This is a genomic window from Streptomyces sp. NPDC056128, assembly GCF_042263835.1.
Classification (GTDB): Bacteria; Actinomycetota; Actinomycetes; order Streptomycetales; family Streptomycetaceae; genus Streptomyces.
On sequence record NZ_JBHJVQ010000030.1, the window covers coordinates 1 to 54,591 of the forward strand.

Here is a 54,591-nt window from a genome sequence, read left to right on the forward strand (position 1 = left end):
GGGGTGCTGGCGCCGTCCCCGGGCCGGCGGGGGTCCCCTCGCGGGAGGTGGCGGGCGCCCGCCCCCCCCCCCCCCGCGACCGACCCCGCCGCCGCACCCGTAGGGAGGACGCATGACCGCGCCCGTCACCACCACCACCGCCCCCGGCACCGTGCTGAAGTCGCTCTACGTCTACGGCATCACGCCCGCCGGGGTCCGCGCACCCCGCTCCCCCGGCGTCGACGGCGCCCCCGTGCGGCTGCTGACCGACTCCGGCCTGTGCGCCGCGGTGTCGGACGCGCCGGCGCGGCTCCTGCCCCGGCGCCGCGACCTGCTGGCCCACCAGGCCGTCCTGGACGAACTGGCGGCGCAGGGACCGCTGCTGCCCATGCGGTTCGCGGTCCTCAGCCCCCGGACCGACACTCTGCTCGCCCAACTGCGCGCCGACTCGGCCCACTTGGCGCAACAGCTCGAAGAGGTGCGGGGATGCGTCGAACTCAACGTCAAGGGCACCGTGGTGCCGGGCCACTTCGCCGATCTGGTACGCCGGGACGAGAGCCTGCGGTCCATGGCGCTGCGGACCCGACGCCGTCCCGACTACGAGGCCAACGTCCGGCTGGGAGAGGCGCTCGCCCTCGGCGTACGCCGGGAGGCACGGCGCGCCGCGCGGGAGGTCCTGGACCGTCTGACGCCGCTGGCGGTGCGCACGGCCGGGGGCACGACCGACGGCGAGCAGGTGCTCAGCGCGTCGTTCCTGCTGCGCGCGGGTGACGAGCGCCGGTTCCGGGAGGCGGTGGACGCGGGGGCCCGTGCCTGCGGGGACCGGCTGACGCTCAGCGTGACCGGCCCCCTGCCCTGCTACAGCTTCGTCGAACCGCGTCCCGCGACGGCGGGGCGGTGACGGGGTGGGCATCGTGAGCGGGCTCCTGCTGCTGCCCCTCGCGCCGGTGCGCGGCACGGCGTGGATCGCCGACCACCTGCTCCAGGAGGCCCGGCGCCAGGCCCACGACCCGCGCGCCGTCCAGGCGCGGCTGGCCGCGCTGAACCGGGCCCTGGACGAGGGCGCCATCGACGAGGCGGCCTTCGAACGGGAGGAGGAGCGGCTGCTCGCCCTCCTCGAACGCCGGGCCCGTCCGGCCCGCCCGGGCGGCCGTACGACCACCATGGACCGAGCGCAGAGAAGGCACGTATGAGCGACAGCAAGACGGCCCTGGCGGCAGCCATGGCAGGCGGATACCTCCTGGGGCGCACGAAGAAGGCCAAGCTCGCCTTCGCGGTCGGCTCCTACCTCGCGGGGCGGCGCATCGGCCTGTCGCCGGGCGACCTGCTGTCCCAGGGACTGGGCGGGCTCCAGCAGGTGCCGCAGCTCCGCGAACTCACCGAGCAGCTGCGCGGCGAGCTGCTGACCGCCGGGCGCGCGGCCGCCACCGCCGCGGCGAACCGACGGCTCACCGGTCTCGCGGACACCCTCCGCGACCGTACTGACGCGCTCACCGGCGAGGGCCGTAGGGACGACGGGGACGAGGAGGGCCCGGACAAGGACACGGAGGACGAGGACGCCTACCTCGACGAGGAGGACGAGGAGGAGGACCGCGAGCCCGAACCCGCACCGCGTCGGCGTACGGCCAAGAAGGCTCCGCCGCGCAAGGCCGCGCCCCCCGCGAAGAAGACGGCCAAGAAGGCCGCGAAGAAGGCCGCGCCCGCGAAGAAGGCCGCGAGTTCACGCAGGCGCGGAGGTGGACGCGGATGACCCCCGACCGGCAGGACAAGGACACCCCGTCCCCCCTCGGGGGCCTCAAGGACGCCCTCGGCGGGTACCTCTCCGCCAGGGGGCACAGCCTCGTCGGCAAGGCGGGTGACCGGATCGGCGGCCTCACCGATCGCCTCACCGCCTCTGCCAACGGCAACGGCAACGGCAACGACGGCGGTAACGGCGGCTCCAAGCGCGGGGGCGGTGGCAAGAGCGGCAGCGGCAGTATCAAGGCGACGCACATCATGGAGGTCGTCGACATCGGCGTTCCCCTGCGCACCGTCTACGACCAGTGGACCCAGCTCCAGGAGTTCAGCGACTTCACCAAGGGCGTCCGCAGCGTCAGCGCCGAGGACGAGGTGACCAGCAACTGGAACCTCAAGGTCGGCCCGTCCAGCCGTAGCTGGAAGGCGACCGTCCAGGAACAGGTCCCCGACGAGCGGATCGTGTGGACCTCCGAGGGCGCCAAGGGCAGCACCCGCGGCGTGGTCACGTTCCACAAGCTGGCGCCCCGGCTGACCCGGGTGGTCGTGGTCTGCGAGTACTACCCGGCGGGCTTCTTCGAGAAGACCGGCAACCTCTGGCGCGCGCAGGGACGCCGGCTGCGGCTGGACCTGAAGCACTTTGCGCGGCACGTGACGCTGGTGGACGAGGAGGAGGTCGAGGGCTGGCGCGGCGAGATCCGTGACGGCGAGGTCGTCCGGACCCACGAGGAGGCCATGGAGGAGGAGACCACCGACGACGACGAGGACGAGTACGAGGACGACGAGGAAGGCGACGAGGAAGAGGACGAAGACGAGGACGGTGACTACGAGGACGAGGACAGTGAGTACGAAGACGAAGAGGATGAAGAGGACGAGGACCGTGGCCGCCGACGCCGCTGACCTGGCGAGGAGCGCCCGGTGACCGACCTCGACCACCGTTACGCGGACCCGGACCCCCTGGCCTGTCCACCCGCCACCGGCAGCCTCGCCGACCTCCTCGAACGGGTCCTCGACAAGGGCATCGTCATCGCCGGTGACATCAAGATCGACCTCCTCGACATCGAACTGCTCACCATCCGGCTGCGGCTGTTCATCGCCTCGGTGGACACCGCGAAGAAGGCGGGCATCGACTGGTGGGAGACCGACCCTGCCCTGTCGTCCCGGGCCGCGCGGGACGCTCTCGTCGAGGAGAACGCACGCCTGCGGGCACGGCTCGACGCCCTGGACGATGCCCTGGAGCACGACGAGGAGGACGACGTGGCGGCCGCCGTCGAGGAGACGTCGGGAGCCGCCCGGTGAGCGCGGACGTGGGGGTGGAGCCCGGCATCGTCTGCGCCTTCGCCGTCACGGGCACCCCGCCGGACCCCGCCGCGCTCGCCTCGGCGACCGGTCACGAGGAGGGCGGTCCGCTGCGCGTGCTCGACGCGGGCGGCGGTCTGTGCCTGGTCGTCCAGGACGTCCCCGCGGCCCTGTTCGACGAGGAGGCCCTGGCGGAACGCCTCAACCGGCCCACCGACCTGGAACGCTGCGCCCGCGCCCACCACCGGGCCGTCGAGGCCGCGGCGGGGCGGGGTGCGGTCGTACCCCTGCCGATGGCGACGCTGTACCGCGGCGACCGGTCGGCGGTGCGGGCCGTCTCCGACCGGCGGCCGGTGCTGGAGGTTCTGCTCGACCGTCTCCGGAACCGCACCGAGTGGGCGGTGAAGGTGCACGCCGCCGAGGGAACGGCGGACGACCTCCCCAAGGCCCCCGCCGACCCCGGCTCCGGCTCCGGCTCCGGCTCCGGCTCCGGCTCCGGCTCCGGTGGGCGTGCCTACCTGAGCCGGGCCAGCGCACGGCGGCGCGACCGGCAGCAGGCGCACGGGAGGGCGCGGGCCGAGGCGGAGGCCGTCGACGCGGAGCTGCGGCGGTACGCCGTCGCCGCGACCCGGCACCGGCCGCAGAGCGAGCGGCTGACGGGCCGCCGCGCCCCGCAACTCCTCAACGCCGCCTACCTGGTGGAGGACGCCGACCGCGCCGCCTTCACCCGCGCCCTGGCCGGGCTCACCGCCGAGTTGCGGCACCCGGCCGTACGGGTCGACGCCTCGGGACCGTGGATCCCGTACTCCTTCGCGCGCTGGGACGAGGAACCGGACGCCCACCCCGGCCAGGAGGTCCCCGCATGACCGTCGCGGACAGCCGTACGCCGGGCCCGGCCCCCGTACCGTGGGGCGGCCCGGAGCCGTACGCGCCGGTCGGGGTGCCCCTCGTCGACCTGCTGGACCGGGTGCTGGCGACCGGGGTCGTGGTCAGCGGCGACCTCGTCCTGGCGATCGCGGACGTGCCGCTGGTGCGGATCTCCCTGCACGCGCTGCTGGCGTCGGTGAGCGAGCGGATGCCCGCTCCCTGGCCGGACAGCGGTCCGCTGTGACCGGGCGCCGGGAGCACGCCCTCGACCTGGACCCCGAGCGGGTCACGAACGACCTGGCCGCCCTGGTGCTCACGGTCGTAGAACTGCTGCGCCAGCTCATGGAGCGTCAGGCCGTGCGCCGCTTCGACGAGGGCACCCTCAGCGCGGCGCAGGAGGACCGGCTCGGTACGGCGCTCATGCTGCTCGACGAGCGGATGGACGACCTGTGCGCCCAGCACGGCCTGAGCCGTGCCGACCTGAACCTCGACCTGGGCCCGCTGGGCCCCCTCCTCGCGGACCCCGAGCCCTAGGCCCGCAGGAACGCACGGGCACCCCGCACGAGCGATCGCTATGATGGCGAAGAATCGCTCAAACGAACATTCACGGGTGGGGAGACCTGATGCGGGAGCCGGTCGATCTCAGGCGCCAGCGGATCCTGGCGGCGGTGCAGGCGCGCGGTACCGCGCGGGTGCGGGACCTCGCCGACGAGTTGCAGGTCTCGGTGGTCACCGTGCGCCGGGACGTGGAGGAGCTGACGCGTGAGGGCCGGCTGGCGCGCGGGCACGGGGTCGTCCGGTCCACGCTGCCGGACCGGGAGGCGCCCGCGGACACCGGCGGGGCGGCCGGGGACCGGGTTGCGGTGGTGGTTCCGGTACGGCACTCCTACCTCACGGAGACCCTGCACGGCGCGCGCACGGTCCTGGAGGAGTCGGGGCTGCGCATAGCCCTGCACCTCGCGCCGCAGGCCTCCGGCGCCGAACGGCCCCTGGTGGAGCGGGCGCTGGCGGACGGCGCGCAGGGGCTGCTGATCGCCCCGCGCTGGCGCGGCCGGGCCGAGGAGGCCGCCGACCACGAGTGGCTCGCCGGGACCGGGGTGCCGACGGTGCTGATGGAGCGCCGCCCGTGGCGGGGCAGCGCGCTGCACGCCCTGGACTCGGTGTGCTCGGACCACTGGTACGGCGCGCACCTGGCGGTGGAGCACCTGGTGGGCCTCGGTCACCGGCGCATCGTGTTCGCCACGCGGCACGACAGTCCCACCGCCCGTTCGCTGCGCGCCGCGTTCACCGAGATCGCCGGGGCGCATCCCCTGGTGGAGCGGTGGGCGTGGACCCTCGTCTCGCCGGAGGCCGGGGTGGACGGGCCGTACGCGGCGGACGAGACGGCCGAGCTGCCCGCGCTGATGCGCAAGGTGGGGGCGACCGCCATGGTGCTGCACGGCGACGTGGACGCGCTGATGATCGTCCAGCGGCTGGCGGAGGAGGGGGTGCGGGTGCCGCAGGACTGCTCGGTCGTGGCGTACGACGACGTGGTGGCCGGGCTGGGCTCGCCGCCGCTGACGGCCGTCGCGCCGCCGAAGGCCGAGGTCGGACGCACGGCTGCGGAGCTGCTGCTCCAGCGGCTGTCCGAGCCGCCCGGGACCCGGCCGGGCCGGCGCGTCGAGCTGCTGCCGCGGCTGATGGTGCGCGGATCGACCGAGTATCTGTCCGAGCAGCCGACCGAGCTGCAGACCGGCCTGCCGATCGGCCCGCCGACCGAGTGAGCGTTTGAGCGTTTAATTTTCTTCTGATCGATCTCTTGACCGTTTGAGTCGGGGCGTTCAGGATTCCCGTGTCCCGAACAGTCGTGGCCGCACCCCCGCGGACACGCAGGAGCCGCGGGAGGCGCCATGCCCGGACGACAGAGCCGTCGGTCCGTGCTCGCCGCGATGGCCGCCGTACCCCTGACAGGAGCCGTGAGCGCCTGCAGCGGGGGGAACGGCGCATCGTCGGCCCGCACCGGAACCACCACGCGCGTCACCTTCTGGTCCGCCCTGCGCGGCAGCCAGGAGGTGGTCGACGCGTTCAACCGCACACACCGCACCATCCAGGTCGACTTCCAGCAGATCCCCTCCGGCGGGCAGGGCGGTTACGCCAAGCTCAGCAACGCCGCCCGGGCCGGGAACGCGCCCGACGTCGCCACCATCGAGTATCCGCAGGTCCCGGGGTACGCCATCGACGGAGTCGCACGCGACATCACCGACCTGGTGAGCGACGGCCTGCGCCGCAAGCTGCTGCCGCAGGCGCTCGGACTGACCACGTTCGAGGACCGCGTGTTCGCCGTGCCGCTGGACGTCGAGCCCATGGTCATGCACTACCGCGCCGACCTGTTCGACCGCTACGGGCTCCAGGTCGCGCGCACCTGGGACGAGTTCGCCGAGCAGGCCGCGACCGTGCGCCGCAAGGCACCGGACCGGCGGCTGGTGCTGTTCCCGTCCGACGGGATGACGCAGTTCGCCTGCTACGCCTGGCAGGCGGGCGCCCAGTGGTTCGACACCTCCGGGGGCGCCTGGAACGTGTCCCTCGCCGACGCACCGTCCCGGCGGGTCGCGGAGTACTGGCAGCGTCTCATCGACCGCGACCACGTCTTCATGAACGCGGTCGAGAGCAGACAGTCCGACGCGCAGATCGGCAACGGGCTGGTCCTCACCCGGCTCAGCGGCGCGTGGGACGCCGGCGCGCAGATGAACGCGCGGCCCGGGCAGAAGGGCCAGTGGCGGATCGCGCCGCTGCCGCAGTGGGACACCGGCAGCCCGTCCGCCGGCACGCACGGCGGGTCGACCTTCGCGGTCACCAAGGACAGCCGGCACCCCGAGGCCGCCATGGAGTTCATCGAGTGGCAGGTCTCCCACCCCGACGCGCTGCGCGCCCGCCTCTCCAGCGGCACCAGCAGCCAGTACCCGGCCGCACCCGGCCTGGTGCCGGTGGGACGGGACGCCTTCGACCGCTCGTACTACGGCGGACAGGACATCTACACCCTGTTCGAGCAGGAGGCCGAGAAGATCGGCGAGCAGTGGCTGTGGGGGCCGCGGATGAGCGCGACCCAGAAGGTCATGCAGGACTCCTTCGCCCGCGTCAGCGGCGGCCAGGGCAGCCTCGTGGAATCGCTGCGCACCGCGCAGGAGGGCACCATGCCCGACCTCAGGGCCCTCGGCCTGTCCACCACCCAGCGCAGCACCTGAGCCGACGAAAGGCAGGTGACACCCATGACCACGACGACCCACTCACGGGTGCCGGCCGGCGCGACCCGCGCCGCCGCCCCGGAGCCCTCCGCCTCCGGCATCCGCGCCCGCAGAGCCGCCAAGCGGCGCCAACTGGCCGCCTGCGGCGTCCTGATGACGCCGTTCTTCGCCCTGCTGGTCACCGTCTTCCTGATCCCCGTCGGCACCGCCGTCTACCTCAGCTTCTACAGCGACGACCAGCCCGGACTCGGCTTCGGTCCCGAGCGCACGGTCTTCGTCGGACTGCGCTCCTACGCCGCCGTGCTCACCGACCCCACCTTCCTCGGCGGGCTCGGTACGGTCGCCCTGTACTGCCTGATCTACATCCCGCTGATGGTCGTCGGTGCGCTCGTCCTCGCCCTGCTGCTGGACTCCGGCGTGGTCCGGCTGCGCGCCTTCGCCCAGCTCGGCCTGTTCCTGCCGCACGCGGTGCCCGGCATCATCGCCGCGCTGATCTGGCTGTACCTGTACACGCCCGGCATCAGTCCGGTCATCGAGCTGTTCGCGAAGGGCGACATCACGATCGACTTCCTCGGCGTGCACACGGTGCTCCCGTCCATCGTGAACATCGCGCTGTGGAGCAACCTCGGCTACAACATGGTGGTCTTCTACGCCGCCCTCCAGGCCGTGCCGCGCGAGGTGATCGAGGCGTCCGTGGTCGACGGCGCGGGGCCGGTGCGCACCGCGCTCCAGGTCAAGACGCCGCTGGTGCGGGCCTCCATCGTGATGGTGTCGATCTTCACGCTGATCTGGGCGCTCCAGCTGTTCACCGAGCCGATGCTGCTCAGCCAGTCCTCGCCGATGATCAGCTCGCGGTTCTCGCCCAGCATGTACATCTACGACGCGGCCTTCACCCGCAACAACTACAGTCTCGCGGCGGCCGCCTCGGTCGTCCTGCTGGTGTGCACCATCGCCCTGTCCTACGGCGTCACCCGCTTCACCAGCCGCGCCGACGCCGAGGAGGCCCGATGAGCGCCACCGACAGTTCGCTGCTCCGCCCGAGACTGCTGGGCCGCCTCACGGTCAACGTGGTCGTCGCCGTCTCCGTCCTCTACACGCTGCTGCCCGTGCTGTGGCTGGTGCTCGCCGCCGGCAAGACGCGGGACGCCCTGTTCAGCAGCGACCTGCTCTCCCTGAGCGACTTCTCGTTCCTCCAGAACCTCGGCGACCTGTTCGCCATGGACGGCGGGCTGTACGGCCGCTGGTACGTCAACAGCCTGCTGTACGCCGTCCTCGGGGCGGCCCTCGGCGCGCTGGTGAGCGTGGCCTGCGGCTACGCCTTCGACAAGTACCGCTTCCGGCACAAGGAGAAGCTGTTCGGGCTGGTGCTGGCGGCGGTCATGGTGCCGCAGACGGTCCTCGCGCTGCCGCTGTACCTGATGGCGTCCGAGGCCGGCCTGGTGAACACCTTCTGGGCGGTGTTCATCCCGGTGCTGTTCAACCCGTTCGGCGTCTACCTGGGCCGGATCTTCGCGCGGGGCTACGTGCCCGACGAGGTGCTGGAGGCGGCGCGCGTGGACGGGGCGGGCGAGCTGACCACGTACGTCCGGGTGGCGCTGCGGATGCTGGGCCCTGGCCTGATCACCGTCTTCCTCTTCCAGCTGACCGCGATCTGGAACAACTTCTTCCTGCCCATGGTGATGCTGTCCGACCAGGACCTGTATCCCGTCAGTCTCGGCCTGTACCAGTGGAACAGTTCGGCGTCCGTGTCGCCGGAGTACTACCCCGTGGTGATCATGGGTTCACTGCTCGCCGTACTGCCGCTCATCCTCGCCTTCGTGCTGCTCCAGCGATTCTGGCGCAGCGGCCTGACCGCCGGAGCCGTCAAGTGACCCCGTACGCCCCCGGACCCGTCTTCCGGCCCCGTGCCGCCGTGGCCATGTCCCCGGACGCCGCCTCCGCCGTCCTCGACCCCCAGTCGCTCGGCGCGTTCCGCCGGGTCTGCGAACTCGCGCCGTTCCCGGTGCTGGACGACCTGTCCACCCCGCGGGCCCGGTCCGTGCTGGCCGACGTGGACCTGCTGGTCACCGGCTGGGGCTGTCCGCCGCTGGACGCGGACGTGCTGCGGGCGGCTCCGGGGCTGCGGGCCGTGGTGCACACGGCGGGCAGTATCCGCGCTCATGTCACCGACGCGTGCTGGGAGCGGGGCGTCGAGGTCTCCTCGGCCGCCGCGGCCAACGCGCTGCCGGTCGCCGAGTACACCCTGGGCATGATCCTGCTCAGCGGCAAGCGGGTGCTGGAGCGGGCCCGCGACTACCGGGCCACCCGGACCCGGGGCAACTGGCTGCGCACCTCGCGCGGCGTCGGCAACTACCGGCGCACGGTCGGCATCCTGTCGGCCTCGCTGATCGGCCGCCGGGTCGTGGAACTGCTGCGGCCGCACGACATCGAGGTCTTGCTGCACGACCCGTACGTCAGCGACGCGGAGGCCGCCGAACTGGGCGTGGAACGCGTCGAGTTGCCGGAGCTGTTCGCACGCTGCGACACCGTCAGCGTGCACACCCCGCTGCTGCCCACGACCCGCGGGCTGGTCGGCCGCGCGCTGATCGAGTCGATGCCGGCCGACGCGGTGCTGATCAACACCTCCCGCGGGGCGGTCGTCGACCAAGAGGCGCTCACCGACGCCGCCATGGCCGGCCGGATCCGGGCCGTGCTGGACGTCACCGACCCCGAGGCGCTGCCGCCGGACCATCCGCTGTGGGACTGCGAGCACGCCCTGATCACCCCGCACCTCGCCGGCTCCGAGGGCAACGAGTGGCGCCGCCTGGCCGACCTCGCGCTCGCCGAGACGACCCGCTGGGCGTCCGGTGCCGGCTTCCTCCATCCCGTACGACGCGAAAGGCTGGCGTTCCTGGCATGAGCATCCCGTTCGAACTGCCCACCGAGGACCGTGCGTCGAGCCCGTACACCGGCTGGACCCGGGCCCACTGGGAGGCCGTCGCCGACGGACTGCTGTGGGCCGCGTGGCGCTGGAGCACCCCGGGCGGCGCCCTGCTCGACCTGCCGGGACGCCCGTCGCGTTCCGGTGTGCGCTCCGACGGCCTGGAAGGCTTCGCGCGGACGTTCCTCGCGGCCGCCTTCCGGGTCGCGGGCGCCGACGGCGAGGACCCGCACGACTGGCTGGGCCGCTACGCGCGCGGCCTCGCCTCGGGCACCCTCACCCCCGGCCGCGACGACACCGAGTCCTGGCCGCTGATCCTCGACCACGACGTGCAGGGCCAGCCGATGGTCGAGTCGGCGTCGGTCGCGCTCGGGCTGCGGCTGACCTCGCCGTGGCTGTGGAAGAACCTCGACGCCGGGGTCCAGGACCGGGTCGAGGAGTGGCTGCGCGGCGCGCTGCGGCACGTGCCGGCGCCGAACAACTGGTACCTGTTCCCGTACACGGTCGCCGGGTTCCTGGAGTCGGTCGGCCGCGGCGACGCGGAGACGGCCGCGGCACGGGAGCGGGCGCTGGAGCTGATGGAGGGCTGGTACCGGGGCGGGGGCTGGTACGCCGACGGCGACGGTCGCGCCTTCGACCACTACAACGGCTGGGCGCTGCACCTGTACCCCGTGCTCGACGCCCACCTCGGCGGCGACGCCGACGCCCTCGGCCGGTACGGGGAGCGGTTGCGGGCCCACCTGGAGGGGTTCGCCCTGATGTTCGGCGCCGACGGCGCGCCGCTGCACTACGGCCGCTCGCTCACCTACCGCTTCGCGGCGTCGTCCGCCGTGGGCCTGGGCGCGCTGACCGGGCACACCCCGCTGTCGCCGGGTGCCTCGCGGCGGCTGGTGAGTGGCAGCCTACGGTACTTCATGGACCGCGGGGCGCTGAGCGACGAGGGGCTGCTGAGCCTGGGGTGGTTCGGCCCGCACGAGGCGACCCTCCAGCCGTACTCGGGACCGGCCTCCCCGTACTGGGCGTCGAAGGCGTTCGTGTCGCTCCTCGCCCCGGCCGGCCACCCGCTGTGGACGGCGCCCGAGGAGCCGGCGCCGGTGGAGGAGACGGACCGCGTGCTCGCCCTCGCCGCGCCGGGGCTGCTGGTGCAGTCGACGCGCGAGGACGGGATCGTCCGGCTGCACAACCACGGCAGCGACCATGTCCGGCCGCACGAGGGCGAGTCGGCGGACCAGGACGACCCGCACTACGGCCGGCAGGCCTACTCGACCCGGACGGGCCCCACGGCCGGGGAGAACGCCGCGGACAACCACCTGTCGGTCGAGGTGGGCGGCCGGGGCAGCGTCCGGCGCCGCGTCCACCCGCTCGGCGCCGGGCAGGGCGACGGCTGGGGCTGGGCGGCGTCCTGGCACCGGCCCGTCTTCACCGGCGGCGCCCCGATGGTGCCGGGGCTGCGGGTGGAGAGCGTGACGGTGGCCCGGGGTCCGTACGAACTGCGGGTGCACCGGGTCGTCGGGGCGCCGCGGGGGGCCCGGGTCACGCACACCGGGTGGGCCACCGGCCCCGAGGAGCCCCTGGTCTCCGGGCTGCACGGACTGCACGGCTGGCTGCCCGGGACCGAGACGGTGCGCGCCCCGCAGGGCACGGCGTACGTGCCGTGGGCCGAGCTGCCCCGGCTGTCCGGCGAGGCGGGCGGGACCACCCTGCACGTCTGCCTGGCGGCACTCACCGGTGAGCCGGTGACCATGTCGATCACCGAGGCCGTCACGGAGGTCGTGCCGGGTGAGAGCCACGTCGACGTGGTCTGGACGCACGACGGCGGCCGCACCCGGGTCTCGTTCGGCCCGGTGGCGGTGACGCACTCCGCGGACACGGCCTAGGACGTCCGCGCGGGTTCCGACAGTACGCGCAGGGCGCCGGGCAGTACCCGGGCGGTGACGGGGACGGCGGCCTCGACCTCTCCGTCGGCGCCGTAGGGTATCGGCCGGTCCGCCTCGATGCGGATCTCCCTGCCGCGCAGGACGCGGACCTGGGGGCGGTGGACGTGGGCGCCCGTCTCGAGTTCGTTCATCAGCCTGAAGAACAGCCATCGCGGCGCGTCGTGGATCATCACCACCTCCAGCAGGCCGTCGTCCACCTCGGCGGCGGGCGCGATGAGCCGGTTGAAGCCGTAGTAGCCGGAGTTGGCGGCCACCACGGTGTAGCCGGTGAAGGCGTGCTCCTCGCCGTCGACCGTGACCCGGTATCGGGTCGGGCGCCAGCCGGCGACGGCGCGCAGCGCGCCCGCGTAGTAGGAGGCCGTGCCGCGCAGCAGGCGCGCGCTGTTGGCGTGGTGGTTGGCGAGCGCGTCGACCCCGGCGTAGACGCTGCCGAGCACGACCGCGCGGTCGTGGACGGCCGAGGTGACCTCGATGGTGTCGACGGAGCGGGGTTCGCCGTCGAGCAGTACCCGGGCGAGCCCGGCCGGGTCGGTGGGCAGCTTCAGCGCGCGGGCGAAGTCGTTGCCGCGCCCGGCCGGGACGAGCCCGAGCAGGGCCCCGGTGCCGCTGAGCGCGCCGCCGATCCCGCCCGCCATCCCGTCGCCGCCGACGGCGAGCACCACCCGGCCGCGGTCACCGGCGCGCCGGGCGAGTTCCCGGGCGTGCGCGAGGCTGTGGCTGTACTCGGTCTCCAGCCCGGCGCCCGCCTCCCGCAGCAACCGGGCCACCCCGAGCAGCGCGGCGGCCGAGGTGGCGCCGCCCGCGGTGGGGTTGACGACGGCGGTGAACTGTCGCATCGATGTGCCTCCGGGCTGACGGATGGTGCCGGACTGTTGTCTCACGGGTGCGCGGGGTGCCGGTCGGCGGGGTCAGTCCGCCGGCAGCATGACGCCCGGACTGAGCACGCCGGCGGGGTCCAGGCTGTGCTTGACCGCGCGCAGGGCCGCGATGCCGAGGGGGCCGGCCTCCTGGACGTACCAGTCCCGGTGGTCGGTGCCGACGCCGTGGTGGTGGGTGATGGTGCCGCCCGCGGCGAGGATCGCCTCGTTGGCCGCGTGCTTGGCCCGGGTCCAGTGCGCCACGGCGTCGTCGCCCTGGGCGGAGACGACGGTGAAGTACAGGGAGGCGCCGTTCTCGTAGACGTGCGAGATGTGGCACATGACCAGCGGCGGGGTGCCGGCGTCGGTGAGGGTGCCGGTGAGCGCGTCGCGGACGGCGGCGTAGAGGGCGGGGACGCGGGACCAGTAGGTCGCGGTCTCCAGGGTCTCGGCGAGCGCCCCGGCGTCGAGGAGGGAGTCCCGCAGGTACGGCGCCGAGTAGCGGCCGTGGGCCCAGCGCTCCCCCGGCTCCTCGCCCGCGAAGGTGCCCCCGCTCTCGCGCAGGACGGCGGCGGCCTCCTCGCGGCGGTGCGCGGTGTCGGCCTCGGTGCCCTCGAAGCCGACGACGGCCAGGCATCCGGCGTCCTGCCGGTCGAGGGAGGAGCCGAGGGCGTCGGGCTGGGCGAGGCCGATCAGGGTCTCGGTCTCGTCGGAGAGCCGCAGCACCGTGGGACGCGGGCCGTCCTGGGCGAGCCTGCGCAGGGCGGCGGCGCCCGCGTCGAAGGAGGCGAAGCGCCAGCCCTCGTAGCGGCGGACCTCGGGTACGGGCCGCACGCGGACGGTGACGGAGGTGATGACGCCGAAGGCGCCCTCCGAGCCCAGGACGAGCTGGCGCAGGTCGGGTCCGGCGGCCGAGCGCGGGGCGCGGCCGGTGACCAGGGTGCCTTCGGGGGTGGCGAGGGTGAGGCCGAGGACCATCTCGTCGAAGCGGCCGTAACCGGCGGAGGCCTGTCCGCTGGAGCGGGTGGCGGCGAAGCCGCCGATGGTGGCCCACTCGTAGGACTGCGGGAAGTGGCCGAGGGTGTACCCGTGCGCGGCGAGCAGCGCCTCGGCCTCGGGGGCGCGCAGGCCGGGTTGCAGGCGGGCGGTGCGGGAGACCTCGTCCAGTTCGAGCAGGCGGTTCATGCGGCGCAGGTCGAGGGCGACGAAGGCGCCGCGGTGCCCGGGGGCGAGGCCGCCCACCACGGAGGTGCCGCCGCCGAAGGGGACGACGGGCAGCCGGTGCTCGGCACAGGTCTCCAGCACGGCCAGCACCTCGTCGTGGCCGTCGGGCAGGATCACGGCGGCCGGGGTGTCGGTGACGTCGCCGGTCCGCATCAGCAGCAGGTCGGGGGTGGACTTGCCGCGGGTGTGCCTCACGCGGGTCTCCGCGTCGGTGCGCACGTCGTCCGCACGGCCGCCGACCGCCGCCGTGAGCGCCCGGCGGGCGGCCTCGTCCAGGGGCGACTCGGGGACGTCGATCTCCGCCAGCGGGAGCGGGGCGGCGTCGCGGGGCTTGACGCCGAGCAGTTCGCGCAGCAGCCCGGTCACCGTGTCCGGCAGCGGTGTCGCCCTGGCCGGGTCGCCCCAGCCGTTCCACAGCATGTCCATGGCCTGTCGTCCTCACGGTCGCTTCTGGGGATGCCTGCCGCACCACCCGGCGGGGCGTTACACTGTTACACATGACGCCCAACCGTCACAACCACTCGACCCGGCCGAACCCCTCGGACAACGACACGGTGCTCGACGCCGTCCGCGACTGCGTGATGGCCGTCGGGGTCCGCCGCACGACGATGACCGACGTCGCCCGCCGCGCCGGTGTCTCCCGGATGACCCTGTACCGGCGCTGGCCGGACGTGCGGTCCCTGGTCGGCGACCTGATGACCCGCGAGTGGATCGCGGTGGCGACCGGGGCCATCCCGGAGCCCCGGCCGGGCACCGGGACCCGCCCGCGCCTCGTCGAGGGACTGGTGGCCGGGGTGGAGGGGTTCCGCGCCCACCCGCTCTTCCGCAAGATCGTCGACGTCGACCCCGAGCTGCTCCTGCCCTACGTCCTCGACCGGCGCGGAGCGAGCCAGGAAGCCCTGCTGGAGCTGCTCGAGGACGCGCTGGGACAGGGGCACGCCGACGGCTCGGTGCGCCGGGCGCACCCCGAACGGCAGGCACGGTCCGTGCTGCTGGTCGTCCAGTCCTTCGCCCTGTCGCTGCGGACCATGACCGACGAGGACGACGACGAGCTGACCTCCGCGGCCTTCCTCGCGGAGCTGCGGACCATCCTGGAAAGGACCCTCACGCCATGAGCCCCACCAGCAGCCCCGCCGCCGGGGCGGCCTCCCTGTCCGCCGCACGGCGCGCCCGCGAGCTGGCCGACACCGTGGGCGGTCCCGTCGTGGACGTCCTGGTCGTCGGCCTCGGCGCGACCGGCGCGGGGGCCGCCCTGGACGCGGCGGCCCGCGGGCTGAGCGTCGTCGCCGTGGACGCCCACGACCTGGCCTTCGGCACCTCCCGCTGGAGCTCCAAACTCATCCACGGCGGCCTGCGCTACCTCGCCTCCGCGCAGCTCGACGTCGCCCACGAGAGCGCGGTGGAGCGCGGGGTGCTGATGGAGCGCACGGCACCCCATCTGGTGCGCGCCCAGCCCTTCGTGCTGCCGCTGACGCCGCTGGTCTCCCGCGGCCAGGCCGCGCTGGCGTGGGCCGGCTTCCGGGCCGGCGACACCCTGCGGCTCGCGGCGCGCACGGCCCGGGCCACGCTGCCCGCGCCGCGCCGGCTCTCCGCCGTGGAGACCCGGCACCTCGCGCCGGCGCTGCGCTCCGACCGGCTGCGCGGCGGCCTGCTGTCCTGGGACGGCCGGCTCACCGACGACGCCCGGCTGGTGACCGCGCTCGCCCGCACCGCCGCCGCCCGCGGCGCCCGGATCCTGACCCGGACCAGGGCGCTGGAGCTGACCTCGTCCGGCGCCCGGATACGCGACGAGCTGACCGGCGAGGAGGGCGTGGTGCGGGCCCGCGCGGTGATCAACGCCTCCGGGGTGTGGGCCGGCGGCCTCGTGGACGGCATCCGGGTCCGCCCCTCCCGCGGCACCCACCTCGTCCTGCGCTCCGACCACCTCGGCCCGCTCCCCGCGGGCCTGCACGTGCCGGTCCCCGGGGAGACCAACCGCTTCGTCCTGGTCCTGCCCCAGGGCGACGGCCGGGTCTACGTCGGTCTGACCGACGAACCCGTGGAGGGCGACGTCCCGGACGTGCCGGAGGTGCCCGAGACCGACGTGGGCTTCCTGCTCGACGTGCTCGGTTCGGTACTGGACGTGCCCGTGCACCGCGAGGACGTGGTGGGCGCCTTCGCCGGTCTGCGCCCCCTGCTGGACACCACCTCGCCGGACCGGGCGGGCGGCGGGCCCCGCACGGCGGACGTCTCGCGCCGGCACGCCGTGCTCACCTCGTCGGAGGGCGTGATCACCGTGGTCGGCGGCAAGCTCACCACGTACCGGCGCATGGCCGAGGACGCGGTGAACGCCGCCGTCGCCGCCCGCGGCCTGACCGCGGGCCCCTCCCCCACCGCCGCCCTGCCCCTGGTCGGCGCCGCCGCCCCGCAGGCCCTGGCCACGGTGCGGGCGCCGGACCGCCTGGTGCGGCGCTACGGCACCGAGGCGCCCGACGTGCAGGCCCTCGCCGCCCGGAACCCCCGGCTCGCCGAACGGGTGCTGCCGGCTCACCCCGTCACCGGCGCCGAGCTGCTGTGGGCGCTGCGCCACGAGGGCGCCCTCGACGAGGCGGACCTCCTCGACCGGCGCACCCGCATCGGCCTGGTGCCCGAGGACCGCGCGGCGGCCCTGGACGCCGTACGGGACCTGGTCGGCGAGACCATGGCGCGGCACGACTGAGGACGGCCGCACCCGCATCGCGCCCGGTCAGGAACCCTGGCCCCCGTCCTGGACGGCCTTGCAGACGTTCGCCTCGATCTTGTGCCGGGACCGGCCTCCCTCCTTGACGTACTCCGACATCGCGGTCCGCGCGTCCCGGTCCAGGTCGCGCCAGGCCCGCACGGCGGTCTCGTACGTGTGGGACTGCCGCGGGGTCCACCGATGCTGCGTGGGAGGCCCGTACGAGTCGCGCAGTTCCTCGACCCGGTGCTGTGCCTGGTCCGCCGCGCGACGCTTGTGCACGAGCTCCTCGAATGTATGAGCCACCACACCTCGACGGTAGTCAGAGGAGCGCCGTCGCGCGCGTCGAAACCGGTGCCGCCGGTCCCGTCGGCCCGGGTCCGCACAAGTGGGCCCCACGGACCGCGAAGAGCCTTAACATCAAGCCACCATGGACGGCCGGGCATATGCGAGAGGTGAGGGCAGCGTGGCGGACATCGAGGGACCGGCAGTACCCGAGCGGCTGCTGATCACCCGTACCACCACGGGCGACGGCGTCAGCATCGTCATCCTCGCCGGAGAGGTCGATCTCGACGGCAGCGGCCAGTTGCGCGACGTCCTGCTGTCCTCGGTGCAGTCGGCACCGGGCACGGTCGTCGACTTCGGCGAGGTGGGCTTCCTGGACTCCAGCGGCATCAACGTGCTCATCTCCGCCCACCGGGAGGCCGAGTCCCGCGGGGTGTGGCTCCGGCTCGCGGCCCCGCGGGACGCCGTCGAGCGGGTGCTGCGGCTCGTGGGCGTCGACGGGCTCATCGCCTGCTTCCCGAGCGTCGAACAGGCGCTGACCGACTGAGGGAGGTCAGGTCAGCGGCAGGCGCGCGTACACCGTCTTCCCCTTCTCGTGCGGCTTGGTGATCACCTCGCCGCACAGGCGGGTCACGATCTCCAGGCCGTGCCGGCCGACCCGCAGGGGGTCGCGGGGCAGGAACGTGGGAAAGGCGTCCCCGGTGTCGGAGACCGCGATCTCCACGCGGTCGTCCACCAGGGTCAGCGCCAGCCGGCAGGGTCCTGGCGCGTGCCGCAGCGCGTTCGTCACCAGTTCGCTGGCGACCAGGCGGGCGGTGTCCAGGAAGGTGTCGGCCAGGTCGACGCCCAGCTCGGCGAGCAGGGTGACGAAGCGGTGCACGACGTCCCGGGAGGCCGGGATCATCGCCGAACCGCCCCTGAACTCCACCACCGTGGACACGTCGGAGGTGTCCGCGGCATCGGGTCCGTGCGCCGGAGTCATACAGAGCCTCACCGTCCGGTCGGGGCCGTGTGGGGGAGCGACGCCCCGGCCCCTCACGATACGCACCGGCGAGGCTTTCACGATCCCTCTGCCCCAACTTCCGCCGGACACGCCCTTTTTCGGACAGGCGCGGCCCGGGTGCGCCGGACCGCCGGGGCCCTCTCGGGCGGCGGGCGGTCCGGCGCGCGGGACCGGTCAGGAGGCGGTGCAGCCGCCGACCGTGGGCGCGGCGCCGCTGCCGTTCTTCGCCACGGTGAATCCGAAGCTGGTCGACGCCCCGGCCGCCAGGGTGCCGTTCCAACTCGGGCGGACCGTCATGACGTTGCCCGTCCAGGTGGGCGTGCCGTTCCAGAGGGACGACACGGACTGCGGCGAGGGCAGGGTGACCGTCGCGGTCCAGGAACTGATCGGCGCGTCGCCCGCGGTGATGGTGACCTGGCCGTTGTAGCCGCTGCTCCAGTCCGCGGTCCTGGTGTAGGCGGCCGTACAACTCGCCGCGGGGTCGCCCGGGTCACCGGGGTCGCCCGGGTCGCCCGAGCCGCCGAGGGCGGTCAGGACGGCGTCGTAGGCGGGCTTCTCCCGGTATTCGCCGTCGAAGAGCAGCGGGGTGCCGCCGCTGCGCCACGAGTACTTGTCGGTGACGCCCCAGACGGTGATGCCGGTGCAGCGGTCGACCGCGAGGCAGGCGTCGACCACCTTGGTGTAGTTGGCGGCCTGGGCCGATCCGGAGCCCTCGATGTCGAGTTCCGTGATCTGCACGTCGACGCCGAGGTCGGCGAAGCGCTGGAGGTTCTGCCGGTAGTCGGCGGGGACCGGGGAGGCGCTGTTGAAGTGGGACTGGAAGCCGACGCAGTCGATGGGCACACCGCGGGACTTGAAGTCCTTCACCATGGCGTAGACGGCATTGCTCTTCGCGTTGACGCCGTCGGTGTTGTAGTCGTTGTAGCAGAGCTTGGCGGCCGGGTCGGCGGCGCGGGCGGTGCGGAACGCCTCCTCGATGAAGCCGTCGCCGAGCCTGTCCTGGAAGGGCGAGCTGCGCCGGGCGCCGCTGCCGCCGTCCTGGAACGCCTCGTTGACGACGTCCCAGCTGTGGATCTCGCCCTTGTAGTGGCCCATCAGGCCGTTGATGTGGCCGTTCATCGCGGTGCGCAGGTCGGCGGCGCCCAGCGCGCCCACCCAGGACGGCAGCTGGGAGTGCCAGACGAGGGTGTGGCCGCGCACGTCCATGCCACGGCTCCGGGCGTGGTCCACGACCCGGTCGGCGGCGGTGAAGGTGAAGGTGCCGCGGCTGGGTTCGGTGGCGTCCCACTTCATCTCGTTCTCGGGCGTCGCCGAGGTGAACTCGCGGTCCAGCGTGGCGGCGTAGTCGGCCTCGCCGAGGTGGTTCGCGGCGACGGCGGCGCCGAAGTAGCGGCCCTGGCCGGCCGCGGCGGACCCGAGTGTGTCGGCGGCGGCTTCGGCTTCGGCGGTGTGGCCCGCGGTCGTCAGCGCGGCCACGGCCACGAGTCCGGCGGCGGCCGTTCTCGCCAGGCATCTCAAAGGCATGGTCATGTCATCCCGGTCCTTGAATCGGTGTGCGGGGGCCGTTCGGAAGGGCGGAGATCATGGATCACGGATCGTCGAAACTTTCGGAATGATTTCCGAATGTCGCGGAGGAGGTTACGGATTCCCGTCCGCGGGGTCAACGCCCGGACGGTCACCCGTGCGGACCGACCACGTGCGCGACCCGGGTGCGGTGGCGCATTCTTGCTGTGTCGCCCCGCGCGGCGGCGCACGGACGAGGTGGGGCCGATGAGTGCAGGCGCCGAGGAAGCGGACCGGACGCCCGGACGGCTGACGGCGCTGCTGATCGACGCCTGCGTCCGGGCGACCGACGCGGCCGGCGGCCGGGTGGGCGGGATCTACCTGGACTCCGGCACGCCCGGTCTGTTGCGGCTCGCTGTGCTCGCCGGACTGCCCGGGCGGTTGTTCCGGCCCTGGTGGCGCCTGCACGCCGACAGCCCGTTCCCGGTCGCCGACGCCTACCGGCTGGGTGTCCGCGTCGTGCTGCCCAACGCCGCGGAGACCATGCGCCGCTACCCGCAGTTCGCGGCCGGCCTGCCGTTCCCGTTCGGGTCGCTGTATGTGCCCGTCGCCGGGGCGCGGCGGACGTACGGGGTCTTGACCGTCCTGCGCCCCGCCGCCTCGGACGCCGCCGAGGTGCTGGAGGGCGCCGACCGGATGGCGGGGCTGGCGCAGGACCTGGGCGCGGCCCTGGAGCGGCTGGACGAGGACAGCGACGCGCCGCCGGTCCTCTGGGAGGGCGAACCGCTGTGCGTCCGGCCGCCCCCCGCCGGACGGCACCCGCAGCACGCCGGAAGCTTCGCCTGGGATCCGGTCACCGGCGCCGTCACCCTCGACGAACCGCTGTGCGTCCTGCTCGGCATGCCGGCGGGCGCCGCCGGACCCACCGCCGCGCTCGGGTCGCTCACCGCCGTCCTGGCCCCCGACGACGGGCACCGGCTCGCCGCGGCCCTGCGGGAGACCGCCGCCGGCCGGCCGCCGCGGCTGCCCCTGTACGTGCGCGCGGCTGACGGGGCGCTGCGCCTGGTCGAGCTGTGGCGGCCGCAGGCGGCCCGGGCCGACGGCGTGACCGTACGGGGAGCGGTCCGCGATCCCTTCGCCGGCACCGTGGCCGACGCCGCCGCCGACCTGCTGCCGGAGGGCGTGTTCTGCGTGGACCGGCTGGGCACGGTCGTCTACGCCAACCCGCGCGCCGCCCAGCTGCTGGGCCGGCCCCGCGCGGGGCTGCTCGGCCGCTCGCTGTGGGAGGCGGTTCCCTGGCTGGACCAGGCCGCCTACGAGGACCATCTGCGCGGTGCGCTGCTCTCCCCCGACCCGGTCCGCTTCCATGTCCGGCGCCCGCCCGACGGCAGCCGCCGCAGCGCCCCGCAGCCCTTCGAGGGCGACTGGCTGGCCGTCTCCGTCTACCCCGGCCCGGACCTCCTGGCGGGCACGCTCCGGCCCGCCAACCGGGTGGCCGACGCGTCGGCCGGCCTCACCCCCGAGCACGGGGTGCCGGAGACGGAGCCCGAGGCCGGCGACCCCGCCCCGCCGATCGCCTCGACGGCGGCCGAGTACCGCCCGATCGTGCTGGCCGTCGCGCTGACCGAGGCGGTCACCGCACGCCAGGTGTCGGCCGTGGTCGTGCGGGAGCTGCTGTCCGCCTTCGGTGGCCGCCGGCTCGCCATCTACCTGCTCCAGGACCGCCACCTCTACCTGGCCTGGGAGACGGGTTTCCCGCCGGGCTTCCTCGCGCCCTTCGAGGGCGTCGCGCTGGACGCCCGGCTGCCCGGCGTCGAAACGCTGACCAGCGGCCGGCCCCTCTTCTTCGACTCCATGCAGGACCTGGCCGCCGCGTACCCGGGCATCCCGCTGGACGCCACGGAGGGTGCCCGCGCCTTCCTGCCGCTGATCGCCTCCGGACGCCCGGTCGGCTCCTGCATCCTCGGCTTCGACCGCGCGCGCGGGTTCAGCACCGAGGAACGCACGGTGCTCACCGCGCTCGCCGGGCTGATCGCCCACGCCATGGAGAAGGCCCGGCGCTACGAGTCCGAGACCGCGCTGGCCCGGGGCCTCCAGGGAGTGCTGCTGCCCCGCCGGCTGCCCGCCCATCCCCTGCTGGAGACCGCCGGACGCTATCTGCCGGGCACCCAGGGCATGGAGGTGGGCGGCGACTGGTACGACGTCGTCGCCTCCGGGGACTGCATGGCCCTGGTCATCGGCGATGTGCAGGGGCACGGCGTGCAGGCCGCGGCCACGATGGGGCAACTGCGCAGCGCCGTGCGCGCCTTCGCCCTCGGCGACCGGCCGCCCGACGAGGTGATGAGCGGCGTCAACCACCTGCTGGCCGACCTGGACCCGGGCCTGTTCGCGAGCTGCTGCTACATCCGGCTCGACCCCGCCACCGGACGGGCCCTCGCCTCCCGCGCGGGCCACCCGCCGCCGCTCCTGCGCCACCCGGACGGGCGCACCGAGGCCCTGGACCTGCCCGGTGGGGTGGTGCTCGGCGTGGACCCCGGGGCGCCCTATCCGCTGACCGAGTTCCGCGTCGAGCCGGGTGCCGTCCTCGCCCTCTACACGGACGGGCTGGTGGAGCGGCCCGGCAGCGACATCGACGACGGCATCACCGCCCTGCGGCTCGCCCTGGCCAGGGCGGGAGCGCCCGCCGCGCGGCCCGGCAGGCGTGCGCTGGCCGGCGTCGCGGACCGGCTCATCGTGACCTCCCGCCACGCGACGGACCGCGCCGACGACATCGCCCTGCTGCTCGCCACCCGCCGTCCCCGCCCCGGGAGCCCCCGATGACCCCACCCACGGCCCCCCGTCCGGCGGACCCCGTCGGCACCGGGGGTGCCCCTCGCCTCACGGAGCCCGGCAGTGTAGACATGGGCACATGGTCCGACTGAGGGGTCGATCGGGAGAACGGTCACCCCGTCGTCCCAGCGGCCCGCTCGCCCGACACCGGAGGGACGCGGACCCGACACGGCGGGGGACGGACGCGGGGCGGCGTCACTCGGCACTGCGCCGGGCGCTGTCCGGACGCAGCGTGGCCGCCCAGGTCTTCGTCATGAACGTGGTCATCGTGCTGCTGCTGGTGGTGGCCGCGGCGGCGGCGCTGGTGCTCCAGGTACGGCACGACACCTCCGTCGAGGCCCGCAACCGGTCCGTCGCGGTGGCCGAGACGTTCGCCAACTCCCCCGGCATCCTCGCGGCGCTGCGCGCCCCCGACCCCACGGCGGTGCTCCAGCCCCGGGCCGAGGCGACCCGCAAGGCGACCGGTGTGGACTTCGTGGTCGTCACCGACACCGACGGCATCCGCTACACCCATCCCAAGCCCGACCGCATCGGCAGGGAGTTCGTGGGGAACACCGCCCCCGCGCTGGCCGGGAAGACGGTGACCGAGGAGATCGAGGGGACCATCGGTCCGCTGGTCCAGGCGATCGTGCCGGTCAAGGCGCCCGACGGCACGGTCGTCGGCCTGGTCTCGGCCGGCATCACCACGGAGAACGTCGGCGGCGCCGCCGAACGGCAGCTGCCGCTGGTGCTGATCGTGGCGGCGGTCGGCCTGGCCGTGGCGACGGCGGGCACGGCGCTCGTCAGCCGGCGGCTCCTGCGCCAGACGCACGGTCTGGGACCGCGCGAGATGACCCGGATGTACGAACACCACGACGCGGTCCTGCACAGCGTCCGCGAAGGCGTGCTCATCGTCGGCCCGAAGGGCAGGCTGCTGCTCGCCAACGACGAGGCCGAGCGCCTGCTCAACCTGCCCGCCGACGCCGAGGGACGGCACGTCCTCGACCTCGGGCTGCCGGCCGACACCGCGGAGCTGCTGGCCTCCGGACGGGTCGCGACCGACGAGGTGCACCGGGTCAAGGACCGGCTGCTGGCGGTCAACCAGCGGCCCACGGACGTCCGGGGCGGCCCGGCGGGCAGCGTCGCCACCCTCCGCGACTCCACGGAGCTGCGGGCCCTGTCCGGCCGCGCCGAGATCGCGCGGGAGCGCCTGGACATGCTGTACGACGCGGGCGTGGGCATCGGCACCAGCCTGGACGTCACGCGCACCGCCGAGGAGCTGGCGGAGCTGGCCGTGCCCCGGTTCGCGGACCACGTCAGCGTGGACCTGTTCGAGGCGGTGCTGGCGGGCGGCCAGCCGGAGGGCGTCACGACACTGCGCCGCACCGCGCTCAGCGGCGTACCCGAGGAGGTCCCGCTGTACCCGGTGGGCCGGCAACTGCGCTACGTGGACTCCTCCCCGCAGGGCCGGACCCTGAACACCGGCACGCCGGTACTGGAGCCCAGCCTCGACGTGGCGCCCGGCTGGCAGGCGCAGGACCTCGAACGCAGCGCGCAGGTCCTGGAGTACGGCATCCACTCGCTGATCACGGTGCCGCTGCGCGCGGGCACGCTGGTGCTCGGGGTGGTCAGTTTCTGGCGGTCCGAGACGCCCGAGCCGTTCGACGAGGACGAACTGGCCCTCGCCGAGGAACTGGTCGCGCGGGCCGCGGTCTCCATCGACAACGCCCGGCGCTACACGCGCGAGCACAGCATGGCGGTGACCCTCCAGCGCAGTCTGCTGCCCCGCCGGATGCCGGAGCAGAACGCCCTGGACGTCGCCTACCGGTACCTGCCCGCGCAGGCCGGGGTGGGCGGCGACTGGTTCGACGTGCTGCCCCTCTCGGGCGCCCGGGTCGCGCTGGTGGTCGGCGACGTCGTCGGGCACGGGCTGCACGCCGCGGCGACCATGGGCCGGCTGCGGACGGCGGTGCACAACTTCAGCGCCCTCGACCTGCCGCCCGACGAACTGCTCGGCCTGCTGGACGAGCTGGTCGGCCGCATCGACCAGGACGAGCAGACCGACGACAGCACCGCCCCGGTCACCGGCGCGACCTGCCTCTACGCGATCTACGACCCGGTCGCCGGGACCTGTGTGATGGCCCGGGCGGGTCACCCGCCACCCGCGCTGATCCGGCCCGACGGCGGCGTGGAGTTCCCCGAGGTGCCCGCCGGTCCCCCGCTGGGGCTGGGCGGCCTGCCGTTCGAGACGACCGAGCTGCGGCTGGCGGAGGGCAGCCGTCTGGTGCTGTACACCGACGGTCTGGTGGAGGACCGGGAGCACGACATCGACGTCGGTCTGGAGCACCTGCGCCAGGCGCTGGAGACGGCCGGCGAGACGCCCGAGGAGACCTGCCGGACCGTCCTGGACGCCCGGCTCCCGGACCGGCCGGGCGATGACATCGCCCTGCTCGTTGCCCGCACCCGCACCCTCGGACCCGACCACGTCGCCGAGTGGCAGGTGCCGTCCGACCCGGCGGCCGTCGGCGAGGTGCGCTCCCAGGTCACCCGGCGGCTCGCCGAGTGGGGGCTCGACGACCTGGCGTTCGCCACGGAGCTGATCCTGAGCGAGCTGGTCACCAACGCGATCCGGTACGGCGGTGAGACCGTCCATGTCCGGATGCTGCGCGACCGCAGTCTGGTCTGCGAGGTGTTCGACAGCAGCAGCACCTCGCCCCACCTGCGCTACGCGGCCATGACGGACGAGGGCGGGCGCGGACTGTTCCTGGTCGCGCAGCTCGCCGAGCGCTGGGGCACCCGCTACACGCCGGCCGGCAAGGTCATCTGGGCGGAGCAGCCGATGCCGTGACCGTGGCGGGCGCCGCCGCCCTCGGTCCGTACCAATTCCGTGCCTGACGGGTGCCCAGCACGCCGTGAGGCACCCCTTCAGCGACCCCGCGCCCCGCGCGGGCCTCTCGCGCCGTACCGTGCTCGCCATGGCATGCGCGTCCGTGGCGACCGTCCCCCTGCTCACCCCCTCGCGGGCCACGGCGGCGTCCGTGCGCGCGGCGGGGCTCGACGACCCGGCGAAGAAGGAGATCGCCATGCAGCTCGTGTCGAGCGCGGAGAACTCCTCGCTCGACTGGAAGGCGCAGTACCAGTACATCGAGGACATCGGCGACGGCCGCGGCTACACCGCGGGCATCATCGGCTTCTGCTCCGGCACCGGCGACATGCTCGACCTGGTGGAGCTGTACAGCGACCGCAGCCCCGGCAATGTGCTCGCCCGCTATCTGCCGGCGCTGCGCCGGGTCGACGGCTCCGACTCGCACGAGGGTCTGGACCCCGGTTACCCCGACGACTGGCGCCGGGCGGCGGGCGATCCCGAGTTCCGCCGCGCGCAGGACGACGAGCGCGACCGCGTCTACTTCGGCCCGGCCGTGCGCCAGGGCAAGGCGGACAGGCTGCGCACGCTGGGTCAGTTCGCGTACTACGACGCGATCGTCATGCACGGCGGCGGCGGTGACCGGCTGAGCTTCGGCAGCATCCGCGAGCGCGCCCTGGGCCGGGCCCGGCCGCCGGCCCAGGGCAGCGACGAGGTCACCTACCTGCACGCCTTCCTCGACGAGCGGGTGTGGGCGATGAAGCAGGAGGAGGCGCACAGCGACACCAGCCGGGTCGACACGGCACAGCGCGTCTTCCTCGACGAGGGCAACCTGGACCTCGACCCGCCGCTGGACTGGAAGGTGTACGGGGACAGCTACCACATCGGCTGAGGCAGGCCGGCCCGTCCCGGGCGGGGCGGCTAGGGCCTGTCTGACCATTCCCGTCGTCGCCCGGAGGGCGGCCTCGCGGCGTCAGGTGCGTGCTCTCGCCGTGCCGGGCGTAGAGCCTCGTACTGGACGTACTTGGCTCTGCGCCCGGTGCGGCGAGAGTGCGTGCATGGCGTCGCGAGGCAGACGGGAATGGTCAGACAGGCCCTAAGCACGACGCGGGCCGCGGAACCGGCCGTATGCCGGACTCCGCGGCCCGCGCCGCAGGGGATGCGCCCCGGTGTCAGTGCCGGAAGGCGTCCTTGCCCTTCTCCTTGGCCTGCCGGGCGTCGCCCTTGGACTGCTCGGCGCGGCCTTCGGCCGTCATCTTCTCGTTGCCGACGGCCCGGCCGACCGCTTCCTTGGCCTTTCCCTTGGCCTGCTCCATCTTGGCCTTGGACTTCTGGTTGCCGGCCACAGTGCCTCACCTCTCGGCGTTCGTGTGCGATGGTCTGCCCTGCGGGTGCCCACTGGGGCGGCGCCAAACGTGCCCGGCGGCGGCAGGGGTGTTCGCGGGTCCCCGGGGTAGAGGACGGACAGAGCAGGACCGTCGTCGACTCGGAGGAACGTCATGGCCGGAATTCTGGACCGGATCAAGCGGTTCGCGCGCAGCCCGCAGGGGCGCAGGGCGACCGAGCAGGTGCGCCGCGCGGCCGCGGACCCGCGCCGCCGCGCGCAGGCCCAGCAGATGCTGCGGAGGTTCGGCAGCAAGCGGCGCTGACCGCGTCCGCCCGAGGGGCGGTCCGGTCAGCCCTGGCCGGCGTGGGTGTGGCTGTGGGACGTCTCGGGCGGGCAGCCCCGCTCGTCGCCCGGGCGGTCCCGGCGCCAGTCGCGGACGGCGACGGTCAGCGCGCACAGCATCGCGGCGACGCCGCACCCCACCGACAGGGCCACCGCCTCCTGGTAGTCCTCGTGGGTGGCGTTGAGCGTCAGGTAGAACAGGCCGGGAAGCGCGGCGGTGCCCACGGCTCCGCCGAGCCGCTGCCCCGTCTGGAGGGCGCCTCCCGCGGCACCGGCCATCCGCACGGGGACGTCGCGCAGCGTCATCGTGATGTTCGGCGAGATCACACAGCCGCTGCCGAGACCGCCGAGCAACAGGGCCGGCACCGCGAACCAGGCGGCCCGGTCCGGGGGCGCGAGCCAGAGGAGCAGGGCGGTGGTGCCCAGGCCCGTCATGACGGCGACGAGTCCCCAGACCGTCAGCAGCCTGCCCAGCCGCTCGACCAGCCGGCCCGCCACGGCCGCGGCGGCGGCCGATCCCACGGCGAACGGGGTGACCGCCAGGCCGGACATCAGGGGCGAGTAGCCCAGGCCGTTCTGGAAGAAGAGCGCGAACACCAGCCACACTCCGCTGAACCCGACGAAGTACAGGGCGGCCAGGCCCGCGCCGGTGGCGTAGCCGCGGGTCTCGGTGAGCAGGCCAGGTTCCAGCAGCGGCTGCCCGCCGCGACGGGCGATCCGGCGCTCCCACCGCGCGAAGGCGACCAGGACGGCGGCTCCCGCCGGGAACAGCCACCACGCCCTGGTCAGGCCGCCCGACTCGGCGAGGACCAGCGGCAGCATCAGGGCGAGGATCCCGGTACCGAGGAGCGCCACGCCCACCGGGTCCAGCCGTCCGGGGCCGCCCGGAGCCACCCGGGGCAGCAGGCGGAAGCCGAGCACCAGCGCGACCACGCCGACCGGCACGTTCACGTAGAAGATCCACCGCCAGCCCTCGGGGCCGGCCAGGGCCAGGATCACCCCGCCGACGATCGGTCCCACGGCGCTGGAGACGCCGACGGTGGCGCCGAAGAGTCCGAAGGCGCGTCCGCGTTCCGCGCCCCGGAAGAGCTGCTGGATCAGCGCCGAGTTCTGCGGTGCGAGACTGCCCGCGGCGATCCCCTGGAAGATCCGGGCGAGCACCAGCAGCCCGATGCCCGGCGCGGCTCCGGCGGCGGCACTGAAGAGCACGAAGGCGGCGAGGGCGGCCAGGAAGACGCGGCGCCTGCCGAACGCGTCGCCGATCCGGCCGGCCGTGACCAGGGTCAGGGCGAAGGCGAGCGCGTAGCCGGAGACGACCCATTGCACAGCCGCCGCCGACGCGTGCAGCCCCTGTTGCATGGACGGCAGGGCGACGGCGACGATCGTCACGTCCAGGAGCGTCATGAAACCGGCGACCAGCGTGACCCAGAGGGCTCGCCACCGGTTCGGATCGGAGCTGTCGTCCGGACGCTGCACGCGGGCTCCCCTCGTGAGGCGGCACGGGGCGCGATCACCCCGCGCCCCACGCATGCGTCACCCGTGACGAGGGGTTCAAACCCGACCGCAAAGCCCGGCCATGAGATCCCATAAGCTGCTCTTATGGCCTCATAGACCGGACCCGCGTACCGACTTAGGCTTGCCTTAGCTTAGGCTTCCCCGAGAGTCGATCTGTTACCGCTCGAAGGGAACCTGAACATGCCCCGCCCTCTGCGGGTAGCCATCGTCGGATCCGGCCCCGCCGGCATCTACGCGGCCGACGCCCTGCTCAAGTCCGAGGTGGCCGCCGACCCCGGCGTTTCCATCGACATCTTCGAGCGCATGCCCGCCCCGTTCGGACTCATCCGCTACGGCGTCGCGCCCGACCACCCGCGGATCAAGGGCATCATCACCGCCCTGCACCAGGTGCTCGACAAGCCGCAGATCCGTCTCTTCGGCAACGTGAACTACCCGACCGACGTCAGCCTGGACGATCTGCGCGCCTTCTACGACGGTGTGATCTTCGCCACGGGCGCCACGGCCGACCGTGACCTGCCGGTCCCCGGCCACGACCTCGACGGCTCCTACGGCGCCGCCGACTTCGTCGCCTGGTACGACGGCCACCCCGACTACCCGCGCACCTGGCCGCTGGAGGCCGAGAAGGTCGCCGTCCTCGGTGTCGGCAACGTGGCCCTGGACATCGCGCGCGTCCTCGCGAAGACCGCGGACGAGCTGCTGCCGACCGAGATCCCGTCGAACGTGTACGAGGGCCTCAAGGCCAACAAGGCGCTGGAGGTCCACGTCTTCGGCCGCCGCGGCCCGGCGCAGGCGAAGTTCAGCCCGATGGAGCTGCGGGAGCTGGACCACTCCCCCAACATCGAGGTCATCGTCGACCCCGAGGACATCGACTACGACGACGGCTCGATCGCGACCCGGCGCGGCAACAAGCAGGCCGACATGGTCGCCAAGACCCTGGAGAACTGGGCGATCCGCGACGTCGGCGACCGGCCGCACAAGCTGTTCCTGCACTTCTTCGAGTCGCCCTCCGAGATCCTCGGCGAGGACGGCAAGGTGGTCGGCCTGCGCACCGAGCGCACCGCGCTGGACGGTACCGGCAACGTCAAGGGCACCGGCGAGTTCAAGGACTGGGACGTCCAGGCGGTCTACCGGGCGGTGGGCTACCTGTCCGACCAGCTGCCCAAGCTGCCCTGGGACATCGACTCGGGCACGGTCCCGGACCAGGGCGGCCGGGTCGTCCAGGAGTCCGGCGAGCACCTGCAGTCGACGTACGTCACCGGCTGGATCCGGCGCGGCCCGGTCGGCCTCATCGGCCACACCAAGGGCGACGCCAACGAGACGGTGTCCAACCTGCTGGACGACTACAGGAACGGCCGTCTCCAGACGCCCGTCTCGCCCGCTCCGGAGGCCGTGGACGCCTTCCTGGCCGAGCGGAACGTCCGCTTCACCACCTGGGACGGCTGGTACCGCCTCGACGCCGCGGAGAAGGCGCTGGGTGTGCCGTTCGGGCGGGAGCGCGTGAAGCTCGTCGAGCGCGAGGACATGCTCCGCGAGAGCGGCGCCTGACCGTCGTACCCGGGCCGCTCAGGTCCGGTGGCCGGGCCCGGCGGGGAGTCTCCCGCCGGGCCCGCGGCCGTCAGACCTCCAGCTCGTTCTCGATCCGGCGCAGTTGGTGGCGGGCCATCGCGAGGTTCGCGCGGCTCGCGTCCAGCACCAGGTACAGGAACAGCCCGTTGCCGCCGCGCCCCCTGATCAGACGGATCATGTGGTACTGCGTGTTCAGGGTGATCAGGATGTCCTCGATCTCCTCCTTCAGGCCGAGGTGTTCCATGGTGCGCAGTTTGGCCCGTACGACGTCGGTGTTGCCTGCGGCGGCGACCTCCAGGTTGAACTCCTTGGTCCCGCCCAGCGTGCCGAGCGCCATGCCGCTGGTGTAGTCGACCAGCGCGGCGGCGGACGCTCCGTCGATGGAGCTGAGGCATTCCTTGAGCGAGGTCTCCAGGTTGGCCATGGTGGTTCCTTTCCGGACGTGATCGGTACGCGATCGGTGGTCAGGTCGGCCGGCGGTGGCCGCCGGCCTGGGGGGTCGGTCGGTGTGCGGGGCGCTGCGGGGTGCGCACCGGCAGGGTGCCGATGGGCCGGGCGGTGTCCGCGGCGGGCGTCGGGGCGGGTTCCGCGGCGGCGGGGGCGCGGCCGCGGTCATGGCCGATGTGGGCGGCGACCAGCTCCCCGATGCGGGCGCCGCTGCGCCGGCCCTCCAGGTGCAGCCGGCCCACGTTGACCCGGCCGTCGGCGAGCAGGGTGAGCACGGCGGCGGGACCGGCCGCGTAGGTGGCGACATAGCCGTCGGCCCCGCGCAGCAGCAGTTCGCGGAAGCCGCCGCGCGAGGTGGCCTCGGCCATGCGGTGCGCGACGCCGAGGGCGGCGGCGGTGAGCGCGGCGAGGCCCTCGGGTTCGGTGCCGGGCGCGTCGTGGGCGAGGACCAGTCCGTCCACGGTGGCCGCGAGTGACCCGGTCAGCTGGGGCACGCGGTTGCGCAGTCGGTGCAGTTCGTCCAGGACGTCGCTCTCGACGGCCATGAGCAGTCTCCTTTCGGCACGCTGACGGCGCGCGCGGATCACAGGGCCTCCAGGGCGTGTCGGAGCCGTCGCAGCAGGGCGGTGTCCGGGTCGTCCCACACGGTGCCGCCGGGGTCGGGTCCCGGTGCGAGGGGCGGGGCGGCGGGCGGCGGGGCGGCGGCGACGAGGCCGTCGGCGGCCAGGCGGCGCAGTTCGACGAGGGTGTGGTACGTGCGGCAGGCGAGCGACGAGGCGATCTGCGCGGCGGTGCGCACGCCGTCGACCTGCGTCAGGGTCCGGCCGCGCCGCACCGGCAGGCCGGCCCGCCCGGCGCCCGGCACCCGGGTCAGCGGGACGGTGTCGATGGCGGGGTCCGGCCAGATGCGGTCCAGCAGGGCGCGCCGGCGTCCGGACTCGCGGACGACCGCGTCGACCGGCACGGAGCGGACCGCGCCGAGCCAGTGCACCGCGCCGGGCCGGAAGCGGTGGGCGCGCGTGTCGTGGGCGAGGACGAAGTACGCGGCGTCGAACAGCGCGCCCAGGTGGCAGACCTCCAGCGCGCCGGCCGAGAGCCGTCCGCTGTCCACGAGCCGGTGTCCCACCCGGTGTTGGGCTCCGCCCCGGTCGACCGCGTCCCACCAGCCGTCGGAGGGGACGGCGCCACTGCGGGTGAGCAGCGCGCCGAGGTCCGGGGTGAAGGCCGACTCGACGTGCACGACCCGGCCGGCCGAGAGGTAGACGATGCCCCGCTCGCCCGAGAGCGCGCCGGTCGCCCCCTCGGCGGCGAGCGCGCCGAGGGCGGCCGACGTCGTCTCCTGCGTGGCCCAGGTGGTGGTCACTCTGGTCATCCGAGCACCAGGCGGTCCGCCATCTCCGACAGCCGGATGCGGGCCAGGGCGAGGTTTCCGTCGTCGCGGCCCAGCCAGAGGTGGAGGAAGACGGTGCTGTCGAAGGGGGTGCTGACGAACCGGAGCAGGTGGTAGGCGTCGGCGGTGGTGGCGATCAGGTCCTCCACCGGGGGCGCCTTCCCCGGGTCGACGGCGGGACCGGTCCCGCCGGCCGCCAGGGAGCCGCTCTCGGCGACGTGCCGGGCCAGTTCGGCGGTCTCGGCCGCCGTCGCCTCCCAGTCGCCGCCCGGTGCCTCGCCGACGGCGCCCAGGGCGAGCCCGCTGATCCAGTCGACCAGCGACGCGCCCCGCGCGCCGGGCAGTCGCATGGCTTCCAGCAGACTCTCGTCGATTCCGGGCACGCCGGATCCCCTCCCCCTGCACGGCTGTACCGCGAACGTGACGCAGAGACTACGGAAAGTGCACGCATCTGGTGAGCGCTTTGGCATTTTCCAGGGGAACGTGCGCGCGCTCCGGCATACTGCGGTATTTCGGCCCCGACGGGGGCCGGTCGGTGCGTGCCGGCGAGGGTTTGGCGCGGGCAGGCCCGCCCCGATGCGGATGGTGGGCGGACCTGCCCGCGGGGCCCATTGTGGGGACGTCGGAGCCGTGCCGGCCACGGGTGAACCGCCGCCGTCCCGGGTGCCCGCCGCACACCCGGCGCGCGTCGGTCCGCACCCGAGGGGCGTGCCCCGGCCGGGACGGGCAACCCGAACCCCCATGGCCCGACTGCACCTTCCCCACAGCCGTAAGCACCCCAAGGACGACCGAGCGGACGAGACGCCGGACGAGGCGGCGCCCGAGGACTACGGTCCGGACGCCTCCACCGAGCGCGCCGCCCCCGACTCCCCGACCGAACTGCCGGGGCGCTCCTGGACCGCGCTGCTGCGGCGGGTGGTCGCCGAGTTCCAGGAGGACGAACTCACGGACCGCGCCGCGGCCTTGACCTACTACGGCGTGCTCTCCATGTTCCCGGCCCTGCTGGTGCTGGTCTCGCTGCTCGGCGTCGCCGGGCCCTCCGCCACCCAGGAGGTCCTGGAGAACATCCAGCAGCTGACGCCCGGTTCGGTGCGGGACATCGTCACCGACGCGGTGGAGCAGTTGCAGGCCAGGGCGGGGCTCGGCTCCGTGCTGGCGGTGGCCGGACTGGTGGGCGCCGTCTGGTCGGCGTCCGGCTACGTGGCCGCCTTCATCCGCGCGGCGAACGCGGTCTACGACGTGCCCGAGGGGCGCCCGATGTGGAAGGTGCTGCCGCTGCGGGTGGCCCTGACCGTGGTGCTGCTGGTGCTGGCCGTGGTCAGCGCGCTCATCGTCGTGTTCACCGGCGGTCTGGCCCAGCAGGTGGGCACCGCGCTCGGCATCGGCGACACCGCGCTGACGGTGTGGTCCCTCGCCAAGTGGCCGGTGCTGGTCCTGCTCGTCACCTTCATGATCGCGATTCTGTACTGGGCCACGCCGAACGCCCGGGTCAAGGGCTTCAAGTGGGTCTCCCTCGGCAGCGTGGTCGCGCTGCTGATCTGGCTGGCCGCCTCCGCCGGGTTCGCCTTCTACGTGGCCAACTTCGGTTCGTACAACAAGACGTACGGCACCCTGGCCGGTGTCATCGTCTTCCTGGTCTGGCTGTGGGTGACGAACCTGGCCATCCTGCTGGGCCTGGAGTTCGACGCCGAACTGGCCCGGCAGCGGGTCATCGACGGCGGCCACCCGCCCGAGGAGGAGCCCTACGTGGAGCCGCGCGACACCAGGGCCTGGGACGACACGGACCATCGACAGGCGGCTCCGGGACAGTGAGTCGGCGCGGCTCCCTAGGGAAGGATCGAGTCGACGTAGCCGCCGTCGACGCGGACGGCGGCGCCCGTGGTGGCGGAGGCCAGCGGGGAGCTGAGGTACACCACGAGGTTGGCGATCTCCTCCGGTTCGATCAGCCGCTGGAGCAGGGACTGCGGGCGGTGCTCGCGCATGAAGACGCGCTGCGCCTCGTCCCAGGGCAGTTCCCGGTCGACCAGTTGGTAGACGAAGTCCTCGACGCCCTCGGTGTGGGTGGGGCCCGCGATGACGCAGTTCACCGTGACGCCGCTGCCCGCGGCCTCCTTGGCGAAGCCGCGGCCGACCCCGAGCAGGGCCGTCTTGGAGACGCCGTAGTGGATCATCTCGGCGGGGACGACGACGGCCGAGTCACTCGCGATGTACAGCACCCGGCCCCAGCCCCGTTCCCTCATCCGGGGGAGGTGGGCCCGCGTCAGCCTGACGCCCGCGAGGACGTTGATCTCGAAGTAGCGCCGCCACTCGTCGTCGCTGATCTCCAGCGCGGGCACGGCACCGAAGACACCGAGGTTGTTCACCAGGATGTCGACGTCGGGCATCGCCTCCATGGCCAGCGCGGCGCCCTCCTCGGTGCCGAGGTCGGCCACGACCGGCACGAACACGCCGTCCGGCACCTCGGCCCGCAATTTCGCGACGCCCTCCTCCAAGCGGCCCGCGTCGCGCCCGTTGACGCCCACGGTGGCCCCGGCCCGGGCCAGGCCGGCGGCGATCGCGGCGCCGATGCCCTGCGAGGATCCGGTCACCAGTGCGGTTCGTCCGCCGAGGTCGAGGTTCATCGGGTCGCTCCTTGTCGTGCCGTACGGTCGGTCGCGGTACTCCTGCCCACCCTCGCCCACCACCCACCCCCGCCGCACCGGCCGCACCCCGCACCACGCCGCGGCCCGCCCGGTCGGCGGACCCCCGGATACTCTCCGCCGACCTGCGGCGTCGATACTTGCCTACGTCCGTGTCCCTGCTGCCCGATGGACCCATGCCACCCTCTCCCAGCGCCCGCCCCACGACTCCGCCCACGCTGTGGGCCGCCCGTGGCCGCCACGTCGGCTCCGCCGCCGAGGACACCGTCCGGCACACGCTGGAGCGGCTGAAGAAGGATCTCGTCCTCGACGACTTCCTGGAGCCTCCCGACGAGACGCCGGCCGACGGGCTGCCCGGCCGCCGTGTCTTCGAGGCGCGCTGGAAGGTTCCCGAGGCCGTGACCGTACGGGCCAGGCTGATCCTGGAGCCCGGCTCGGCGGGGGGTCAGGAGTGGACGCTGCTGGCCGAGGCGGAGGAGGCCTGGGACCCCGAGTGGCCCTCCCCCGCCACCATGTTCTGGCCCGACGATCCGGACGTCACGTGGGACCGGGACGCCGCCACGGGACTGCGGCTGCGGGGCATCAACGCGCTGCCGGACGACGACAAGGCCGTACGGCGGCTGATCAAGGAGTCCGGGCGCAGCCCCTGGAACATCCACGTCGTGGTGCACGAGGCGATGACCACCGACCACCGCGGCCGGGTGCCGCTGGCCCGGCGGCTGCCGCCAGGGCTGCGGCACCGGGTGGTCGAGCACCGCGCCGCGCCGCAGCAGCTGCGGGTCGTGAACTGGGCGCTGGAGGACTTCGGCGTCCAGGTGCCGCGCGGCGGCGCCGTGGTGCTGCCCGGCACCCCGGCACCGGCCGACTACGACGCCGACGCGTTCTCCGTCCGCACGGTCTTCCTGGACGGTTCCGAGCCGACCGGGCTGATCAAGGCGGTGACGTCCTTCGACGCCCTGGACAGGCCGCTGCCCGACGACGCGGTGGCGGACCTCGCCTCGCTGCGGGAGGAGTGGCGGCTGCTGACCCTCCAGGAGGAGCTGGAGCGCGAGCGCAGGCTGGTGGCCATGTACGCCGAGGCGCTGGAGGCCATGACGCAGTCCCGGGACCTGTACCGGGAGGCGGCCGAACGCGCGGCCGAGGCGCTGGCCGGGTACCGGGAGTCCGCCGGGGCGGTTCCGGCCGCGCCGCCGCCCGCCGAGGCCTCTCCGGCGTCCCCGCTGCGGGGACTGACCCGCACGCTGGAGCGGTTCAGGGGCGCCGCCCGTCCCCCACGGCCGCAATCGCGGCCGGAGACGGGACCGGACACACCGCCCGGGACGGAGAGCCCGGAGACGTCCCGCCCACCGGGCGGGACCACCGACTGAGGGCACCCTCACGTGTCATCCGGCGTCAGGTGGATACGCGGACGGCCACAGCAGCAGGGCCCGTCCCGGAAGGTCATCGACGCCATGGACAGCCAGCACGAGAGCGCCCCCGCCTCCCGCCCCCCGGAGTCCGCCCGCTCGCAGACCACGCTCCGGGTCAACGGGAAACCGCACACCCTCATCGTCGACCACCGCCGCGTCCTGCTGGACCTCCTGCGGGAGGATCTGGGGCTCACGGGCGCCAAGAAGGGCTGCGACCACGGGCAGTGCGGCGCCTGCACGGTCCTGGTGGACGGACGGCGCATGAACGGCTGCCTGCTCCTCGCGGTCGCCCTGGACGGCTGCGAGATCACCACCATCGAGGGCCTCGCGGGGGACGGCGAGGAGCTGCACCCGATGCAGCGGGCCTTCCTGGACCGCGACGCCTACCAGTGCGGGTACTGCACCCCGGGCCAGATCTGCTCGGCGGTCGGCGTGCTCGCCGAGGCCGCGGCCGGGCACCCGTCCCACGTCACCGACCCGGCGACGCCCTCCGGGGAGCCCGTCGCGCTGGGCCGGGAGGAGATCCGGGAGCGGATGAGCGGCAACCTGTGCCGCTGCGGGGCGTATCCGCGGATCGCCGACGCGGTCGAGGACGTGATCCCGTGAAGCCCTTCGCCTACGTACGCGCCGACAGCGTCGACGAGGCCACCGACGCGTTCGCGGCCCACCCCGGCGCCCGCTACCTCGGCGGCGGCACCAACCTCGTGGACCTGATGAAGCTCGGTGTGGAGACGCCCACCGCCCTCGTCGACGTCACCCGGCTGCCGCTGGACACGGTGGAGGAGCTGCCCGACGGCGCGCTGCGGGTCGGCGCGACGGTCCGCAACAGCGACCTCGCCGCCCACCCCGTCGTCCGCGACCGCTACCCCGCGCTGTCCCAGGCGCTGCTGGCGGGCGCCTCGGGGCAGTTGCGCAACGCCGCCACCACAGGTGGCAACCTGCTCCAGCGCACCCGCTGCCCGTATTTCCAGGACCCCTCCAAGCCCTGCAACAAGAGGGAGCCCGGCACCGGGTGCGGCGCCCTGGAGGGGGTGCACCGCGACCACGCGGTGCTGGGCCACTCCGACCAGTGCATCGCCACCAACCCGTCGGACATGGCGGTGGCGCTGGCCGCCCTCGACGCGCGCGTGGAGCTGACCGGCCCCGAGGGCACCCGGAGCGTGCCCGCCGCCGACTTCCACCGGCTGCCGGGCATGCACCCGGAGCGGGACACGGAGATCCGCCCCGGCGAGCTGATCACCGGCGTGGTCCTGCCCACCGCCACGGGCGGTCTGCCCTCGGCGTACCGCAAGGCCCGCGACCGGGCGTCGTACGCCTTCGCGCTGGCCTCCGTCGCCGCCGTGCTGCACATCGACGACGGGGTGGTGGTGCGGGCCGGGATCGCCTTCGGGGCGCTGGCCCACCGGCCCTGGCGCGCGCGGCGGGCCGAGGACGCGCTGACCGGCGCCGCGCCCACGACGGCGGCCTTCGAGCACGCCGTCGACCTGGAGCTGGCCGCCGCCGAGCCGTTGCGGGACAACGCCTACAAGGTGCCGCTGGCCCGCCGGCTCGCCCTCGACGTACTGGGCCGGCTCGCCCCGCCTGCCACGACCTGAACCCGGCGTCCCACTAGGAGAACCCCATGACCGCCACCGAGACCGTCCTGGGCGCTCCGGCGGAGCGCCGGGAGGGGCGGGAGAAGGTCACCGGCACCGCCCGGTACGCCGCCGAGTACGACTCCCCGGGCCGCGCCCAGGCCTGGCCCGTACCGGCGACGGTCGCCCGGGGCCGGGTGACCGCCGTCGACACCGCCCCCGCGCTCGCGCTGCCCGGCGTGCTCGCGGTGCTCACCCACGAGAACGCGCCCCGCCTCGGCGACCCCGACGACCCCGTACTGGCCGTGCTCCAGAGCCCGCGGGTGCCGCACCGGGGCTGGTTCGTGGGCCTGGTGGTGGCCGAGACACTGGAGGCGGCCCGTGCGGGTGCCGCCGCCGTCCGCGTCACGTACGAGACGGAGGGCCACGACGTCACGCTCACCGCCTCGCACCCGGAGGCGTACGTCCCCGAGACGGCCAACGGCGGGTACCCGGCCGTCACCGAACTCGGCGACCCGGACGGTGCCTTCGCCTCCTCGGCGACCCGGCTCGACGTCGGGTACCGGGTGCCGCCGCTGCACAACCACCCGATGGAACCGCACGCCAGTACGGCGCGGTGGGACGGCGACCGGCTGACGGTGTACTCCTCCAGCCAGGGCACCTCCGCCGTACGCGCCGAACTCGCGCGGATGTTCGACATGCCGGAGGACCGGATCACGGTGCGCTCGGAGCACGTGGGCGGCGGCTTCGGGTCGAAGGGCACGCCGCGCCCCGACGTGGTGCTCGCCGCGATGGCGGCGCGGGAGACCGGCCGTGCGGTGACCGTCGCGCTGCCGCGCCGCTACCTGGCCGCGGTCGTCGGGCACCGCGCGCCGACCCTGCACCGGCTGCGGCTCGGCGCCGACGCCGACGGCCGGCTGACTTCCCTGGTGCACGAGGTGACCACGCACACCTCGCGGGTGAAGGAGTTCGTCGAGCAGGCGGCGGTGCCCGCGCGCGTGATGTACGCCGCTCCGACGATGCGCACGCTCCACCGGGTGGCGTCGCTGGACGTGCCCACGCCGTCGTGGATGCGCGCGCCCGGCGAGTGTCCCGGCATGTACGCGCTCGAGTCCGCCATGGACGAGCTGGCCGTCGAACTCGGCGTCGACCCCGTGGAGCTGAGGATCCGCAACGAACCGGAGACCGAGCCCGAGAGCGGAAAGCCCTTCAGCAGCCGGAGTCTGGTGGAGTGTCTGCGCGACGGCGCGCGCCGCTTCGGCTGGGAAGGGCGCGACCCGCGTCCGCGTTCCCGCACGGCCGGTCCCCTGCTGATCGGCAGCGGGGTGGCCTCGGCCACCTATCCGGTCCTGGTGGGACCCGGCGTGGCCTCGGCGCGGGCGCTGCCCGGGGGCGACTTCCTGGTCCGGGTCAACGCCACCGACATCGGCACGGGCGCCCGGACGGTGCTCGCGCAGATCGCGGCCGACGCCCTCGGCGCCCCGCTGGACGGGGTCCGGGTGGAGATCGCCGACAGCGACATCGGCTTCGGCTCGGTGGCCGGCGGTTCCTCGGGCACCGCGTCCTGGGGGTCGGCGGTGCACGAGGCGTGTGTCCGGCTGACCGGTCTGCTGGCCGGGCGCACGGAGCCGCTGCCCGAGGAGGGCCTGGTGGCCGAGGCCGACACCTCGGGCACGGTCGACGCCGAGAGCGCGTACGCCCGGCACGCGTTCGGCGCGCACTTCGCGGAGGTCGCCGTCGACACGGTCTCCGGCGAGGTACGGGTGACGCGGCTGCTCGGCGTCTTCGCCGCGGGGCGCGTCCTCAACGCCCGCACGGCCCGCTCCCAGTTCATCGGGGGCATGACGATGGGCCTGGGCATGGCGCTGACCGAGGACAGCACGATGGACCCGGCGTTCGGCGACTTCACCCAGTCCGACCTGGCCGCCTACCACGTACCCGCGCACGCGGACGTCGTGGCCCCGGAGGCGTACTGGGTCGACGAGGCCGACGACCACCTCAACCCCATGGGCAGCAAGGGCATCGGCGAGATCGGCATCGTCGGCACGGCCGCGGCCATCGGCAACGCCGTCCACCACGCCACCGGCATCCGCTTCCGCGAACTCCCCCTCACCCCGGACCGGGTACTCACCGCCCTCCTCGAACACGAGCACCCGGCGGGCATGCTGGGGGTGTGAACACGGCACCTCGGGCACGGGCCACGTGGTCCTGACGCCCGGCGCGACGATCCGGTCCGCCGCCGCGCAGGAGTCCTGCGAGGCCACCCGCGGGCGGGGAGCCGGAAGCTCCTCCGGGCGCGCAACACGAGGTGGACGGGGTCAGTCCGCGGCGCTCGCGCCAGTGATCCGGCGGGCTGGCCCGCGCGGGCCGGGCGGTGTCCTGCGACGCTACCCGCACGCGGAGGGGGCTGAGCACGGCACGCGGTCCGGACCGGAAGCTCCTCCCGGCGCGGAACACGAAGTGGACGAGGTCAATCTGCGGCGCTCGCCGCAGCAACCCGGCGGGCCGACCCGCGCCGCCGGGCGGCGTCCCGTCAGGCAACCCGCACGCGGACGGGGCTGCGCACCGCACCCGGTCCGCGCCGGAAGCTCCCCCCGGCACGGACCACAAAGTGGGCGGGGTCAGTCCGCGGCGCTCGTCGCGGTGATCCGGCGGACCGGACCGCGCCGTCGGGCGGTGTCCTGTGAGGCCACCCGCACGCACAGGGCGGTGAGTGCGACGAGCGCGGCCGTCACGGCGACCGTCACGGCGACCCAGGTGGGGGCCAGCGTCAGGTCCGCGGCCCGGGAGACCGGGGACGACGGGGTCGCGCTGCCGTAGAGCTTGGCCGCGGCCAGTGCCGCCGGTCCCACGACCGCCGCGGCGAGCAGCGCCACGGCGGGCCGCACGGTCAGCAGCAGGGCCAGCACCAGGCAGAGCGCCGACAGGCCGAGGGCGACGCCGTAGGCGCGGGCCGAGGCATCGGCGCGGTGCAGGGGGAAGAAGGCCACGCCGCAGCCGGCCAGGACGGCGACGGTGAGCCAGGCGGGCCAGGCCGGGCCGCGGGAGGACCGGCGGGCGGCGCGGTCGTCGCCGCGGGCGCGGTCCCGGCGGACCGGGCGCGGTGGCCTGCGGCGTTCCCGGCCGCGGCGGGCCGCCGCGCCGAAGACGCGGGGCCGTCGTGCCGGACGGTCGGCGGGCGCCCGCCCGTGGCCCTCGCGGCCGTCGTCCTCGTCGTTCGCGTCCTGGGCCGCCCGCAACTGCCGTGCGTCGGGCCGCTCAGGGCGTTCGTGTCCGTCCTCCGCGAGCCGGCCGATCAGATCGACCAGTTCCTCGACAGGCCGGCCGGTGGCGGCGGCCCGTACGGCCTCCCGGCCGCAGTGCGGCTCCAGGGGCGTGCGGTGCAGCAGTGCCATCAGCCGGGTCACGTCCTCCACCGAGCGGCATTCGGCGGCGGCCCGGATCGCCTCGTCGGCGCTGTCCGGGTGGCGCGGCGGCCGGGTCAGCAGGCCGACCAGCCGGGTCACGTCCTCCACCGACCGGTTGACGCCGACCGCGCGGAGCGCGTCGACCGTGGCCTGCGCGTACTGCGGGGACCGCTCCAGCATGGTGATCAGGTCGACGACCTCGTCCAGCGGACGGTCGGCCACGGCGGCGCGCACGAGGTCGCCGACGGGGTCGCCGTAGGCGCGCTCCTCCGTGCCGTCGGCGTCGCGTTCGTGGCGGCCGGCCGCGCGGGGGCCGGACTCGTGGCGGCCGGACCCGGGGTGGTCGGGGTCGAGGAGGTCGTCGTCGAGCACGTCGTCGTCGAGCAGGTCGGAGTCGGGGAAGTCGGGCTCAGGGCGGTCGGTGCCGTCGTCGCGCGGGTCGTCGAGGTCGGATTCCCAGACGTCCGCGTACCGGACGTCCGCTTCCCGGACGGGGGAGTTCCGGGCACCGGGAGCCCCGCCGGGTGGACGCGTCGTGCCCGTGCCCGTCGTCGTCTCCCCGGTCGGCAGGTCCAGGGCGGATATGGCGTATTCGGGCGAACGGGGTGATGAAGAGCCGGTGGTCATGGTCCCTCCGTCTGGTGGGGGTGCGGCCGCCCTGCGTCCCCGACATGCGACTCGCGCTGTGTGCTGCCATTACTAGGCACGTCCGGCGCGCGCTGCCACTCCGGGTGGGCCACAGGGATGAGAGACGTCACACTCCGGTCTTGTCGCCGCCCCGAACGGGCATCCGGGAGAGTGGGTGCGCGCCGCGCAGCCCGAAGGAGGGGACCGGTGGACACGACGACAGTGGTGATCTTGGTGGCGGCGCTGCTCGCCGCGCTGGTCCTCGCGGCGGCGGTGGCCGTCCTGGTGCGGCTGGTCCGCACCCGACGGGACCTCAGACAAGCCGGGCTCCCCACGGGCCCGCGCTGGGTCTTCTGGGGCGCCGTCCTCTATCTGGTGCTCCCCACGGACCTGGTCCCCGACCCGGTCTACCTGGACGACATCGGCGTACTGCTCCTCGCACTGCGTTCCGCACGCGGCTCTCTCGGCGGCCAACGGGGCGGCACGGACCGGCGACAGGGCACCCGCTCGCCCGGTGATTACGCAGCGTAAGGAAACCAATCACCCGTTCGATTCGTATAAGTCTCTGGAAGCCGAAGGAAGTCGGCGGACCAGGAGACGGCGCAATGGGGTCGTCAACTGATCGGCGCAGCACCGACTAGGGAGAGACGATGCAACCGTTCGCGCTCAACTACGCACGGCCCGCAGTGGAGTTGGAAGCCACCACTCCGTACGTCTACGACTCCGGGCTGCAGTTGAACGTGCTGTTGGACGGGCGGGTCGCCGCCTGCGACCACGCGCTGCTGAGGGAGCTGGGGACCACGACCTCCACCGCGGGGTCGAAGACTCACTTCGACGACTGAACACGGATCGCCGAGAATGACCGTGTTGATCCTGACCAGTGAAGAGGACGTCACCGCTGACATGGTGGTGGTGCACCTGAACGCGTCGGGAGTACCGGTGGTCCGTCTGGACCCCGCGGATCTGCCCGATTCCGTCGCGCTCTCCGGCGAGTTCGTGCACGGTGCCTTCCGGGGCCATCTGTCCTCGGGCGGCCGTCTGGTGAGCATCGGCGGGCTGCGGTCCGTCTGGGTGCGCAGGCCGGGCGGTGCGGCCACCCGGGCCGCCGAGCCGTCCGCGTGGCTGACCGAGGAGGCCGGTCAGGCGCTGTACGGCATGCTCCGCGGCAGCGGGGCGCGCTGGATGAACCAGCCGGACGCGGCGCACCGGGCGCGCTACAAGCCCTGGCAGCTGCGTCTGGCCCAGCGGTGCGGGCTGCCCGTGCCGGCCACGCTGATCACGACCTTTCCGCGGGCGGCGCGCGAATTCGCCGACCGGTATCCGGATCTGGTGGTCAAGCCCGTCTCGGGGGCGCACCCCCAGGATCCCCCCCTGGCGGTGCCGACCAGCCGAGTGCCGCCCGAGGCCGACTTCGCCGCCGTGGCGCACGGTCCGACGCTGCTGCAGCGCCGGGTCGCCAAGCGGGCGGACATCCGGCTGACCGCCGTGGGCGATGAGTTGCTGGCGGCCCGGAAGAGTGCCCTGGCGGAACCGGACACGGCCGAGGTGGACGTCCGCTTCGCGGAGTCCGGCGAGCCCTGGCGGCCGGTGGAGGTGCCGCCGCGGGTGGCTGAGACGGTCCGCGCCTATCTCCGCGCGGCGGGACTCGCCTACGGGGCCCTCGACTTCGCCGAGGACGGCGACGGCACCTGGTGGTTCCTGGAGTGCAACCAGTCGGGGCAGTTCGGCTTCGTGGAGGTGGACACGGGCCAGCCGATCGCCCGCACCATCGCCGAGTGGCTGGCGCGGCCGGGCGCGGAGGACGCGGTGGACGCGGACGGCCCGGGTACGGCGGCCGTGGGGTGAGGTCCGGGCGGTGCCGCCCCGGCGGCGCCCGTCAGTGCGGGCGCGGGCCGGGCAGCAGGGCGGTGCGCTGCCAGCCGGCGCCCGGGGACGGCTGCCGCCCGGGGCCGGGCAGGTGGCCGGGCGCGTGCAGCGGCCGCATGACCACCTCCAGCTCCCTGCTCACGCGCTCGGCATCCCGTCGCACCTGCTCGGGAACGTCACCGCGTTCGGCGACAAGTCGGTCGTAGATGGGGGAATCCTGGAACACCCGTCAACGTGCCTTTCGTGTCGTCCGCCCCCGTACGGGGGCGCGACTGAGCATTCTAGGCGCCCCTCCACCCGGGGGTGCGCATTCCACCCAGGAGGTGACAGCGGCTCAGGCGCCGGTCGTCGAACCGGGCCGGACGATCATGAGGACCGTCACCGTGGCCCACAGCAGGTTGAACAGGCCGGTGAACATGGCGAGCCGCGCCGTGCGGGCGTGTTCCACGGGCCGCCGGTCGGCCAGTTCCTCCAGCAGTTCCTCCTGGCGGGGCAGCACGAAGGCGATCAGGAGGCCGGCGGCGGCCGCGGTGAGGGTGATGGACGCGATGAGCCACGCGTCGCCGAGGACGCCCATGGCGGCCGCGGTGGCGAAGCCGAGGACCGGCACCGCGATGCCGAGTCCGGCGTAGACCCGGCAGATGCGGTGCAGCAGCCGGACGGTGCTCACGTCACCGGGGCTCGCCGCCTCCCCGGCCCCCGCCCCCGCCCCCGCGGGCAGGGCCACCGGCACCTTCCGGACGGCTGCCGGGTACATGCTGGCCGCGACGGTGACGGGCCCGACGGCGATGATGGCGGCCAGGACGTGGAGGGACAGCAGGATCTTGGTCATCGGTCGGGGCTCCGGAGGCAGGATCGGTCGATGCGGTACGGGAAAGCCACGCTAGGAAGCGGGCGGTTGATCGCACAGAGGCTGAAACGACAGCTTCCAACGGATTCTCGCCAACGCCTCCAGCAGGCCGTTTCCGGTACGGCGAGCGGGCGGACGGGGCCTGACGCGGGGTTCTGTGTCCGGCGGGAATCCGCCTAGGGTGGCGGCCATGCACTCCGTGGCGATCCTGGTCCTCGACGACGTCGTGCCGTTCGACATGGCGGCGCCCATGCAGGCGTTCGACTGGACGCGGCTGCCCGACGGGCGCAGTCCGTACCGGGTGAGCCTGTGCGCGGAGTCGCCGGAGGTGCGCACCGAGGGGCTCACGCTGCGGATCGAACGCGGCCTGGAGGCACTGGAGAGCGCGGACACGATCATCGTGCCGGGTCGCTCCGAGGAGTCCGGCCCGCCCTCCGAGCGCGTCCTGTCGGCGCTGCGGCAGGCCGCGGCCGCCGGTACGCGGATCGCGTCCGTGTGCGTGGGCGCCTTCGTGCTCGCGGAGGCAGGACTGCTGGACGGACTGCGCGCCACCACCCACTGGATCGCCGCGGCGGAACTGGCCCGGCGTCACCCGCGCGTCGACGTGCGGCCGGACGTCCTCTATGTCGACAACGGGCAGATCCTCACGTCGGCCGGGGCCGCGGCCGGGCTGGACATGTGCCTGCACATGATCCGCCGGGATCTGGGGTCGGCGGTCGCCGCGCACGCCGCCCGGATGTGTGTCGTACCGCTGGAACGGGAGGGCGGCCAGGCCCAGTTCATCGTGCACGAGCATCCACCGGTGCCGCGCGGCTCGGACCTGGAGCCGCTGCTGGAGTGGATCGAGGACAACCTGGCCGGCGAGGTCACCCTCGCCGCGATGGCGGCACGCTCGGGCATGAGCGAGCGCACCTTCAGCCGCCGGTTCCGCGAGCAGACGGGGACCACTCCGCTGCAGTGGCTGCTGCGGGCGCGGGTGCGGCGGGCCCAGTACCTGCTGGAGAACGGCGACCACTCGGTCGAACGGATCGCCCGGCAGGCGGGGTTCGGCTCGCCGACGGCCTTCCGGGAGCGGTTCCGCCGGGTGGTCGGCACCACCCCGTACGCCTATCGAGCGGCGTTCCACGGGCGACCGCCCGCCGGAGCCGGGCGCCCGTAGGGCCCGCGCCACGGACCGGACCGGGACGGTGCCTCTGGTCCGGTCCGTGGCGCGGGCCCCGGGTGCGGCGGGTCAGACGGCCAGCGACAGGCCGCGCTCCTCGTCGGGGTCCACCGTGGGGACCTCCGCTGCCGTCCGCCCCTTGGCGAGCAGCAGTACGTCCGCCTTCGCCACCGCGTCGTGGACTCCGGTCGTCGCCATCATCACGCACAGCGTGTAGCTGACGTCCGCCAGCTCCCGCGCCGTCGCCGGGCTCTCCCTCTCCGCCTGAGCGATCCGCAGCGACGCGTACCGCGTCAGCAATTCCCTGACGACCTTCGGGTCGGGTTCGAGCACGAAGCGCCCCTCTCTCGATTTTCGCTCCGTATGCCCGAACCCGGTCGAAACAATCACATCACGGGTGCCGCTGCTCGCAATTGACGAGATTCTGTCGTCTGCTGTCCGGCCGCCACCCTGAATGTTCGACGATTTGATGGAAAACGCTCACCGCAGTGCCCACTCCCGTTCCACCACCTCCCGGAAGCCGCGCGGCGGGCGGCCGGTGAGGCGCTGGACGGTGTCGGTGGTGCGGTCCTCGGCGCCCCGGGCGATGGCGCGGTCCATGTCCGCGAGCATGTCGGCGTAGTCCGGCGGCACCACCGTCGCGAGGCGGTCGCGCATCCGTTCACGGGTCAGCCGTCGATGCGTCACCGGCCGGCCGCCGGCCCGCGTGAGGATCGCGGCGACATCGTCGTGGGACAGGGCCTCGGGGCCGGTGAGGATCAGGTCGGTGTCCGGGGCGCGGTCCGCGGTCAGGGCGCGCACGGCGACGGCGGCGATGTCGTCGGCGTCGACGAAGCCCACCCGGCCGCTTCCGGTGGCGGTCAGGATGGCGCCCTCCTCCCGGACGGTGACGGCGTGGGCGTGGCCGCCGGTGAAGTTCTGCATGAACCAGGAGGGCCGCAGTACCGCCCACTCCTCGAACAGACCGGGCAGCGCGCCGTGCACCACGCCCACCGCCGGGCCGCCCTCGGGGACGGCCGAGGTGCTGAGCAGCACGGCACGCCGCACGCCGGCGGCCCGGGCCCGGCGCAGGAAGGGCAGCATGACCGCGGCCGGGTCCATGTCCCCCACGGGCGGGACGAGGTAGACGCGGTCGGCTCCGTCGAGGGCCGCGTCGTGCGTGGCGGTGTCGTACCAGTCGAAGCGGACGGCCTCCGCGCCCGCCGACGGGGGCGCGCCGCGGCTCGCGGCCCGCACGCGGTGACCGGCAGCGATCAGCCGGGCGGTGGTGCGGCGCCCGGTGGTCCCGGTGGCGCCGATCACCAGGGTGGTGCCGGTCATCGGGCGCGCTCCGCGAACTGGGCGCCCGGCTCCTGGAGGACGAGGGGGTTCCAGTAGTCGCGGTACGCGGTGAACCGGCCGTCCTCGACGGTCACGACGGCGATGTAGGTCATGTCGTAGGGCGCGCCGGTGCGCACCAGCCGCCCCACGGCGCGCATCTCCACCACGACGGTCGCCGGGTCGGTGGTCTCGTGGATGCGCAACTCGGGGAAGTCGTGGAGGTCGATGTGGTCGGGGTAGTGGCGCATGTACGCGGCCACGGCCTCGCGCCCCTCCAGTCGCCGGGGCCACCCCTCGGGGGCGAACGGGAACTCCATGACGGCGTCCTCGGCCCAGAGGGCGACCCAGGCGTCGATGTCCTTGTCCAGCATCAGGCGCAGGCTGTGGCGGTACAGGTCCGGGGCCGGGGTGTGTGCGGGCATGCGTGGTCTCCTTCTTCGCATAGAATGCGGACCGGCGGTCCGCTTATACGATACGGACCGACGGTCCGCTTTGCAACGCGCGTCGTGCCCGGCGGACGCGCCCCTGCCCGCGAAGAAGGAGAGCCCGGTGACCGAGCGCAGGACACGCAAGGACGCGGCGCGCAACGAGGCGGCCGTCCTCGCGGCGGCCGACACCCTTTTCGACCGGTGCGAGAGCCCCGACGACGTCACCATGGCCGACGTCGCGGCGGCGGCCGGCGTCGGCAAGGGGACCCTCTTCCGGGCCTTCGGCGATCGGGTCGGGCTCATCAAGGCGCTCTACGAGGCACGGCTGCGGCCGTTCGAGGAGGCCGTCGATTCGGGGCCGCCGCCCCTGGGCCCGGGCGCCCCGCCGGCGCAGCGGGTGCTCGCGCTGCTCGACGCACTCCTCTGCTTCAAGCTCGACAACCGCCGGCTCGCTCTGGCCCTGGAGGGCTCCGGCAGCGGCAGCCCCTACGCCGCGGGCCACTACGACCGCTGGCACACACTCCTGCGCGGCGTCCTCGAACAGATCCCCGGCCTCGACGACGGCGAGTTCGCCGCGCACGCGCTGCTCGCCGCCGTCCGGGCGGACCTCGTCGAGCACCTGGCCGGCCGGGAGGACGTGCCGCGCGAGCGGATGCGCGCCCAGTTGGCGGAGTTCACCACCCGCGTCCTGGCCACTCCCCCGGCACCGGTCTGAGGTCCGCCCGGCGCGCCCGGGGTCAGGCGACCTGGCCGCCGTGCAGTGCCGTGTACGCCCCTCCCCTGGCCAGCAGTTCCTCGTGGGTACCGGCCTCCTGGATGCGCCCCTCGCCCATCACCACGATCCGGTCCGCGCCCCGCACGGTGGACAGCCGGTGCGCCACGACGAACGTGGTGCGCCCGCGCAGCAGCCGGGCCAGCGCCTCCTGGACGAGCGCCTCCGAGCGGGTGTCCAGCGCGGAGGTGGCCTCGTCGAGGATCAGCACCCGGGGGTCCCGGATCAGGGCGCGGGCGATGGCGAGGCGTTGGCGCTGCCCGCCGGAGAGCCGGGCCCCGTGTTCGCCGACCAGGGTGTCCAGGCCCCGGGGCAGGCGGTCGACGAACTCCAGGGCGTTGGCGTCGCGCAGGGCCCTGCGCACCGACTCCTCGTCGGCGTCGTCCATGCCGTAGGCGACGTTGTCCCGGATCGTGCCGTCGAACAGGATCGACTCCTGCGGCACCACCGAGACGAAGCGCCGGTACGTGCGCAGGTCGAGGGTGCTCATGTCGGTGCCGTCGAGCAGCAGCCGGCCCGAGGTGGGCCGCAGAAAGCCGATGACCAGGTTGAGCACGGTGGACTTGCCGGCGCCGGACGCGCCCACCAGCGCGACCGTCTCGCCCGGTTCGACCGCGAGCGTGAAGTCGTCCACCGCGGGCCGGCCGTCGCCCTCGTAGAAATGCGCGACACCCTCGAAGGTGACGGCGCCGCGCAGCCCGGTCAGCTCGTCCTTGCCCTCGTTGTCCTCCAGTTCGGGAGCCTGGAGCACCTCGCCGACCGAACGGACGGACTCCAGGCCCTTGGTGATGACCGGGGCGAGGGACGCCAGCGTCGTCGTGGAGTTGGTGAGGGTGGTCAGGAAGGCGCTGAGCATGACGACGTCACCGGCGGTGACTCCCCAGACGTCGTAATACGAGATCAGCGCGGCGCCCGCGAGCACCAGGACGCCGACCACGTTGAGCACGACCCAGGAGAGCGAGCCGAAGCGGCCGTTGACCAGGTCCAGGCGTAGGCCGGAGGTCAGCAGGCGGTCCAGGGTGCCGTCCATGCGGCGCAGCGCCTTGCCCTCCAGGCCGTGGGCGCGGGTGACCGGGATGAGCCGGGTCATCTCCGTGACCCGGGAGGACAGGGTCTCGACCTCATGGCGGAAGTGCTCGTTGTGGGTGCGCAGCCGAGACCGGAGCCGGGCGACGAGGAGGGAGGCGGCGGGTACGACGACGAGGAAGACGGGCAGGAACTCCGGGGTGCGCACACCGATGATGACCAGGCCGCCGGTGAGCACGGTGAGCGCGCCGAGTCCGGTCTCGGCGGTCTGCTGCACCATCTGCTCCACCGTCTCCACGTCCCGGACGACCTTGGCCTGCAGGACGCCCGCGCTGACCCGCGAGTGGTAGCCGATGGAGAGCTGCTGCATGCGCGTGCACAGCGCGGAGCGCAGACCGGTGCCCATGCGGCGGACGCTGCCGTACAGGAGGCGCACGTACAGCAGGTGCAGCGGGTAGTTGACCAGCAGGATGAACATGATGATCCCGGTACCGGCCCACAGGTCGCCGATCGGACCGTGCTGGACGACGGTGTCGATGATGGTCGCGGTGATGAGGGGCAGCAGCCAGATGGGGCTGTGCTTCACGGTGAACACGACGACCGCTCCGGCCAGTGGGCGGCGGTCGGCGCGGAACAGGTAGACGAGCGTGCGTATCGGGTGTTCGCCCCGGTAGCGGTGATCGAGCGGCTTTGCGGGTGGCGACGCCATCGGCGTGGTCCTCCAGGTGACCGAGTGGGGCAAGCGCTTACTCCGCGCGCTTTCCTACCCCGTCGGCAAGGAGTACGCCACACCGTCCCGCGCCTTGGATCCCGCGTCTTGGATCCCGCGCCTCGAATCCCGCGTCTTGGAGGGGAGACCCGCGCCTTCTCCCCCGTGGAGGGCGCGGGTCTCAGTCTCCGAGCGTGCGGGCGAGTTCGGTCGTGGCGCGCGTGATCTCGCTGTCGTCCTCGGCCAGCAGCCGCTCCAGCCCGTCCCGCCGGGCGCGCACCGCCTGCCGCGCCGCGCGCTCCCACGCCACCGGGTTCTCACGGTGGTTGAGCAGCTTGGGGTAGGCGGTGGCGGTGGTCTCCCACTGCCGGGCGTCGGCGATGTTCTTGAGCAGCTGGATGATCTGCGCCCGGCAGCTCACCTGGGGCCGCTGTGCGAGCTCCCACAGGAAGGGCACGGTCGCCGCGGTGGCCTGCTCCACCACGAAGCCGTACTGGCAGATGCGTTTCCGCAGGTCCTTGAGGGCGGCTCGGGCGGTCTCGGCATCGCCCCAGGCGACCTTGCGCAGCAGCCGGGGAATGGCGGCGGCCGAGCCGCTGGAGTCCTGGATCTCGCCCCAGGGCACGCCGTCGAGCCCGGCGAGGAGGGCGGCGGTGCGATGCGAGCCCGGCGGCTGTCGGTCGGTGCGCTGGATGCTCGGCTCGGGTGTCGGAGCGCTGCGCATGGTGGGGGGCCCTTCCGCGACAGTCGGATCAGGTGAGGGGGCGGGTCGACAGCTTGGCCCAGACCGTCTTGCCCGCCGGAGGCCTCGGGGTCCAGCCCCACTCCTCCGCGAGCGCGTCGACGATGCACAGGCCGCGTCCGTGCTCCCGGAGTGCGGAGTCGTCGAACGGCTGGAACACGGGCGCGCCGTCCCCGGGGTCGGAGACGGTCAGCGTCAGGTGGCCGGGGTCCAGGGCGAGTCCCAGCCGGACCTCGGGCGGACCGGCCGCCGCCGACGGCAGGGCGTGCGCCACGGCGTTGGAGACGAGTTCGGTGATCACCAGGACCGCGTCGTCACCGCGGTGGTCGAGGGACCACCCGCTCAGCGTGTCCCGGGTGAACACCCGGGCCCGGGCGAAGCCCTCCCCGCTGCACGCGACGCGCAGCACCGCGGAGGCCGGCCGATCGCCGTCCGGGGCGGGGCACTTGGCGTACGGAGCGGTGAACGGCCACTCGGCGCGTTCGCCGGGCGACCGGAGCCTTGGATGCGCAGGTGACGGCACAGCATCTCCCTGATGCGACATCAGAATCTGGCGACCACCGAGGGGTTGACGCCACGGCTATTATCCACGCTGAGAGCGCTCGCGTGCAATTGCACGAGAAATTGCGCGAAAAAAATCGGATGGGAGCGCACGGGACCGGAAGTACTCGGTCCGCTCCCCCGAACGGCAAGGAGACCGCGGTGCCACCAGTGCGCAACGGAGTGCAGGCCAGCCTGTTGGACGCCTGCTGGAAGAAGAGTCGGCACAGCAACGCCGAGGGCAACTGCGTCGAAGTGGCCCTCGTGGACGGGGGCATCGCGATGCGCAACTCCCGCGATCCGGACGGCCCCGCGCTCGTCTACACCTCCGCCGAGGTGGCGGCCTTCCTGGCCGGGGCGAAGGAGGGCGAGTTCGACCACCTGCTGTGAGGCGGGCGGCGGCGGGAAGCGGAGCCCAACTAGCCTTTTTCTGCGGGTGGATGCGCCCGGAGCCGGTGGGATGAGATAGTCTTTCCCTCAAGTCTGCCGGTCTGCTGGGAGTCAGGATGTCCGCCGCGTCGCATCGCCTCTCCCGTCTCGAACCCTACCTGGACCGGGCCGAGCCGGCTCCGACTCTGCTGAAGATGCTCGTCGGCGTTCAGCTGGCGGGCTTCCGCGAGGACGCCGGCCTCTCCCAGGACCAGGCGGCTCGCGCCCTCGGTTTCAGCCCGGCGAAGCTCTCGCGCATCGAGTCCGGCAAGGGCCGCAGGCCTCCGACGGAGACCGACGTCCGCGCGCTGCTGGAGAAGTACGGCACCGACCCCTACGAGGCCTCGGTCCTGCTCAAGCTGTTGCAGCGCGCCGGTGAACCGGGCTGGTGGCAGCGGTACGACAAGCGGCTGATGCCCGAGTGGTTCGACCGCCTGGTCGGTCTCCAGGAGGCCGCGGCCACCATCCGTACCTTCGAGATCCAGTACGTCCCCGGCCTGCTCCAGACCGCGGCCTACACCCAGGCCGTGGTCGAGCGCGGCCTGCCGAACGCGCCCGCCGGCGAGGTCGGGCGCCGCGTCGAGCTGCGCAAGCGCCGCGCGGAACTGCTGGAGCGCAAGGACGCGCCACAACTGTGGGCGATCATCGACGAGTCGGTGCTGCTGCGCGTACTGGGCAGCCGCGAGGTCATGCGCGAGCAGCTCGCGCACCTCGTCGACATGGCCCAGCGGCCCCACGTGACGCTTCAGGTCGTGCCGCTGGACGTGACCAACGCGTCGGCGCCCGCGATACCCGTCACCTATCTGCGCTTCGGCGGCGCCGACCTGCCCGACGTCGTCTACCTGGAGCACATCAGGAGCGCCAACTTCCTGGAGGACCGGGACGAGACCGAGGAGTACCGGGTCGCCCTGGACCGGCTCGCCGACGAGGCGCTGACCCCGCGCGAGACCCTGGACCTGCTGCGCCGGACGATGGCGGAGCGCTACGCGGCGAAGTAGCGCGACGCGCCAGGACGGTAGGCATGGAGGAGGGGCCCCGCACGCGATGTGCGTGGCCCCTCCTCCTTGCCGTCCGGGTGGGTCAGCCCAGGCGGCCCAGGCCGCCGAACTCGATCCATTCGTCGGTGAGCTGACGGGGCGCCACCTCGGTGTCCGGACGCCAGGTGGAGACCTCCACCAGGCCCGGCTCCAGGATGTCCATGCCCTCGAAGAACCCCTCGACGTCCTTCGGCTCGCGGACCCTGCCCCAATGCCCCTGCGTCGCCTGGTCCATGAACTCCGTGACGAACTTCCGCACCTCGGCGTCCTCGCTGACCAGCTGGCACATCACCGCGTAGCTGCCAGGGGCGAGCCGCTCGGTCACCCGGCGGACGACCGCCAGGGGGCCGTCGGTGTCGCTGTCCGGGATGCAGTGGAACACCGAGTTGAACAGGACGGCGACCGGCTGCGAGAAGTCGATCAGGCGCTGGGTCTCCGGGTGGGAGAAGATCTCGTCCGTCGACCGCATGTCGGCGTGGATGACGGCGGTCCGGTCGTTCTGGTCCAGCAGCGCCCGGCCGTGGACCAGCACCATCGGGTCGTTGTCGACGTAGACGACGCTGGAGTCCGGGGCGACGCGCTGGGCGACCTGGTGCACGTTGTCCTGGGTGGGCAGGCCGGATCCGTGGTCGAGGAACTGGCGGATGCCGTAGTCCTGGGCGAGGGTCCGGACGACCCGCTGCAGGAAGCGCCGGTTGTTCAGCGCGAGGCGGCGGGTACTGGGGACGACCTTGTCGAGTTCGGCGACCGCGGCCCGGTCGGCCGCGTAGTTGTCCTTGCCGCCCAGGTAGTAGTCGTACATCCGTGCGGCCGTGGGCACATTGGAGTCGATCTCCGTGGACAACCGCTTGTCGGCTTGCATCGTTCCCCCAGCTCTGTACGGGCGCCAACTGGACTGGCACGACAGAGAGTACATCCTGGAGACCGGGTGGTCAGCGAAACCAGGGGGCTGGTCAAGTGGCCGTCAAACCCTGTGCCGTGCGCTGGAGTTGACGGCCACTCGTCCCGGTCAGCCCCGGCCGGCCAGGTACGCGTCCGCGCCGGGGGCCTTGTGGGCCTCCTCCACGCCGACCAGGCCGCCGACGGCCTTCGCGTCGGGCTTCAGGACGTACGTCTTCCGGCTGGCGGGCGCGGTCACGAGGGTGAAGTCCTGCGGGGTGCCGAGACCGGTGTCGGCGTTCTTCTGCGAGCGGTGCGCCTTCACGACGTCCGCGCGGGCGAGGCTGCCGCCCTCGCATGCCTTCTTCAGGTCGGCGCCCATCAGTTTGGCGGCGTTGTAGCCGGAGAGCACGCCGGAGTCGACCAGCTCCCCGGGGTACTTCTTGCCGTAGGCGGCGACCATCTTCTGCACGCCGGGCAGGTCGGAGCTGACCGCCGGCGCGGCGCTGACCACGTGGACCATGCCCGCCAGGGCCGCCGCGGCGGGCGTCTTCATCAGCTGCGGGGCGTAGCCGGGGGCACTGCTGACGATCGGCACCTTCAGGCCGCGGGCGGCCGCCACACCGGCCAGCGAGGCGGTCTGCGCGGGACCCGCGCTGATCAGCACCGCCTTCACGCCGGCCTTGCTCAACGCGGACACCTGCGCCGACAGGTCGGTGTCCGTGGCCTTGATCTTCTGCCCGACCACCTTCATCCCCGCCTCCTCGGCGGCCCACTCGGAGCCCTCCAGGGCGTTGGCGCCGTAGTCGCCCTCGAAGTACACGTGGCCGATGGTGTCGCCCTTGGAGAGCTTCTTGGTGCGGGTCAGGAAGTCGACGGCGGCGATCATGTCGAGGTCGTAGGTGGTGCCCAGGACCTGCACGGAGTCCCGGCCCAGCAGGGAGGCGGCCCAGGCCTGCGGGAAGGTCAGCATGTGGTCCCGCTCGATGTCGTCCAGCAGGGCCGCGACCACCGGGGAGCCGATGACCTGGGGCAGGGCGACGACGTCCGGGGCGATGTCGGCGTAGGCGGTGACCGCCTTCTGCACGTCGTAGCCGTGGTCCTTGACGACGATCTCGACCTGTCTCCCGCAGATGCCGCCCGCGGCGTTGGTCTCGTCGGCCCACATCTGCTGGGCCTGCACGATGCTCTTGCCGAGGGTGGCGTAGGGGCCGGTGAGGTCGGTCAGCGCGCCGAGCCTGATGCCCTTGTCGCTGACTCCGGGACCGGTCTTGACGCCGTCCGCGGCGTCGTCGGTGCTCCCGCCGTCCGCCTTGGAGCTGCAGGCGGTGCCCGCGAGCAGCACGGCGGCCAGTGCCGCCGCCAGAGCGGCGGTCCGGGCGGTGCGGGG

At 73.7% G+C, this 54,591-nt stretch carries 57 protein-coding genes (1 of these 57 only partly in view); 34 read left to right on the top strand and 23 right to left on the bottom strand.

Features of this window, described 5'->3' with window-relative positions; translation table 11 throughout:
- Nucleotides 1–112 precede the first annotated feature (112 nt).
- The 14 genes from ACFC1X_RS33520 to ACFC1X_RS33585 all read left to right on the top strand — a co-directional run bounded on the left by ACFC1X_RS33520 (nt 113) and on the right by ACFC1X_RS33585 (nt 11,897).
- Complete coding sequence (locus tag ACFC1X_RS33520; protein WP_376361203.1) at nt 113–880, top strand: GvpL/GvpF family gas vesicle protein; 768 nt, start codon at nt 113–115, stop codon at nt 878–880.
- 4 nt (nt 881–884) lie between these two features.
- A complete protein-coding gene (locus ACFC1X_RS33525; RefSeq protein ID WP_376361205.1) occupies nt 885–1,172 on the top strand; it encodes a gas vesicle protein GvpG in 288 nt (95 codons plus the stop codon).
- The gene (locus tag ACFC1X_RS33530; protein WP_376361208.1) at nt 1,169–1,729 is read left to right on the top strand and encodes a hypothetical protein; all 561 of its coding nucleotides are present in this window, start codon (nt 1,169–1,171) and stop codon (nt 1,727–1,729) included. Before ACFC1X_RS33525 ends, ACFC1X_RS33530 begins: the two co-directional genes overlap by 4 nt.
- Entirely contained in the window at nt 1,726–2,613 is an 888-nt protein-coding gene (locus ACFC1X_RS33535) for an SRPBCC family protein (protein WP_376361211.1), read from the top strand. Before ACFC1X_RS33530 ends, ACFC1X_RS33535 begins: the two co-directional genes overlap by 4 nt.
- An 18-nt stretch (nt 2,614–2,631) precedes the next feature.
- Nucleotides 2,632–3,012 (top strand): gas vesicle protein, encoded by a 381-nt coding sequence (locus ACFC1X_RS33540; protein ID WP_376361214.1) that lies wholly within the window; start codon nt 2,632–2,634, stop codon nt 3,010–3,012.
- Nucleotides 3,009–3,878 carry a GvpL/GvpF family gas vesicle protein gene (locus ACFC1X_RS33545; RefSeq protein ID WP_376361215.1) on the top strand — a complete coding sequence of 290 codons (870 nt, stop codon included), beginning with the start codon at nt 3,009–3,011 and terminating at the stop codon, nt 3,876–3,878. The genes ACFC1X_RS33540 and ACFC1X_RS33545 overlap by 4 nt, the downstream gene beginning before the upstream one ends.
- A complete protein-coding gene (locus tag ACFC1X_RS33550) occupies nt 3,875–4,123 on the top strand; it encodes a gas vesicle protein (RefSeq protein ID WP_376361217.1) in 249 nt (82 codons plus the stop codon). Before ACFC1X_RS33545 ends, ACFC1X_RS33550 begins: the two co-directional genes overlap by 4 nt.
- Nucleotides 4,120–4,413, top strand: a complete 294-nt coding sequence (locus tag ACFC1X_RS33555; protein WP_161330103.1) for a gas vesicle protein K — start codon at nt 4,120–4,122, stop codon at nt 4,411–4,413. Before ACFC1X_RS33550 ends, ACFC1X_RS33555 begins: the two co-directional genes overlap by 4 nt.
- 89 nt (nt 4,414–4,502) lie before the next feature.
- A complete protein-coding gene (locus tag ACFC1X_RS33560; protein ID WP_376361220.1) occupies nt 4,503–5,642 on the top strand; it encodes a substrate-binding domain-containing protein in 1,140 nt (379 codons plus the stop codon).
- 126 nt (nt 5,643–5,768) lie between these two features.
- On the top strand, nt 5,769–7,100 hold the full coding sequence (locus ACFC1X_RS33565) for an extracellular solute-binding protein (protein ID WP_376361223.1): 1,332 nt from the start codon (nt 5,769–5,771) through the stop codon (nt 7,098–7,100).
- A gap of 24 nt (nt 7,101–7,124) precedes the next feature.
- The gene (locus tag ACFC1X_RS33570) at nt 7,125–8,111 is read left to right on the top strand and encodes a carbohydrate ABC transporter permease (RefSeq protein WP_376361226.1); all 987 of its coding nucleotides are present in this window, start codon (nt 7,125–7,127) and stop codon (nt 8,109–8,111) included.
- Nucleotides 8,108–8,971: a carbohydrate ABC transporter permease gene (locus ACFC1X_RS33575; RefSeq protein WP_376361229.1), complete on the top strand. Its 864-nt coding sequence runs from the start codon at nt 8,108–8,110 to the stop codon at nt 8,969–8,971. Before ACFC1X_RS33570 ends, ACFC1X_RS33575 begins: the two co-directional genes overlap by 4 nt.
- On the top strand, nt 8,968–9,999 hold the full coding sequence (locus tag ACFC1X_RS33580) for a hydroxyacid dehydrogenase (protein ID WP_376361232.1): 1,032 nt from the start codon (nt 8,968–8,970) through the stop codon (nt 9,997–9,999). The genes ACFC1X_RS33575 and ACFC1X_RS33580 overlap by 4 nt, the downstream gene beginning before the upstream one ends.
- Nucleotides 9,996–11,897, top strand: coding sequence for a DUF2264 domain-containing protein (locus ACFC1X_RS33585; protein ID WP_376361235.1), 1,902 nt, complete (start codon nt 9,996–9,998; stop codon nt 11,895–11,897). The genes ACFC1X_RS33580 and ACFC1X_RS33585 overlap by 4 nt, the downstream gene beginning before the upstream one ends.
- On the opposite strand, the gene ACFC1X_RS33590 is transcribed toward ACFC1X_RS33585, so the two are convergent.
- Together ACFC1X_RS33590 and ACFC1X_RS33595 are read right to left on the bottom strand one after the other, a co-directional pair.
- Complete coding sequence (locus ACFC1X_RS33590; RefSeq protein WP_376361238.1) at nt 11,894–12,793, bottom strand: diacylglycerol kinase family protein; 900 nt, start codon at nt 12,791–12,793, stop codon at nt 11,894–11,896. The genes ACFC1X_RS33585 and ACFC1X_RS33590 overlap by 4 nt on opposite strands.
- 72 nt (nt 12,794–12,865) lie before the next feature.
- The gene (locus ACFC1X_RS33595; RefSeq protein ID WP_376361241.1) at nt 12,866–14,464 is read right to left on the bottom strand and encodes an FAD-binding oxidoreductase; all 1,599 of its coding nucleotides are present in this window, start codon (nt 14,462–14,464) and stop codon (nt 12,866–12,868) included.
- 71 nt (nt 14,465–14,535) lie between these two features.
- Here ACFC1X_RS33595 and ACFC1X_RS33600 point away from each other — a divergent pair, with 71 nt between their 5' ends.
- Together ACFC1X_RS33600 and ACFC1X_RS33605 are read left to right on the top strand one after the other, a co-directional pair.
- Nucleotides 14,536–15,153 (top strand): TetR/AcrR family transcriptional regulator, encoded by a 618-nt coding sequence (locus tag ACFC1X_RS33600; protein WP_376361244.1) that lies wholly within the window; start codon nt 14,536–14,538, stop codon nt 15,151–15,153.
- Complete coding sequence (locus tag ACFC1X_RS33605; protein WP_376361247.1) at nt 15,150–16,736, top strand: glycerol-3-phosphate dehydrogenase/oxidase; 1,587 nt, start codon at nt 15,150–15,152, stop codon at nt 16,734–16,736. Before ACFC1X_RS33600 ends, ACFC1X_RS33605 begins: the two co-directional genes overlap by 4 nt.
- Nucleotides 16,737–16,763: 27 nt before the next feature.
- On the opposite strand, the gene ACFC1X_RS33610 is transcribed toward ACFC1X_RS33605, so the two are convergent.
- Nucleotides 16,764–17,018 (bottom strand): hypothetical protein, encoded by a 255-nt coding sequence (locus tag ACFC1X_RS33610; RefSeq protein ID WP_376361250.1) that lies wholly within the window; start codon nt 17,016–17,018, stop codon nt 16,764–16,766.
- A 184-nt stretch (nt 17,019–17,202) separates the two neighbouring features.
- Here ACFC1X_RS33610 and ACFC1X_RS33615 point away from each other — a divergent pair, with 184 nt between their 5' ends.
- On the top strand, nt 17,203–17,568 hold the full coding sequence (locus ACFC1X_RS33615; protein ID WP_376361253.1) for an STAS domain-containing protein: 366 nt from the start codon (nt 17,203–17,205) through the stop codon (nt 17,566–17,568).
- A 6-nt stretch (nt 17,569–17,574) separates the two neighbouring features.
- Here the strand turns inward: ACFC1X_RS33615 and ACFC1X_RS33620 are convergent, their stop codons facing one another.
- The gene (locus ACFC1X_RS33620) at nt 17,575–18,003 is read right to left on the bottom strand and encodes an ATP-binding protein (protein WP_376361256.1); all 429 of its coding nucleotides are present in this window, start codon (nt 18,001–18,003) and stop codon (nt 17,575–17,577) included.
- A gap of 195 nt (nt 18,004–18,198) precedes the next feature.
- Complete coding sequence (locus tag ACFC1X_RS33625; protein WP_376361259.1) at nt 18,199–19,554, bottom strand: endo-1,4-beta-xylanase; 1,356 nt, start codon at nt 19,552–19,554, stop codon at nt 18,199–18,201.
- A gap of 240 nt (nt 19,555–19,794) precedes the next feature.
- Between ACFC1X_RS33625 and ACFC1X_RS33630 the strand changes: the two genes are divergently transcribed.
- The 3 genes from ACFC1X_RS33630 (at nt 19,795) to ACFC1X_RS33640 (ending at nt 26,090) form a co-directional block, all read left to right on the top strand.
- Nucleotides 19,795–22,347, top strand: a complete 2,553-nt coding sequence (locus tag ACFC1X_RS33630; protein ID WP_376361262.1) for a SpoIIE family protein phosphatase — start codon at nt 19,795–19,797, stop codon at nt 22,345–22,347.
- A gap of 88 nt (nt 22,348–22,435) precedes the next feature.
- Entirely contained in the window at nt 22,436–25,183 is a 2,748-nt protein-coding gene (locus ACFC1X_RS33635; protein ID WP_376361265.1) for a SpoIIE family protein phosphatase, read from the top strand.
- A 64-nt stretch (nt 25,184–25,247) separates the two neighbouring features.
- A complete protein-coding gene (locus ACFC1X_RS33640; protein WP_376361268.1) occupies nt 25,248–26,090 on the top strand; it encodes a chitosanase in 843 nt (280 codons plus the stop codon).
- Nucleotides 26,091–26,370: 280 nt separating this feature from the next.
- Here the strand turns inward: ACFC1X_RS33640 and ACFC1X_RS33645 are convergent, their stop codons facing one another.
- Nucleotides 26,371–26,544: a CsbD family protein gene (locus tag ACFC1X_RS33645; protein WP_376361271.1), complete on the bottom strand. Its 174-nt coding sequence runs from the start codon at nt 26,542–26,544 to the stop codon at nt 26,371–26,373.
- Between the two features lie 153 nt (nt 26,545–26,697).
- On the opposite strand from ACFC1X_RS33645, the gene ACFC1X_RS33650 reads away from it, so the two are divergent.
- Nucleotides 26,698–26,847: a hypothetical protein gene (locus tag ACFC1X_RS33650; protein ID WP_185832574.1), complete on the top strand. Its 150-nt coding sequence runs from the start codon at nt 26,698–26,700 to the stop codon at nt 26,845–26,847.
- A gap of 26 nt (nt 26,848–26,873) precedes the next feature.
- Here ACFC1X_RS33650 and ACFC1X_RS33655 read toward each other — a convergent pair whose 3' ends face one another.
- Nucleotides 26,874–28,343: an MFS transporter gene (locus tag ACFC1X_RS33655; RefSeq protein ID WP_376361275.1), complete on the bottom strand. Its 1,470-nt coding sequence runs from the start codon at nt 28,341–28,343 to the stop codon at nt 26,874–26,876.
- Between the two features lie 219 nt (nt 28,344–28,562).
- Between ACFC1X_RS33655 and ACFC1X_RS33660 the strand changes: the two genes are divergently transcribed.
- On the top strand, nt 28,563–29,927 hold the full coding sequence (locus ACFC1X_RS33660) for an FAD-dependent oxidoreductase (protein ID WP_376361278.1): 1,365 nt from the start codon (nt 28,563–28,565) through the stop codon (nt 29,925–29,927).
- Nucleotides 29,928–29,997: 70 nt separating this feature from the next.
- Here the strand turns inward: ACFC1X_RS33660 and ACFC1X_RS33665 are convergent, their stop codons facing one another.
- Genes ACFC1X_RS33665 through ACFC1X_RS33680 form a run of 4 tightly spaced genes read right to left on the bottom strand, consistent with a single transcriptional unit; the run spans nt 29,998 to nt 32,168 of the window.
- Nucleotides 29,998–30,372: a hypothetical protein gene (locus tag ACFC1X_RS33665; RefSeq protein WP_376361283.1), complete on the bottom strand. Its 375-nt coding sequence runs from the start codon at nt 30,370–30,372 to the stop codon at nt 29,998–30,000.
- A gap of 40 nt (nt 30,373–30,412) precedes the next feature.
- Nucleotides 30,413–30,940, bottom strand: a complete 528-nt coding sequence (locus ACFC1X_RS33670; RefSeq protein WP_365641462.1) for a roadblock/LC7 domain-containing protein — start codon at nt 30,938–30,940, stop codon at nt 30,413–30,415.
- Nucleotides 30,941–30,978: 38 nt separating this feature from the next.
- Nucleotides 30,979–31,767 (bottom strand): hypothetical protein, encoded by a 789-nt coding sequence (locus tag ACFC1X_RS33675; protein ID WP_376361287.1) that lies wholly within the window; start codon nt 31,765–31,767, stop codon nt 30,979–30,981.
- Nucleotides 31,764–32,168 carry a hypothetical protein gene (locus tag ACFC1X_RS33680; RefSeq protein ID WP_376361290.1) on the bottom strand — a complete coding sequence of 135 codons (405 nt, stop codon included), beginning with the start codon at nt 32,166–32,168 and terminating at the stop codon, nt 31,764–31,766. Before ACFC1X_RS33680 ends, ACFC1X_RS33675 begins: the two co-directional genes overlap by 4 nt.
- 358 nt (nt 32,169–32,526) lie before the next feature.
- Between ACFC1X_RS33680 and ACFC1X_RS33685 the strand changes: the two genes are divergently transcribed.
- A complete protein-coding gene (locus ACFC1X_RS33685) occupies nt 32,527–33,597 on the top strand; it encodes a YihY/virulence factor BrkB family protein (RefSeq protein ID WP_376361293.1) in 1,071 nt (356 codons plus the stop codon).
- A gap of 14 nt (nt 33,598–33,611) precedes the next feature.
- Here ACFC1X_RS33685 and ACFC1X_RS33690 read toward each other — a convergent pair whose 3' ends face one another.
- Entirely contained in the window at nt 33,612–34,406 is a 795-nt protein-coding gene (locus ACFC1X_RS33690) for an SDR family NAD(P)-dependent oxidoreductase (RefSeq protein WP_125495754.1), read from the bottom strand.
- Between the two features lie 194 nt (nt 34,407–34,600).
- Between ACFC1X_RS33690 and ACFC1X_RS33695 the strand changes: the two genes are divergently transcribed.
- From ACFC1X_RS33695 to ACFC1X_RS33710, 4 genes are all read left to right on the top strand, one after another.
- Nucleotides 34,601–35,791: a hypothetical protein gene (locus tag ACFC1X_RS33695; protein ID WP_376361296.1), complete on the top strand. Its 1,191-nt coding sequence runs from the start codon at nt 34,601–34,603 to the stop codon at nt 35,789–35,791.
- An 84-nt stretch (nt 35,792–35,875) separates the two neighbouring features.
- Nucleotides 35,876–36,439, top strand: coding sequence for a 2Fe-2S iron-sulfur cluster-binding protein (locus ACFC1X_RS33700; protein WP_376361299.1), 564 nt, complete (start codon nt 35,876–35,878; stop codon nt 36,437–36,439).
- Nucleotides 36,436–37,428 (top strand): FAD binding domain-containing protein, encoded by a 993-nt coding sequence (locus tag ACFC1X_RS33705; protein ID WP_376361302.1) that lies wholly within the window; start codon nt 36,436–36,438, stop codon nt 37,426–37,428. Before ACFC1X_RS33700 ends, ACFC1X_RS33705 begins: the two co-directional genes overlap by 4 nt.
- A 26-nt stretch (nt 37,429–37,454) precedes the next feature.
- On the top strand, nt 37,455–39,584 hold the full coding sequence (locus ACFC1X_RS33710; RefSeq protein WP_376361305.1) for a xanthine dehydrogenase family protein molybdopterin-binding subunit: 2,130 nt from the start codon (nt 37,455–37,457) through the stop codon (nt 39,582–39,584).
- Nucleotides 39,585–40,028: 444 nt separating this feature from the next.
- Here ACFC1X_RS33710 and ACFC1X_RS33715 read toward each other — a convergent pair whose 3' ends face one another.
- On the bottom strand, nt 40,029–41,441 hold the full coding sequence (locus ACFC1X_RS33715; RefSeq protein WP_376361308.1) for a hypothetical protein: 1,413 nt from the start codon (nt 41,439–41,441) through the stop codon (nt 40,029–40,031).
- 207 nt (nt 41,442–41,648) lie between these two features.
- Here ACFC1X_RS33715 and ACFC1X_RS33720 point away from each other — a divergent pair, with 207 nt between their 5' ends.
- The 3 genes from ACFC1X_RS33720 to tgmB all read left to right on the top strand — a co-directional run bounded on the left by ACFC1X_RS33720 (nt 41,649) and on the right by tgmB (nt 43,286).
- On the top strand, nt 41,649–41,972 hold the full coding sequence (locus tag ACFC1X_RS33720) for a YkvA family protein (protein WP_376361311.1): 324 nt from the start codon (nt 41,649–41,651) through the stop codon (nt 41,970–41,972).
- Between the two features lie 119 nt (nt 41,973–42,091).
- On the top strand, nt 42,092–42,283 hold the full coding sequence (gene tgmA, locus ACFC1X_RS33725; protein ID WP_003978169.1) for a putative ATP-grasp-modified RiPP: 192 nt from the start codon (nt 42,092–42,094) through the stop codon (nt 42,281–42,283).
- A 16-nt stretch (nt 42,284–42,299) separates the two neighbouring features.
- A complete protein-coding gene (gene tgmB, locus ACFC1X_RS33730) occupies nt 42,300–43,286 on the top strand; it encodes an ATP-grasp ribosomal peptide maturase (RefSeq protein ID WP_376361315.1) in 987 nt (328 codons plus the stop codon).
- Nucleotides 43,287–43,317: 31 nt separating this feature from the next.
- Here tgmB and ACFC1X_RS33735 read toward each other — a convergent pair whose 3' ends face one another.
- Together ACFC1X_RS33735 and ACFC1X_RS33740 are read right to left on the bottom strand one after the other, a co-directional pair.
- A complete protein-coding gene (locus ACFC1X_RS33735; protein WP_376361318.1) occupies nt 43,318–43,533 on the bottom strand; it encodes a hypothetical protein in 216 nt (71 codons plus the stop codon).
- A gap of 108 nt (nt 43,534–43,641) precedes the next feature.
- Entirely contained in the window at nt 43,642–44,139 is a 498-nt protein-coding gene (locus ACFC1X_RS33740; RefSeq protein ID WP_376361321.1) for a hypothetical protein, read from the bottom strand.
- Nucleotides 44,140–44,347: 208 nt separating this feature from the next.
- On the opposite strand from ACFC1X_RS33740, the gene ACFC1X_RS33745 reads away from it, so the two are divergent.
- A complete protein-coding gene (locus tag ACFC1X_RS33745) occupies nt 44,348–45,316 on the top strand; it encodes a GlxA family transcriptional regulator (protein WP_376361324.1) in 969 nt (322 codons plus the stop codon).
- A gap of 72 nt (nt 45,317–45,388) precedes the next feature.
- On the opposite strand, the gene ACFC1X_RS33750 is transcribed toward ACFC1X_RS33745, so the two are convergent.
- From ACFC1X_RS33750 to ACFC1X_RS33760, 3 genes are all read right to left on the bottom strand, one after another.
- A complete protein-coding gene (locus ACFC1X_RS33750) occupies nt 45,389–45,652 on the bottom strand; it encodes a DUF5133 domain-containing protein (protein WP_352153844.1) in 264 nt (87 codons plus the stop codon).
- A gap of 147 nt (nt 45,653–45,799) precedes the next feature.
- Entirely contained in the window at nt 45,800–46,639 is an 840-nt protein-coding gene (locus ACFC1X_RS33755) for an NmrA family NAD(P)-binding protein (RefSeq protein ID WP_376361327.1), read from the bottom strand.
- A complete protein-coding gene (locus ACFC1X_RS33760) occupies nt 46,636–47,061 on the bottom strand; it encodes a nuclear transport factor 2 family protein (protein WP_376361330.1) in 426 nt (141 codons plus the stop codon). The genes ACFC1X_RS33755 and ACFC1X_RS33760 overlap by 4 nt, the downstream gene beginning before the upstream one ends.
- A 127-nt stretch (nt 47,062–47,188) precedes the next feature.
- Between ACFC1X_RS33760 and ACFC1X_RS33765 the strand changes: the two genes are divergently transcribed.
- Nucleotides 47,189–47,782 carry a TetR/AcrR family transcriptional regulator gene (locus ACFC1X_RS33765; RefSeq protein WP_376361333.1) on the top strand — a complete coding sequence of 198 codons (594 nt, stop codon included), beginning with the start codon at nt 47,189–47,191 and terminating at the stop codon, nt 47,780–47,782.
- A gap of 22 nt (nt 47,783–47,804) precedes the next feature.
- On the opposite strand, the gene ACFC1X_RS33770 is transcribed toward ACFC1X_RS33765, so the two are convergent.
- The 3 genes from ACFC1X_RS33770 to ACFC1X_RS33780 all read right to left on the bottom strand — a co-directional run bounded on the left by ACFC1X_RS33770 (nt 47,805) and on the right by ACFC1X_RS33780 (nt 50,839).
- Nucleotides 47,805–49,574 (bottom strand): ABC transporter ATP-binding protein, encoded by a 1,770-nt coding sequence (locus ACFC1X_RS33770; protein ID WP_376361336.1) that lies wholly within the window; start codon nt 49,572–49,574, stop codon nt 47,805–47,807.
- Between the two features lie 181 nt (nt 49,575–49,755).
- Nucleotides 49,756–50,298, bottom strand: a complete 543-nt coding sequence (locus tag ACFC1X_RS33775) for a hypothetical protein (RefSeq protein ID WP_376361340.1) — start codon at nt 50,296–50,298, stop codon at nt 49,756–49,758.
- Nucleotides 50,299–50,326: 28 nt separating this feature from the next.
- Entirely contained in the window at nt 50,327–50,839 is a 513-nt protein-coding gene (locus ACFC1X_RS33780; protein ID WP_376361343.1) for an ATP-binding protein, read from the bottom strand.
- A 179-nt stretch (nt 50,840–51,018) separates the two neighbouring features.
- Between ACFC1X_RS33780 and ACFC1X_RS33785 the strand changes: the two genes are divergently transcribed.
- A complete protein-coding gene (locus ACFC1X_RS33785; protein ID WP_114531800.1) occupies nt 51,019–51,246 on the top strand; it encodes a DUF397 domain-containing protein in 228 nt (75 codons plus the stop codon).
- Nucleotides 51,247–51,362: 116 nt separating this feature from the next.
- On the top strand, nt 51,363–52,283 hold the full coding sequence (locus ACFC1X_RS33790; RefSeq protein WP_376361346.1) for a helix-turn-helix domain-containing protein: 921 nt from the start codon (nt 51,363–51,365) through the stop codon (nt 52,281–52,283).
- An 82-nt stretch (nt 52,284–52,365) separates the two neighbouring features.
- Here ACFC1X_RS33790 and ACFC1X_RS33795 read toward each other — a convergent pair whose 3' ends face one another.
- Complete coding sequence (locus ACFC1X_RS33795) at nt 52,366–53,184, bottom strand: SAM-dependent methyltransferase (protein ID WP_376361348.1); 819 nt, start codon at nt 53,182–53,184, stop codon at nt 52,366–52,368.
- Between the two features lie 147 nt (nt 53,185–53,331).
- Nucleotides 53,332–54,591: the 3' portion of an ABC transporter substrate-binding protein gene (locus ACFC1X_RS33800; RefSeq protein ID WP_376361351.1), read on the bottom strand. The gene runs 21 nt beyond the window's last position; 1,260 of the gene's 1,281 nt are visible here — the last part of the coding sequence; its start codon lies beyond the right edge, outside the window; the stop codon is at nt 53,332–53,334.

Excerpts from the sequence above, each read along its gene's own strand:
- ACFC1X_RS33700 (WP_376361299.1), top strand. The coding sequence starts at position 35,876 with ATGGACAGCCAGCACGAGAGCGCCCCCGCCTCCCGCCCCCCGGAGTCC.
- ACFC1X_RS33715 (WP_376361308.1), bottom strand. The coding sequence starts at position 41,441 with ATGACCACCGGCTCTTCATCACCCCGTTCGCCCGAATACGCCATATCC.
- ACFC1X_RS33690 (WP_125495754.1), bottom strand. The coding sequence starts at position 34,406 with ATGAACCTCGACCTCGGCGGACGAACCGCACTGGTGACCGGATCCTCG.
- ACFC1X_RS33660 (WP_376361278.1), top strand. The coding sequence starts at position 28,563 with ATGCCCCGCCCTCTGCGGGTAGCCATCGTCGGATCCGGCCCCGCCGGC.
- ACFC1X_RS33790 (WP_376361346.1), top strand. The coding sequence starts at position 51,363 with ATGTCCGCCGCGTCGCATCGCCTCTCCCGTCTCGAACCCTACCTGGAC.
- ACFC1X_RS33630 (WP_376361262.1), top strand. The coding sequence starts at position 19,795 with ATGAGTGCAGGCGCCGAGGAAGCGGACCGGACGCCCGGACGGCTGACG.
- ACFC1X_RS33710 (WP_376361305.1), top strand. The coding sequence starts at position 37,455 with ATGACCGCCACCGAGACCGTCCTGGGCGCTCCGGCGGAGCGCCGGGAG.
- tgmB (WP_376361315.1), top strand. The coding sequence starts at position 42,300 with ATGACCGTGTTGATCCTGACCAGTGAAGAGGACGTCACCGCTGACATG.
- ACFC1X_RS33740 (WP_376361321.1), bottom strand. The coding sequence starts at position 44,139 with ATGACCAAGATCCTGCTGTCCCTCCACGTCCTGGCCGCCATCATCGCC.
- ACFC1X_RS33565 (WP_376361223.1), top strand. The coding sequence starts at position 5,769 with ATGCCCGGACGACAGAGCCGTCGGTCCGTGCTCGCCGCGATGGCCGCC.
- ACFC1X_RS33600 (WP_376361244.1), top strand. The coding sequence starts at position 14,536 with ATGACGCCCAACCGTCACAACCACTCGACCCGGCCGAACCCCTCGGAC.
- ACFC1X_RS33570 (WP_376361226.1), top strand. The coding sequence starts at position 7,125 with ATGACCACGACGACCCACTCACGGGTGCCGGCCGGCGCGACCCGCGCC.
- ACFC1X_RS33695 (WP_376361296.1), top strand. The coding sequence starts at position 34,601 with ATGCCACCCTCTCCCAGCGCCCGCCCCACGACTCCGCCCACGCTGTGG.
- ACFC1X_RS33520 (WP_376361203.1), top strand. The coding sequence starts at position 113 with ATGACCGCGCCCGTCACCACCACCACCGCCCCCGGCACCGTGCTGAAG.
- ACFC1X_RS33685 (WP_376361293.1), top strand. The coding sequence starts at position 32,527 with ATGGCCCGACTGCACCTTCCCCACAGCCGTAAGCACCCCAAGGACGAC.
- tgmA (WP_003978169.1), top strand. The coding sequence starts at position 42,092 with ATGCAACCGTTCGCGCTCAACTACGCACGGCCCGCAGTGGAGTTGGAA.
- ACFC1X_RS33760 (WP_376361330.1), bottom strand. The coding sequence starts at position 47,061 with ATGCCCGCACACACCCCGGCCCCGGACCTGTACCGCCACAGCCTGCGC.
- ACFC1X_RS33775 (WP_376361340.1), bottom strand. The coding sequence starts at position 50,298 with ATGCGCAGCGCTCCGACACCCGAGCCGAGCATCCAGCGCACCGACCGA.
- ACFC1X_RS33650 (WP_185832574.1), top strand. The coding sequence starts at position 26,698 with ATGGCCGGAATTCTGGACCGGATCAAGCGGTTCGCGCGCAGCCCGCAG.
- ACFC1X_RS33745 (WP_376361324.1), top strand. The coding sequence starts at position 44,348 with ATGCACTCCGTGGCGATCCTGGTCCTCGACGACGTCGTGCCGTTCGAC.
- ACFC1X_RS33675 (WP_376361287.1), bottom strand. The coding sequence starts at position 31,767 with ATGACCAGAGTGACCACCACCTGGGCCACGCAGGAGACGACGTCGGCC.
- ACFC1X_RS33530 (WP_376361208.1), top strand. The coding sequence starts at position 1,169 with ATGAGCGACAGCAAGACGGCCCTGGCGGCAGCCATGGCAGGCGGATAC.
- ACFC1X_RS33590 (WP_376361238.1), bottom strand. The coding sequence starts at position 12,793 with ATGCGACAGTTCACCGCCGTCGTCAACCCCACCGCGGGCGGCGCCACC.
- ACFC1X_RS33575 (WP_376361229.1), top strand. The coding sequence starts at position 8,108 with ATGAGCGCCACCGACAGTTCGCTGCTCCGCCCGAGACTGCTGGGCCGC.
- ACFC1X_RS33595 (WP_376361241.1), bottom strand. The coding sequence starts at position 14,464 with ATGGACATGCTGTGGAACGGCTGGGGCGACCCGGCCAGGGCGACACCG.
- ACFC1X_RS33605 (WP_376361247.1), top strand. The coding sequence starts at position 15,150 with ATGAGCCCCACCAGCAGCCCCGCCGCCGGGGCGGCCTCCCTGTCCGCC.
- ACFC1X_RS33625 (WP_376361259.1), bottom strand. The coding sequence starts at position 19,554 with ATGACCATGCCTTTGAGATGCCTGGCGAGAACGGCCGCCGCCGGACTC.
- ACFC1X_RS33770 (WP_376361336.1), bottom strand. The coding sequence starts at position 49,574 with ATGGCGTCGCCACCCGCAAAGCCGCTCGATCACCGCTACCGGGGCGAA.
- ACFC1X_RS33670 (WP_365641462.1), bottom strand. The coding sequence starts at position 30,940 with ATGGCCGTCGAGAGCGACGTCCTGGACGAACTGCACCGACTGCGCAAC.
- ACFC1X_RS33585 (WP_376361235.1), top strand. The coding sequence starts at position 9,996 with ATGAGCATCCCGTTCGAACTGCCCACCGAGGACCGTGCGTCGAGCCCG.
- ACFC1X_RS33795 (WP_376361348.1), bottom strand. The coding sequence starts at position 53,184 with ATGCAAGCCGACAAGCGGTTGTCCACGGAGATCGACTCCAATGTGCCC.
- ACFC1X_RS33550 (WP_376361217.1), top strand. The coding sequence starts at position 3,875 with ATGACCGTCGCGGACAGCCGTACGCCGGGCCCGGCCCCCGTACCGTGG.
- ACFC1X_RS33635 (WP_376361265.1), top strand. The coding sequence starts at position 22,436 with ATGGTCCGACTGAGGGGTCGATCGGGAGAACGGTCACCCCGTCGTCCC.
- ACFC1X_RS33665 (WP_376361283.1), bottom strand. The coding sequence starts at position 30,372 with ATGGCCAACCTGGAGACCTCGCTCAAGGAATGCCTCAGCTCCATCGAC.
- ACFC1X_RS33535 (WP_376361211.1), top strand. The coding sequence starts at position 1,726 with ATGACCCCCGACCGGCAGGACAAGGACACCCCGTCCCCCCTCGGGGGC.
- ACFC1X_RS33755 (WP_376361327.1), bottom strand. The coding sequence starts at position 46,639 with ATGACCGGCACCACCCTGGTGATCGGCGCCACCGGGACCACCGGGCGC.
- ACFC1X_RS33620 (WP_376361256.1), bottom strand. The coding sequence starts at position 18,003 with ATGACTCCGGCGCACGGACCCGATGCCGCGGACACCTCCGACGTGTCC.
- ACFC1X_RS33560 (WP_376361220.1), top strand. The coding sequence starts at position 4,503 with ATGCGGGAGCCGGTCGATCTCAGGCGCCAGCGGATCCTGGCGGCGGTG.